The sequence below is a fragment of the Nocardia sp. NPDC051929 genome, assembly GCF_044548645.1.
Taxonomy (GTDB): Bacteria; Actinomycetota; Actinomycetes; order Mycobacteriales; family Mycobacteriaceae; genus Nocardia; species Nocardia sichangensis.
This window is the reverse complement of sequence record NZ_JBIUCG010000003.1, coordinates 1-56908: the sequence shown is the minus strand read 5'-3', so window position 1 is coordinate 56908 and position 56908 is coordinate 1. Positions and strand designations below refer to the sequence as shown.

Sequence of the window (56908 nt, the reverse complement as noted above, 5' to 3'; positions counted from 1 at the left end):
CGGGAACCGCGCCCGCCGCCTCCAGGGTCTCCTCGGCATCGGTCTCGTCCTCGGTGGTCAGCGTGTCGGCGTCGTCGTCGCGCTGGGAGTCGTACACGGTGTCTTCGTCCGCCACTACGCCTTCCCCCGGACCCGACGGAACTCGACCGTCGTCGGATATCCGGAGACCGTCGCGTCGAACGAATCCTGGGTCGCCTCCACCGAGTCGGTGAGGGTGCGCAGCACGTGCCAGCCGAAGCTGCGCTGATCGGGCAGCCCCGGCTTCTCCGCCAGGCCGTCGACCCGGACGAGCAACACGGTGTCGCCGACGGTGAAACGGCAGTTCAGGCTCGATTCCGGGGCGGCGACCGCGATCAGGGTCGAGCAGACCTCGTCGACGGCCAGCCGGATATCGGCCACCTCGTCCAGTGTGAAATCGCTGAGTAGGACGAGTGTTTCGGCGAGCCCACGCACGATGGGCAGTTGTGTCACCGACGCCGCCACCCGAATCTCCACCGGGGTGCTGTAGAGCCCCTGTTCCGCCGAAATATTGATCACCCTATGCAGGCTACCCACTCCCGCGCTGGACAACCCTGGGTACCGTTAGACTCCGGCGTTGTGTCCAACCCGATTCACCCGCGTCCGGCCGCTCCGATGATCGCCCCCTCCATCCTGTCCGCAGACTTCGCGCACCTCGCGGACGAAGCGGCGGCCGTCGCAGGCGCCGACTGGCTGCACGTGGACGTGATGGACGCGCACTTCGTGCCGAATCTCACGCTCGGCCTCCCGGTGGTGGAGAGCCTGCTGAAGGCGACCGAGATCCCCCTCGACTGCCACCTGATGATCGAGAATCCGGGCCGCTGGGCGCCGCCGTACGCCGAGGCGGGCGCGCACAACGTGACCTTCCACGCGGAGGCGACCGACGATCCGATCGCGGTGGCCCGCGACATCCGCGCCGCGGGCGCCAAGGCGGGGCTCTCGGTGAAGCCGGGCACGCCGATCGAGCCGTACCTGGAGATCCTGCGCGAATTCGACACGCTGCTGGTGATGAGCGTGGAACCCGGCTTCGGCGGACAGTCGTTCATTCCGGAGGTGCTGCAGAAGGCGCGCGTCGTGCGGAACCTGGTCGATGCCGGTGAGCTGCGGCTGCTGGTCGAGATCGACGGCGGGATCAACGCCGACACCATCGAGGCGGCCGCGGAGGCGGGTGTGGACTGCTTCGTCGCCGGTTCCGCGGTCTACAGCACCGCCGACCCCGCCGCCACCGTGGAGAAGCTGCGCGGCCAGGCGGCCTCGGCGTGGGCCCGCTGAACGGTGCTAGCCGGTCCGCGTTCCACGCGCGGCGACCGCGCGGATCGTCTCGATCACCGCGCTGATCGGCGGGCGGCGGGCGCCGGCCTCCGGTGACCGGATCCACACGCGATACCCGGTGCGCTCGTCGTCCGGTGAGGGCAGCACCACTTGGCTGCCCGCGCAGGCCACCGCAGCGTAGAGGCGGAACAATTCGGCCGAGACCGCCGGGCTGACGGCGTCCGGCCCGGCGGGGCCGGTGAGGAACGTCCAATGCTTGGCTCGCGGATGGTCGACCACCGGCCCGGCGATTCCGTCTTGGGCGAGTCGCCGTAGCACCTGCTCGCCGAGTTCGGCGGGCATGGTGACGGCGCCGTAGTCGACACCGATGTGCAGGAGAATGCGGTGCGAACCGGGATCCATCGATGCGGGCAGCTGGAATTCGCGCCGATACCGTGAACAGCGAACTTCCGGCGTCGAATCGAGAAATGTGGTCACACTGCGCCCCCAGCTGCGTTCGACCCAATTTGTCCCACTGTGTTCTCCGGCTTTCTCGAGGAGTGAACATCGTGTGGCAGGCTTCCCGCTTGTCGGTCATGTTCCCTGGTAGAGCGTGTCATCGGACTGCATGGACGGGAAAGTTGAACGCGAGAAGTCAGCCGCGTAACGATATCGCGTACCGCGCCGTCCGAGCACGGAATCTGCGTTATAACCGTGTTTCGTTCGAGTATCGAGAATGAATCCGCAAACTCTCTGCGGGGTAAATTAATTCGTGCGGTACGCCAAATGCCGCAGAATAATCATGCATATGTCGTCCATCCGGGTGATCACGGCGGGTGTGGACATATTTCGTTCCATTTTCGATGGGACCGGCCGGTTCCGCCCGCCTCGGCCCGCCCTGCGGTCGGTTCCGGCGCGGGTCCCGGTCCGCCCTCGGCGGGCACGGAACGCGGCTGTCTACGGCGACCCCGCGTCACTAGGCTGAGGAGGTGCGGGAATAGCGGCCGGGTCCCGCGCTGTTCCGCAACCGGAAGACAACGACGCGACAGGAGTCACAGCACATGTTCACAGGCATCGTCGAGGAACTCGGCGAGATCGTCGCCAGCGAGCGGCTGACCGACGCCGCGCGGCTGACGATCAAGGGCAAGCTGGTGACCTCCGATGCCGGGCACGGTGATTCGATCGCCGTGAACGGAGTGTGCCTGACCGTCGTGGAGGTGGTCGGCGGCGACTCGTTCACCGTCGACGTCATGGCGGAGACGCTCAATCGCTCCAGCATCGGCAAGCTGGACGTCGGCGCCAAGGTGAATCTCGAGCGCGCCGCCGCTCTGAACAGCAGGCTCGGCGGCCACTTGGTCCAAGGCCATGTCGATGGCACCGGCACCGTGCTCTCGCGCACTCCGTCGGACAACTGGGACGTGGTGCGGATCTCGCTGCCCGAGAACATCGCCCGCTACGTCGTGGAGAAGGGGTCGATCACCGTGGACGGCATCTCGCTCACCGTCTCCGGCCTCGGCGTCTCCGACGAGCCCGCCGAGACCGGCAGCAGCGACTGGTTCGAGGTCTCCCTCATCCCCACCACGCTCTCCCTGACCAACCTCGGCTTCGCCACCGTCGGCACCACCGTCAACCTGGAAGTCGACGTGATCGCCAAGTACGTCGAACGCCTCCAGCAGCGCGGCTGACAGTGCCCGCACCGCTCGTCCCCGCCCGCCCACGAGGCTGCGCGGCGGGAATCGCATGCGTAATAGAGCTGCCGCGACGCCGTCATCCGAGCCGTCACCCTCACACGGAGTCACGGTGATCGCCGACCGTGCGGGTTCGATGAGCATCGTCTCGACCGGTCGGCTCGGCATCACTCCGGCGGCCGAGCGAATCGGCATCACTGCGGTCTCCGAGCGAGGCGCGACAGATCAGGCCCCGCCTGCGCCCGAGCGAGCATCCGAGACACCCTCCCATCTGCCAACCGGCAGGCGCGGATGCCCGCTACGAGCCAAGGTCTCGAGACGCCATGGCAGCCGACGGTTTTCCACGCCAGGCGGCAGGCCCGGCGAACATGCGGGTCGGTCGATCGCCCCACCGAGCGCCCAGTACACCTCGACCACGACTTTCGAGCGAAGCGAGACCGAGCATGCGCCGTTCGCGGCCATAAGGGGGCGCGAACACCCAGCGCCGCAGGCGCTGGAAAACGACCCAGTACTGTGGTGAGGCACCTATTTCGAGATGGAGCACAGCAGACGTGACCAGGTTCGACAGCATCGAGCGCGCAGTCGCCGATATCGCCGCCGGTAAGGCGGTCGTCGTCGTCGACGACGAGGACCGCGAGAACGAGGGCGACCTCATCTTCGCGGCGGAGAAGGCCACCCCGGAACTGGTCGCCTTCATGATCCGCTACACGTCCGGTTACATCTGCGTGCCGCTCACCGGCGACGACTGCGATCGGCTCGGCCTGCCGCCGATGTACGCGATGAACCAGGACAAGCACGGCACCGCCTACACCGTCTCGGTGGACGCGCGCGAGGGTGTCACGACCGGTATCTCCGGCGCCGACCGCGCCACCACGATGCGGTTGCTGGCCGACGCCGACGCGAAGGCCGACGATTTCACCAGGCCCGGCCATGTGGTGCCGTTGCGCGCCAAGGATGGTGGTGTGCTGCGCAGGCCGGGGCACACCGAAGCCGCGGTGGATCTGGCACGCATGGCCGGCTTGCGTCCGGCGGGCGTGATCTGCGAGATCGTCAGCCAGAAGGACGAGGGCCACATGGCCCGGACCGAGGAGTTGCGCGTCTTCGCCGACGAGCACGAGCTCGCGCTGATCTCGATCGCGGACATGATCGCGTGGCGGCGCAGGCACGAGAAGCATGTGGTGCGCGTGGCCGAGGCGCGCATCCCCACCGCGCACGGCGAGTTCATGGCCGTCGGCTATCAGAGCATCTACGACGAGGTCGAGCACGTCGCGCTGGTGCGTGGCGACATCACCGACGGCGACGACATCCTGGTCCGCGTGCACTCGGAGTGCCTGACCGGTGACGTGTTCGGATCGTTGCGCTGCGACTGCGGTCCGCAGCTGGATGCCGCGTTGGAGATGGTGGCGGCCGAGGGGCGCGGTGTCGTGCTGTACATGCGCGGTCACGAAGGCCGCGGCATCGGCCTGATGCACAAGTTGCAGGCCTACCAGCTGCAGGACTCCGGCCACGACACGGTCGACGCGAATCTCGAACTCGGCCTGCCCGCGGATGCCCGCGATTACGGCACCGGCGCGCAGATCCTGGTGGATCTGGGCATCCGGTCGATGCGATTGCTCACCAACAATCCGGCCAAGCGGGTCGGCTTGGACGGCTACGGCCTGCGGATCACCGAGCGGGTGCCGATGCCGTTGCGCGCGAACGCGGAGAACCTGCGCTACCTGCGCACCAAGCGGGACCGAATGGGTCACGACCTGATCGGCCTCGACGAGCTGGATCTCGGCGAGACCGCCCACTGAACTGCGAACAGACTCCGAAAGGCGGACATCGATGAGCGGTACCGGGGTACCGACTTTCGCGCTGGCGGACGCCAAGGACCTCTCCTTGGGCATCGTCGCCTCGCGCTGGCACACCCAGATCTGCGACACCTTGCTGGCGAACGCAGAGCGGGTGGCCAAGGACGCGGGCGTCCAGCAGATCACGGTGGTGCGCTGCGCGGGTGCGATGGAGCTGCCCGTGGTGGCCCAGGAGCTGGCCAAGTCGCATGACGCGGTGGTGGCGCTCGGTGTGGTGATCCGCGGTGACACCCCGCATTTCGAGTACGTCTGCGACGCGGTGACCGCGGGGCTCACCCGGGTTTCGCTGGACGAGGGCACGCCGGTCGCGAACGGAGTGCTCACCACCAACAACGAGCGGCAGGCCCTGGATCGGGCCGGGCTGCCGGAGTCCCAAGAGAACAAGGGCGAGCAGGCGGCCGCCGCGGCGCTGGACGCCGCGCTGACACTGCGCGCTCTGCGACAGTCCGCGTAGCGATGCCGGTCGTTCGCATCTTTCGCAGGAATGTGGGCCCGGCCGACGACACGTCGGAGTGGGATTTCGAGGTGCGGCCCCGGCGCGCGGTGCGGACGGCCTGGATCGCGGCGGTGCTGGTGGCGGCCGCGTTCACCGTGGGTGGTGTCTGGCTGCGCACCGGGTCTACCGGCGTCAACTTCCGGGTGGCCGATCAGCTCGCGATGATCGGGATCGGTGTGCTCGGCGCCGCGGCCGTGCTGTTACTGACCAGGCCACGGGTGCGGGTCGGCGCGCGGGGCGTGTCGGTGCGAAATATTCTGGGCGACAAAGATTTTCCCTGGGACTATATCCGAGGCGTGTCGTTCCCGGATCGGAAGTCCTGGGCGCGCCTGGAGTTGGTCGACGACGACTACGTCCCGCTGCTGGCGATCCGCTCGAACGACAAGGAGCACGCGGCGCGGGCGATGGCCCGGTTGCGGGAACTGGGCGCGAAATATTCCGGGAGGAAGTGATCGGGTGCGGTGTGCGGCCATCCGGCTCGCGCGGCCCCGCGTGCTGATCTAACCTCGCCGCCATGGAGCCAGGTGCGTTCGTCCTCGCGGCGGCTTTCGCCGACGATCCACTGATGACCTACTTCTGGCCGGGAGCGTCACGGCGGCGGAAAGCGTTGCCGCCGTTCTGGGATTCGCGCATCGCGTCGCGCCGGGAGAACGGTCTGGTCGACCTCGCGCACGACGCGGAGGGCAACCTCGCCTGTGTGGCGCTGTGGGAACCGGCGCACGTGGTGTCACCGACGGCGAAGCCGTTGACCTTACTGCGCGCCTTGGGGTCGAGCACCGCTCGGGCGCTGGCCGCCGGGCGGCACATGGAGCATGCGCGACCGGCGGCACCGCATCTGTATCTGGCCGCCATCGGGACGTTGCCCCGCGCACAGGGCCGGGGACTGGCGAGCGCGCTGCTCGAGCGTCGGTTGGCGGCGGCCGAGGAGGACTGTTTCCTCATCTCGAACACCAGCGGCACGGTGCCCTTCTACGAGCGATTCGGTTTCGTGCGGCAAGGTGAGCTGCCGATCGGCCGAGGTCCGATCGTGTATCCCATGGTCCGGAGTAAATAGCCGCAGTGCGCCCCGGCGGGCACGCCGATCACTCGATGTGCCACAGCCGGGACGCGGACGGGCGGTCGCGACCGAGCCCGCTGGTTCGATCAATGCGTATCGCCGAGGACCGCGCCTTCTCGTCGCGGATCCGCGCCGCCGATCCAGCCGTCGGAGCCGTTGCGTTTCAAGGCGCTGAGGCCGCTGGACTGGGGCGCCACCGAGACCTGATGGCCCAGTTGGCGCAACCGCAGCACCAGCGGGTCGTGGTCGCCGTTGTCGGTGGCGTTGATCGCCGGATGCTCGCCGCCGATACCGGTGGACGGACTGTTGCCAGCGCCGAACGCGACCGCGGAGACCGCCTGCTGCGGATCCAGGCCCCAGTCGAACATGTTGACCAGCGTTTTCACCACGAACTGGATGATCACCGAACCGCCGGGCGAGCCCGCGACATGCGTGAGTTCGCCGCGCGAGCCGTCGGGCGCCTTGCCGAAGATCAGCGTCGGGCTCATGGAGCTGCGCGGGCGCTTGCCCGGCTGGACCCGGTTGGCCATCGGCACGCCGTCGGCGCCGAGCGGGTCGGCGTTGAAGTCGGTGAGCTGATTGTTCAGCACGAAGCCGTCGACCAGGTGGAACGAACCGAACGCCGACTCCACGGTGGTGGTCATCGCCGCGGCGTTGCCGTACTTGTCGACCACCGAGATGTGGCTGGTGCCGTGCTCGGGCGGTTGCGGGCCGACGCCGAGCGGCACGGGGCCGAAGTCACCCGGCTGCGCGGTGCCCATGCTGCGGTTCGGATCGATCAGCCCGGCACGCTGTCGCAGATAGTCGCGATTCAGCAAGGTTTGCGCCGAATTGCCCGGCAGCGGCACGAAATCCGTGTCGGCCACGTACTTGTTGCGATCGGCGTAGGCGAGGCGTTCGGCCTCCGTGATCAAGTGCACGGCCTGGGCGTTGGGCTTGCCGCCGTTGCGGTCGATGCTGTCCGGACGCAGGGCGGCCAGGTCGAAGTTCTCCAGGATGCCCAAGGCCGCGGCGACGGTGATGCCGCCCGACGAGGGACTCGGCATGCCGCAGAGTTCGTGCTCGCGGTAGCTCGTGCACAGCGCGGTGCGCTTCTTCGCCTGGTAACCGGCCAAGTCCTGGGTGGCGATCAGGCCGGGAGTGCGCCCGCCGGAGGCCCGGCCCGCGGCCGCGACGATGTCCTGGGCGACGGCGCCGGTGTAGAAGGCCTGCGCGCCCTCGGTGGCGACGGCGCCGAGCGTCTTGGCCATGGCGGGGTTGGTCAGGACGGTGTCGGCGGCCTTCGGGCTACCGTCCGGGTTGAGGAAATACGCCTTGGCGTCTTCGTCCGCGGCCAGGTCCTTGGCCGACTCCGCGATCTGTCCCGCGAGGCGGGGACTGATCGGGAAGCCCTGATCTGCCAGTCCGATGGCGGGGTCGAACAGTTCGCGCCACGCGGTCTTGCCGTGGTCGTGGTGCGCCAGTTCGAGCATCCGAAGTACGCCGGGCACGCCGATGGAGCGGCCGCTGGCCCGCGTGTTCGGCTTGGGTTCGGTGCGATCGATGTCGCTGATCCAGCGCAGATAGTTCTCGGTGGCCGCGGCGGGCGCCACCTCGCGGCCGTCGTAGGCGTCCACGGACTTGGTGTTCGCGTCGTAGTAGACCAGGAACGCACCGCCGCCGATGCCGGACGCCTGCGGCTCGACCAGGCCGAGCACCGTCTGCGCCGCGATCAGCGCGTCGGCCGCGGTGCCACCGTCGCGCAGCACCTCACACGCGGCTTTCGTCGACAGCGGGTTCGCCGTGGACACCGCGAAGGTATGTGTACGCACCGGCGTCATGTTCGCTCGATAGCCGGTCGCTATCTCCGGGTTGGTGCTGAGATCCTTGGTGCCGCTGCCCGCGGGCCCCGCCGCGGTGGCCGACACCGGTGTGCCGTTCGGCACCGTCTCGCAGACGCCGCCCGCCTGGCTCTCGCCGGACGAGCAGGCGGTGGCCATGCCGACGGTTAGTGCGAACGCCGCCGCCGCGGCGACCCAAGTTCCTCGCTTGCGCCCCATGCCGGGACTCTAACGCTCGGTACCGACAGCCGCGCCGGTTTCCTTCCCACCGGCGAAATCCCCCTGGCCGCAGCGTGTGTCGAGGTCGAGACGGTATGGGTGGTCGCCGCGTGCACCGGCGGTGCGCCATGCTCGGCCGGTAGGCTGGGCCGAGTGGCGATCGAGGCGGTGCTGTTCGACTTCTCCGGGACCTTGTTCCGCCTGGAGGCCGACGAATCCTGGTACGCGGACCTGACGCGGCCGGACGGGCAGGCGTTCGACGTGGACGAGAAGGCCGAGATCATGCGGCGGATGACGGCGCCGGTCCACCACGTCATCGAATTCGACGACGAGACGCAGTACGCCTGGGACCACCGCGACCTGGACCCCGCGCTGCATCGCAAGGTGATGATGAAGGTGCTGCGCACATCGGGAGTGCCCACCGACGAGGACGCCGAACGACTGTACGCCCGGCTGCTGGACCCGCTGGAGTGGACGCCGTACCCCGACAGCGAAGCCGTCCTCGATCTGCTTGCGGCGCAGGGTGTTCCGGTCGCGGTGGTGAGCAATATCCCGTTCGACATCCGTCCGTCGTTCGCGGCGCGCGGCTGGGATCGGCTGGTCGGCGCGTTCACCCTCTCCTACGAGGTCGGTGTCATGAAGCCCGATCCGGAGATCTTCCGTTCCGCCTTGGGCGAACTGGGTGTGGCCGCCGAGTCCGCGCTGATGATCGGCGACAGCGCCGAGGCCGACGGCGGCGCCGAGGCGCTGGGCAGCCGCTTCGCTCTGGTCGAGGCCCTGCCCACCACCGAGCGCCCGGACGCGCTGCTGGCCGCGTTGCGGCGGCACGGTCTCGTGGAGTAACCCGCGCGGATCCCGTCCGGTTCATTTGCCGAAGTCCGAGTTGTGCGGGACATCACCGTGTTACGGTGCGATTCCGGCGTGTTCGAAGGTGCGCCGGAAGGTTCGGTACCAACGGGGGTACGGCTGTGAGCTTGGCGTTCTCCGGTGAGGAGCCCTCCGTCGGCGTGGAAACGGCCATGCCGGCGGCGGTTCGGGACGTGCGGGAAGCCGTCGCCGGGATGGCGGGATTCGGACTCGCCTATCCCGTGCTGATGAATCTGACGCGCGGCGGCGACGCGGCCGCCACGGCATCCACCCAGTTCTGCGTCGCGTGGGCGCTGGGGCTGCTAGTGCTCGGATTCGCCGAGGGCGCGCCGGCCGTCCGCAAGCTGACGATCGCGCTGGCGCTCCTGCAGGCGGTCGTCGGGTGCTGGGCGATCAGGGACCTCGCGAGCGTCCCGCCCGTCGTCGGCGTCGTCGCCGCGGGGTACTCGGTGGCTACCTCGGTGGCCGTCGTGCACCTGCTGTGCCGCCCGGAAGCCAAGGGCTGGTTCGGCGTCCCCGTGCCATGACCGCAGCCGGGAGCCGCCGTCGGCCGGGCTGTCGGTCCCGGTCTATACGCTGGATGGGTGGCAGATCCAGCGACGTACCGGCCCGCGCCGGGCACGATCCCCGTCGAACCCGGTGTCTACAAATTCCGGGACGCCCATCGGCAGGTCATCTACGTCGGCAAGGCCAAGAGCCTGCGCAGCAGGCTGAACTCGTATTTCGCCGACGTCGCCGGGCTGCATCCACGCACAAGGCAGATGGTCACCACGGCCGCGAGCGTCGAGTGGACGGTCGTCTCCACCGAGGTGGAGGCGCTGCAGCTGGAATACAACTGGATCAAGGAGTTCGATCCGCGCTTCAACGTCCGCTACCGCGACGACAAGTCCTACCCGGTACTCGCCGTCACCTTGAACGAGGAATATCCGCGGTTGTTCGTCTACCGCGGCGCGCGCCGCAAAGGCGTCCGCTATTTCGGCCCCTTCGCGCACGCTTGGGCCATCCGCGAGACGCTCGATCTGCTGCTGCGGGTGTTTCCCGCGCGCACCTGCTCCAACGGAGTCTTCCGGCGGCATAGTCAGATCGGGCGCCCCTGCCTGCTCGGCTACATCGACAAATGCTCGGCCCCGTGCGTCGGGCGGGTGAGCGCCGAAGAACACCGCGCGATCGTCGACGACTTCTGCGACTTCCTCGCAGGCCGCACCGATCGCTTGGTCCGGGAGCTGGAGCGCCGCATGCACGCGGCCGCCGAAGACCTGGACTTCGAGACCGCCGCCCGGCTGCGTGATGACGTCCAGGCGCTGCGCCGCGCGCTGGAGAAGCAGGCGGTGGTGCTCGGCACGGGCACCGACGCCGACGTCATCGCCTTCGCCACCGACGAACTGGAAGTGGCGGTGCAGGTCTTCCATGTGCGCGACGGCCGAGTGCGCGGCCAGCGCGGCTGGGTGGTCGACAAGTCGGGCGACGCGGTCGACGTCCCGGAGGCAGGCGGGGAACTCGCCGCGCTGGTCGAGCAGTTCCTCACCCAGTTCTACGGCGAGCAGGTCGCGGTGGCCGAGCAGGCGGCCGACGAGCAGCCCGCCGCCGTGGTGCCCCGGGAAGTACTCGTGCCCGAGTTGCCCGCCGACGTCGAGCAGATCCAGCAGTGGTTGTCGGACCTGCGCGGTTCGGCGGTGAAGCTGCGCGTGCCCCAGCGCGGGGACAAGAAGGCGCTGGCCGAGACCGTGCAGCGCAACGCGATGGAGGCGCTGGCCCAGCACAAGCTGAAGCGAGCGGGCGATCTGACGTCGAGATCGCAAGCGCTGCAAGAGATCCAGGACGCCCTCGAGCTGGACACCGCGCCGCTGCGCATCGAGTGCGTCGACGTCAGCCACGTGCAGGGGACCGATGTGGTCGCCTCGCTCGTGGTCTTCGAGGACGGTCTGGCCCGCAAGTCGGAGTACCGCCACTACACGATCCGGGAGGCGGCGGGCGAAGGCCGCTCCGACGACGTCGGCAGCATCGCCGAGGTGACCCGCCGCCGGTTCCTCAAGTTGCGTCGCGAGCGCGACATGATGGAGCACGAGGACCTCGCCGCGACCGGAAGCGACGACGACGCGCTGGACCTCACCTCCCGTCCCGGCATCGATCCCAGCACCGGACGCCCGCGCAAGTTCTCCTATCCGCCCAACCTGTTCGTCGTCGACGGCGGCGCGCCCCAGGTCGCCGCGGCGGCCGAGGTGCTCGACGAGCTGGGCATCACCGATGTCGCGGTGGTCGGCCTGGCCAAACGGCTCGAGGAGGTGTGGGTGCCCGGCGAGAGCGACCCGGTGATCCTGCCGCGCACGAGCGAGGCGCTGTATCTGCTGCAACGGGTCCGCGACGAGGCGCACCGCTTCGCCATCACGTTCCATCGCAGCAAACGCTCCCGCCGGATGACCGCCTCGGCCCTGGACTCGGTGCCGGGGCTCGGAACGGCGCGCCGGACCGCGCTGGTCACCCATTTCGGATCGGTGGCCAAGCTGAAGCAGGCCACGGTCGAGGAGATCACCGAGGTGCCCGGCATCGGGTTGGCGACCGCGAAAGCGGTCCTTGCGGCGCTCGAGTCCGAATAGTCAGTCGACAGTGCACCGGAAGTTTCGGTTTCGCGTACGTTGTGTCTGCGGCCGATACCGAAACCGGTGCGCGATGATCGGAAGGCACCCCAGAGACGGATCCGGTAGGACATGACACGCGTCGAATCGAACAGCAGTGCGGGCAACCCGCCGACGAGCGCGGGACGAGTGGCCTCGTCCAGCGCCGTCGGCGGGGCGAACCCGCAGGTCGAGGTCGTGATCGTGACCGGGCTCTCTGGCGCGGGCCGAGGCACCGCCGCCCGTGTGCTCGAGGACCTCGGCTGGTACGTGGCCGACAACCTGCCCCCAGAGCTGTTCGGGCGGATGGTGGAGCTGGGTGCCTCCGCCAAGCCGCCGATCCGCCGTCTCGCGCTGGTCATGGACGTGCGCAGCCGGTTCTTCACCGGTGATCTGTCGGTGGTCACCGAGCAGTTGCGGACGCTCGGCGTGCGCACCAGGGTCCTCTTCCTCGAGGCATCCGATGACGTGCTGATCCGCCGTTTCGGTTTCGCGCGGCGGAGGCATCCGCTGCAGAGCGAGAGCAAGGACGGCACGCTGTCGGCAGGCATCGCCGCCGAGCGGGTGCGGCTGTCCGCCGTGAAGGCCGCCGCCGACCTGGTGATCGACACCACCGAGCTGTCCATCCATCAGCTGCACCGCAAGATGGAGGAGGCCTACGGCGGCGGCGCGCCCTCCGCGTTGCAGCTCACCGTGCAGTCGTTCGGCTTCAAGTACGGAGTTCCGCTGGACGCCGACATGGTGTTAGATGTCCGTTTTCTACCCAATCCGCATTGGATACCGGAGTTGCGGGAACATACCGGTCAGGAGACGGTGGTCAGCGAGTACGTGCTGTCGCGTCCCGGTGCGGAGGATTACCTGCGTACCTGCCACCACCTGGTCGAGCTGACCACGAACGGTTACCGCCAAGAGGGGAAGCGATACATGACGGTCGCAGTGGGCTGCACCGGAGGCAAGCACCGGAGCGTCGCGATTGCCGAGGCACTGGGCGAGTTGATGAGCGAGGTCACCGGCGGCGCGGAGGAGTCCGCCGACGTGGTCCGGGTCGTGCATCGAGATCTGGGGCGAGAATGACCGGTTGGGAATCCAATCCCAGCATCGTCGCGCTGGGTGGCGGACACGGCCTGTACGCGACACTGACCGCGGTGCGGCGGCTGACCAGGAAGATCTGCGCGGTGGTCACCGTCGCCGACGACGGCGGCTCCTCAGGGCGACTACGCGCCGAGTTGGGGGTGCTGCCGCCGGGCGATCTCCGGATGGCGCTGGCCGCTTTGGCCGCGGACGCCGACGGCGTCTGGACGCGGACCGTGCAGCATCGGTTCGGCGGAACCGGCGCGCTGGCCGGGCACTCCGTGGGCAACCTGATCCTGGCTGGGCTCACCGAGGTGCTCGGCGATCCGGTGGCCGCCCTGGACGAAGTCGCCCGCATGTTGCGCATCACCGGCCGGGTGCTGCCCATGTCGCCGATCGCGCTGGACATCGAGGCGGATGTATCCGGGCTGGAGGCCGATCCGCGGGTGAGCCGGTGCATTCGCGGCCAAGTTGCCATCGCCACCACGCCGGGTAAGGTGCGGCGGGTGCGGCTGATTCCGTCCGATCCACCGGCCGGTCCGGAGGCGACCTCGGCGATCGAACACGCCGATGTCGTGGTGCTGGGCCCGGGATCGTGGTTCACCAGCGTGATTCCGCACGTCCTCGTCCCCGAGCTACGGGAGGCCCTGGTGTACACCAGGGCGCGGAAAGTGCTGGTGCTCAATCTCGCCGCGGAGCCGGGGGAGACCGCGGGGTTCTCCGCGGAGCGGCATTTGCATGTATTGTCCCAGCACGCACCGGAATTCGTCGTCGATGAGGTGCTGGTCGATTCCGGCTGCGTGCCGGAGGGCCGCGAGCGGGAACATGTGGCCAGGGCTGCCGAACAGTTGCGGGCACGAGTAACCTTCTCCGATGTCGCCGAAGCGGGAACGGACCGGCATCACCCCGGAAAGCTTGCCGCCGCACTGGATCAACTGATCCGGCAACCTCGGCCGCAAATGGCAGGGCTTCGAGTCGAGGGACGGCACATGGGTCAGGATGTGCGTTCCGGGTTGGGTGGAAAGGAGCGCGTCCCGTGGCGATGACAGCCGATGTGAAAGACGAGCTGAGCAGGCTCACGGTGTCGCAGGTGAGTTCCCGCAAGGCGGAACTGTCCGCTCTGCTGCGTTTCGCGGGTGGCCTGCACATCGTCGGCGGCCGGGTGATCGTCGAGGCCGAGGTGGACATGGGGTCCATCGCGCGCAGGCTGCGCCGGGAGATCTTCGAGCTCTACGGCTATGGCTCCGACGTGCACGTGCTCGGCGCGGGTGGACTGCGCAAGACCTCCCGGTACGTGGTGCGGGTGTCGAAGGAGGGCGAGGCGCTGGCCCGGCAGACCGGTCTGCTCGATGTCCGCGGCCGTCCGGTGCGCGGCCTGCCCGCGCAGGTGGTCGGCGGCAGCATCGCCGACGCCGAAGCCGCTTGGCGCGGTGCGTTTCTCGCCCACGGCTCGCTCACCGAGCCCGGACGTTCCTCGGCCCTCGAGGTCAGCTGCCCCGGCCCCGAGGCGGCGCTGGCGCTGGTCGGCGCGGCCCGTCGGCTCGGCATCACGGCCAAGGCGCGGGAGGTACGCGGCACCGATCGCGTGGTGGTGCGCGACGGTGAGGCGATCGGCGCGCTGCTGACCAGGATGGGCGCGCACGGCACCAGGATGGTGTGGGAGGAGCGCAGGCTGCGCCGCGAGGTGCGCGCGACCGCGAATCGGCTGGCCAACTTCGACGACGCCAATCTGCGCCGCTCGGCGCGTGCCGCGGTCGCCGCGGCGGCGCGGGTGGAACGCGCGCTGGAGATCCTCAGCGACGACGTGCCCGATCATCTCGCCGCCGCAGGCCGGTTGCGAGTGCAGCACCGGCAGGCCTCGCTGGAGGAACTCGGCCAGCTCGCCGATCCGCCGATGACGAAAGACGCTGTCGCGGGCCGCATCCGGCGGCTGCTGTCGATGGCCGACCGGCGGGCCAAGGAACTGGGCGTACCGGACACCGAATCGGCCGTCACGGCCGAACTGCTCGACGAAGCCTGAGCTCACGTTTCCCGCGATCCCCACGCCGCCCCCGGCGCGGGGATCGCGGCGTTTCCGGCGGCCGGAACTCGTCCTGGTCGGGCGTCTGACCAGGCATCCCCGCGCTCACGAAAGCCAGGTGCGTGTCGGAGAGGTCACGGCAGGACGTTAGTGTGAGTGGACATCGGAATGATCCGCTGGAAAGTTGAGGAGCGATAACGTGACTGTCCGTGTAGGCATCAACGGCTTCGGTCGTATCGGACGTAACTTCTTCCGGGCGGTGGAGGCGCAGAAGGCGCTCGGCACCACCGACATCGAGATCGTCGCGGTCAACGACCTCACCGACAACGCGACCCTCGCGACCCTGCTCAAGTACGACTCGATCCTGGGCCGTCTGCCCCAGGACGTCTCGCTCGACGGCGACGACACCATCGTGGTGGGCGACCAGCGGATCAAGGCGCTGGCCATCAAGGAGGGCCCCGCCGCGCTGCCCTGGGGTGACCTGGGCGTCGACGTGGTCGTCGAGTCCACCGGCATCTTCACCGATGCCACCAAGGCCAAGGGCCACCTGGCCGCGGGCGCCAAGAAGGTGATCATCTCCGCGCCGGCCAAGGGCGAGGACATCACCATCGTCATGGGCGTCAACGACGACAAGTACGACGGCAGCCAGAACATCATCTCCAACGCCTCGTGCACCACCAACTGCCTCGGCCCGCTGGCCAAGGTGCTCAACGACGAGTTCGGCATCGAGCACGGCCTGATGACCACCATCCACGCCTACACCCAGGACCAGAACCTGCAGGACGGCCCGCACAGCGACCTGCGCCGCGCCCGCGCCGCCGCGCTGAACATCGTGCCCACCGGCACCGGCGCCGCCAAGGCCATCGGCTTGGTGCTGCCCGAGCTGCAGGGCAAGCTGGACGGCTACGCGCTGCGCGTCCCGGTGCCGACGGGCTCGGTCACCGACCTGACCGCCACCCTGCGCAAGTCGGCCTCGATCGAGGAGATCAACGCCGCCTACAAGGCCGCCGCCGAGGGCCCGCTGAAGGGCATCCTGAAGTACAACACCGACCCGATCGTCTCCAGCGACATCGTCACCGACCCGGCCTCCTCGATCTACGACGCGCCGCTCACCAAGGTGATCGACAACCAGGTCAAGGTTGTGTCCTGGTACGACAACGAGTGGGGCTACTCCAACCGTCTCGCCGATCTCATCGGCCTCGTCGGCAAGTCGCTCTGACGCGCATGGCTGTCAAGACACTCGCGGATCTGCTCGACGAGGGTGTCGAGGGCCGGGGCGTACTGGTGCGCTCCGATCTGAACGTGCCCCTCGACGACAAGGGACAGATCACCGACCCGGGCCGCATCATCGCCTCGGCGCCGACCATCAAGGCGCTCGCCGAAGCGGGCGCCAAAGTCGTCGTGACCGCGCACCTCGGCAGGCCGAAGGGCGGACCGGACCCGAAGCTTTCGCTGGCGCCGGTGGCCGCCAGGCTCGCCGAGGAGCTGGGCCGCAACGTGCAGCTCGCCGGTGACGTGGTGGGCCAGGACGCGCTCGCGCGGTCCGAGGGCCTCACCGACGGCGACGTGCTGCTGCTGGAGAACATCCGCTTCGACCCGCGCGAGACCAGCAAGGACGACGCCGACCGGGCCAAGCTGGCCGCGGCGCTGGTCGAGCTGGTCGGCGACGACGGCGCGTTCGTCTCCGACGGGTTCGGTGTGGTGCACCGCAAGCAGGCGTCGGTGTACGACGTCGCGCAGTCGCTGCCGCACTACGCGGGCAAGCTGGTCGCGGCCGAGGTCGAGGTACTGGCCAAGCTGACCGAGACGCCGGACCGGCCGTACGCGGTCGTGCTCGGCGGGTCCAAGGTCTCCGACAAACTGGCGGTCATCGAAGCGCTCGCGCCGAAGGTCGACACGCTGGTGATCGGCGGCGGCATGTGCTTTACCTTCCTTGCCGCACAGGGCCTTTCGGTAGGCGCCTCGCTGTTGCAGCAAGAGATGGTCGACACCTGCAAGCGGCTGCTCGAGCAGTACGCCGACGTCATCCACCTGCCACGCGACATCGTGGTGGCCGACAAGTTCGCCGCGGACGCGGAGACGAAGGTCGTGCCCGCGCACGAGATCCCGGACGGCTGGCTGGGCCTGGACATCGGCCCGGATTCGGTTGACCGCTTCTCGGCGCTGCTGACCGAGGCGCGGACCGTGTTCTGGAACGGGCCGATGGGCGTGTTCGAGTTCGAGAAGTTCGCCGCGGGCACCCGCGGGGTGGCCGAGGCGATCGTGACTGCCACCGGCAAGGGCGCGTTCACCGTGGTCGGCGGCGGCGATTCGGCCGCGGCCGTGCGGGCGCTCGGCCTGCCGGAGGACGGCTTCTCGCACATCTCCACCGGTGGCGGCGCGTCGCTGGAGTACCTGGAGGGTAAAGAACTGCCCGGTATCGCGGTGTTGGAGGGCTGAGCATGGCACGCAAACCGCTCATCGCGGGCAACTGGAAGATGAACCTCAATCACCTCGAGGCCATCGCCCTGGTGCAGAAGATCGCATTCGCCCTGCCGGAGAAGTATTTCGACAGGGTGGATGTGGCGGTGATCCCGCCGTTCACCGACCTTCGCAGCGTGCAGACGCTGGTCGAAGGGGACAAGCTCCTGCTCACCTACGGTGGCCAGGACGTCTCGGTGCACGAGTCGGGCGCCTACACGGGCGAGATCAGCGCGAGCATGCTCGCCAAGCTGGGGTGCGCCTTCGTCGTGGTCGGGCACTCCGAACGGCGGCAGTACCACAACGAGGACGACGCCACGGTGCTGGCCAAGGCCAAGCAGGCGCTGAAGCACGGGATCACCCCTATCGTGTGCATCGGCGAGGGCTTGAACGTCCGCGAGGCGGGCACGCACGTCGAGTACAACCTCGAGCAACTGCGCGGTTCGCTGAAAGGCCTGACGGTGGAAGAGATCTCGAAGGTCGTCATCGCCTACGAGCCGGTGTGGGCGATCGGCACCGGCAAGGTCGCCACCCCCGCCGACGCGCAAGAGGTCTGCGGCGCGATCCGCGGGGAACTCGAGAAGCTCGCCTCGCCGGAGGTCGCGGCGGGCGTCCGCGTGCTCTACGGCGGGTCGGTGAACGCCAAGAACGTCGGAGAACTGGTCGCGCAGAGCGACATCGACGGCGCGCTGGTCGGCGGCGCTTCGCTCAAGGGTGACGAATTCGCCACTCTCTCCGCCATCGCCGCGGGCGGCCCCCTGCCCTGATACGGCGCTACACGCGACAGCCCGGTATCGCCGCTCCCGCGATGCCGGGCTGTTCGGCGTTTCCCAACGGTGAACCGCGGGCGCCATCCGGCCATGCGATGATAACGCAGCTCGATTCGCCAGTCGGACAAGGATTTCCGTGATAGCACGCAAGCTGTACGCCGCACTCCCGGTCGCGCTCGTCGCGCTGGCCACCCTCGCCGGCTGTTCCGGGGACGCCTCGCATGACGATCACGCCCACCGAGACGCGACGCAGGCCACCCCGGCAGCGGTGCAGCCGCAGCAGCAGGACGCCGGGCACCGCAGGCTGAACCAGCTCGTGGGGGAGTGGAAGGGCGAGAAGTCGACCTACATCGCGGGCGGCACGGCGGAGAACCCGATCCGAAGCGAGATAGTCTCGCGGTGGGTATGGATCGCCGAGACCGGCGGCAATTTCCTGCGGGAGGAAGCGACGGGAGTCTTCGGCGACAAGCCGTACTATCGGCTCGGTTTGCTCGGATTCGCACCGACGGATAACCGCTACGAGTGGACGACCGTCGACAGCGTCACGCCGATGACGATGAGTTACAAGGGCGCGAAGAACAGTGGCGGCGACACCGATATCGTCATGGCCGGGGAATTCACCGACCCCGGTGTGCTCGGGCCGCAGTTCGTCGGCAAGACCATCCCTATGCGCACGGTGATCCGGCCGGAGTCGGCCGATCGGGTGGTGATGGAGATCTACTTCGCGCCGCCCGGCGAGGCGGAGCGGGTCGCCGATCGCGTGGTACTCACGCGGAAGAAGTAGCGGGCACGTTCACTGCGCGTGCAGGACCAGTCCCGCGCCGTTGTCGTTGCGCACGGTAAGCGTGTCGGCGTCCACCGTGGCGGTGGTCTTGCCGTCCAGGGCTTTCAGAACGGCCTGCTCGACCTCCATCACCTCCGGCGAGCACATCATCTTCGTGGTGGCGATCCGGAAGGTGATCCGGGTGCCGGACACCTCGGCGCTGCCGGTCATGCGGTTGCATCCGGCGTTGCCGGAGACGCCGTTGTCCTCGGCGATGACGAGCGTCGGCTGCGCCTCGTCGAGAGCGCGTGAGCGGACCTGGCTGTTGTCGGTGATGAGCGCGGTGACCAGCCACTGCGTGCCCTCGACCGGTTTGTCCGGCCGGGCGATCTTCTTGTCGAGCAGAGTCACGGTGCGATCGGGGCTGTGCAGCGTGAGCCGGGTGTCCTCGAGCCGCCAGCTGGGCTCGGAATTCAGCAGCCCGCTGAGCCACTCGTCGGCGCCGTGCCGATCGTCCTCGCAGGCCATGAGGGTGGTGGCCAGGCCGGACACGTGGAGGACGTGGTCGTCGAAGGCGACCGCGCCGGTGAACTTGTTGCAGCCCGCGTCCGCAGCGATGCGGCTGTCGGTGAAACCGAGCGTCAGCGGACCGCCCCCGGGAATCGGAGCGCCCTGGACATCGGTCGAGAGGAAGGTGCGGCCCGCCGGGGTCGGTTCGTCGGCGCCCCGCTTCGGTTCGCCGCTCGAGCACCCGGTGATCGCCCAGAGGGCGAGCAGGACGACGGGTCCCAGCCGCGCCAAGTGTGCCACCATGCGGCGATGCTACCGATGATGCGCCGTCGCACCCGGATTTCGACGGTCGCGGCGTCGATGACTCGCCCCCACGCCTCGTACTCGTACTAGCATCTGTGCCGTGCACCGATGCTTCCCCATCACCCCGCCGCCCGCCTCCTGAGCGAGGTGTAGGTATCCAGCGCGCCACCGATCGGTGAGCGCGCGCTTCTCGGCATCGCCGTGCACCTCGCTTCCGCGACCCCATCCCTTTTGTCGCAGGAGCGCGATCCTTCATGTCCTCATCTGTATCCTCGGCCGGCCGTTCCGGGCTGGTCCACCTCGTCGGCGCCGGAATCCTTTGGGGCACCGGCGGTTTACTCGGCACGCTGTTGCACCGGGCCACCGGCCTGTCGCCCGTCGCGGTCGCCACCTGCCGCCTCGCCGTCGGCGGGCTGCTGCTGGTGGTCCTGCTCGCCGGAACGCGGCGGCCGTGGCCGCGAGATCCCCTGGCGTGGCGGCGGATCGGTGCGGTGGCCGGACTCGCTGCGATTTTCCAGGGCGCCTATTTCGGCGCCGTGACGGCGTCGTCGGTGAGCCTCGCCACATTGCTCACGATCGGCATGTCGCCGATGGTCGTCGCCGTGCTCGAGCACTGCACCGGAAGGCGTGCGGTGGACCGGCGCAGGGCGGCGACCATCGGCATCGCCCTCTGCGGACTGGCTCTGCTGGTCGGCGTGCCGACCGGCCACGCGGGCGCGGGCGGGTTGCTGGCGGGTGCGGCGCTCGCCTCGACGGCCGCGGCGGCGTTCGCGACGGTCACCGTGATCAACGCGGCGCCGGTACCGGGGCTCGACGCGATGACCACCACGGGCCTAGGGTTCACCGGAGGCGCGCTGTTGCTGGCTCCGCTCGCGGCTACCAGCGGTGTGGCGTTCGACCTGACGCCTCGCAGCGTCGCGCTGGTGCTCTTGCTCGGGCTGGCGCCGACCGCGGTGGCCTACACCCTGTACTTCCGCGGGCTGGCGGCGGCCGGTCCAGGGATCGCCGCGGTGCTCGCCCTGCTCGAGCCGCTGACGGGGGCGGTGCTGGCGGCGGTGGTCCTGGGCGAACGCCTCACCGCGTCGGGACTGGCGGGCGCCGCCTTGCTGATCGCCGCGGTGCTGCTCGCGGCGACCCAGGCACGACCGGCGGCACAGGCGCCGGATGCGGCGTCGGGGCGGTGTCTGTCCCACGACTAAGCTTCGGCGAGTGACGACCGCCGCGACGCTCCCGATTTCCACGTGGGCGCCGCTGCGTTCTCCGATCTACCGGGCGCTGTGGGTGGCGCAATTGGTGTCGAACCTGGGCACCTGGATGCAGACCGTCGGCGCGCAGTGGATCATGGTCGACCAGCCCAATGCGGCGGCGCTGGTGTCGTTCGTGCAGACCGCGATCACGCTTCCGGTGATGCTGCTGGCCATTCCGTCCGGCGTGATCGCCGACCTGCTGGATCGGCGCAGGCTGCTGCTCGGCGCGCAATCCGCGATGGCGGTGCTGGCCATGGTCCTCGCGGTCTCGACCGCGACCGGGCACACCACGCCGGCGGTGCTGCTCACCTTGCTGTTCCTGCTCGGTTGCGGTCAGGCGCTGACCGCACCGGCCTGGCAGGCGATCCAGCCGGAACTGGTCCCGCGCGAGCAGATCCCGGCGGCGTCGGCGCTGGGCAGCATGAACATCAATATCGGAAGGGCGGTGGGTCCGGCGCTGGCCGGTGTGCTGGTGTCGCTGTCCGGGCCGACGCTGGTGTTCGGGTTGAACGCGGTGTCGTTCGTCGGCATCGTCGCGGTGCTGACGGTGTGGCGCCGCCCCGCGACCGATCGGCGCCTGCCCACCGAGCGTCCGCTGGCGGCCTTGCAGGCGGGCACCCGGTTCATCCGCGCGGCGCCCGCCATTCGCCGGGTGCTGTTGCGCTCGATCCTGTTCATCGCACCCGCCAGCGCGGTGTGGGCGCTGCTGCCGGTGATCGCGCGGGATCAACTCGGGCTGTCGTCGTCCGGGTACGGCCTCATGCTCGGCGCCCTCGGCATCGGCGCGGTCCTCGGCGCGGCGGCGCTGTCACGGTTGCGCGCGTGGTTGACCCCCACACAGCGGTTGACCACCGCCGCGATCCTGTTCGGACTGGCCACGGCGGGCACCGCGCTGCTGCACGTCGTGCCGGTGGTACTGCTGCTGCTGGTGTTCGCGGGACTGGCCTGGCTGCTGGCGATGTCCACCATGAACTCGACCATGCAGCTGCTGCTGCCGTCCTGGGTGCGTGCCCGAGGGCTGTCGGTGTATCTGCTGGTCTTCATGGGTGGGCAGGCGATCGGCTCGCTGGTCTGGGGCGTGGTCGCAGGCGCGATCGGCTCGGTGCCCGCGCTGCTGTGGGCCGCCGGGCTGCTGGCGTTCTGCGCGGTGAGCACGGTGTGGCTGCCCATCCGCAACGATCCCGAGTTGCTCGATCTCACCCCTTCGGCGTTCTGGCCGGAACCCGAGCTGGTTGTCGAACCCGATCCCGACGACGGCCCGGTGCTGATCCTGCGTGGTTACGACGTCCCGGAGGGGTGCGTCGAGGAATTCCTCACCGCCATGGCCTTCGTCGGGCGGTCCCGGCAGCGCACCGGAGCGATGGAATGGCGCCTGTATCGCGACGTCGGGGTGATCGACCGGTATGTCGAGGCGTTCGTCGTGCGGTCCTGGGCCGAGCACATGCACCAGCACCAGGTCCGGCTCACCGCTCAGGACCAGCTGCGGGAAGAGGCCGTCGCGAAGTTCCGCGCCGACGAAGCGGAGCAGGTCACCCATCTGGTCGCGGTCGACCGGCGCTAGCGCCCGCCGAGTGCCTGATTCGGTGCCGTCGCATCGACCGCATACACTGTCCGGCATGCGGATGTTCCTGGATATCCTCCTGATCATCACCAGCGTGCTGCTGGTGCTGCTGGTGCTGTTGCACCGCGCCAAGGGTGGAGGTCTGTCCAGCCTGTTCGGCGGCGGCGTGCAGTCCAGCCTGTCCGGGTCCACCGTCGTGGAGAAGAACCTCGACCGCGTCACCATCTTCACCGGCCTCATCTGGCTGATCGCCATCCTCGGCATCGGCCTGGAGATCAAGTTCGCCTGATCCCGGCGGTCACCGCTCCTGCCGTCAGCGCCGCCGCGCCGAGCGCCACCGCGGCGATGACGAACGCGGCGGAATAGCTCGTCCCGAGCACAGGGGCCACCATCACGGGGCCGAGGATCTGGCCCGCGCCGTAACCGGCCGTCAGCGGCGCCGCGGCGCCATCGGTCAACTCGGCGCCGACCCGCATCGCGAGCATGACGATGCCGACGAACGTCCCGCCGAACACGGCCGCCGCCGTCACCGCGGCCCAGAGCGCGCCGGACACGGCCGGGAGCACGGCCGATACGCATTGCGCCGCCAACGCGACGGGTAACAGCAGCGCCGAAGACCAGCGCCGGGCGGCCACGCTCCACAGCACGGTCGAGACCGAGGCTGCCGCGCCGACGACGATCCACATCGCCGAGCCGGCCACCGGCCCGCGTTCCGCGCTGACCGCCGCCACCGCGAAGGTTCCGATCACGATGTACCCGAGGCCTTCGAGGAAGTAGGCGACGAGCAGGGCGCGCCAGACGCGCGAGCCGCGTGCCGCACCGCGTGGGACGCGCTGCCCGGGACGAAGATCCAAGCGCCACACGGGCATCAGCAGGACCGCGGTGAGCGCAGCGGAGACCAGCCACAACATCTGCCAGGACACCACCGGCCGCAACGCCAGCACCAGCAGGCCGGTCCACGCGATGCCGAATCCGATGCCGCCGAACACTATTCCCGCCGACTGCCTGCCGCTGCCGGGACGGCTCGCGAAACCGGCGCAAGCGACGAAGATCACCGCGCTGGCGACGCCAGCGACCAGGCGCAGCACGGCGGGGAACAGGATCGGCCCCGGCGCCGCCATCAGCGCCTCGCTCGCGATCAGCAGCGCTGCCGACGCCAGGAAGACCCTGCGGTCGTGCAGCGCCGGACGCCAGGTGAGCAGCAGCGCGCCGAGCAGATAACCGGCGTAGTTCGCGGTCGCGATCAAGGCGCCGTCGTGCGCGGTGATGCGGTGCGCGTCGACCATGAGCGGTAGCAAGGGGGTGTAGACGAAGCGCCCCACCCCCATCGCGGCGGCCAGGCCGGATGCCGCGGCCACCGCGGGAGCGCGGCCGCGGCGCTGGGGTGCGGCGAGGGCAACAGTGGTCACGGTTCGACCGTAAGAGCGCAGGGCGGCGCTCCGGAAATGCTTTCCACGCACGATGTATACGCTCGACGCATGGATATCGAGTTGCGGCATCTGCGGGCCTACCTCGCATTGTGCGAGGAGGCGAACTACACCCGCGCCGCGACCCGGCTGCACCTGAGCCAGCCCGCCTTGACCAGGACGATCCAGCAACTGGAGCGCTTGGTCGACTGCCGGTTGGTGGAGCGCACGTCCCGGCGGTTCGCGCTCACCGCGGAGGGCGCCGAATTGCTGGCCCACACCCGCCGCATCCTGGCCGACGTCGACGGGGTCGCCGCGGAACTGCGTTCGCGCGCCACGCTGGACGTCGGATTCTCCTGGTTGCTGCCGGACGCTTGGTTCGCCGCGACCCGTCGTCGTTACGAGGAACAGGGCGGCCGGATCACCCTACGGCGCGTGGACGATCCGCTCGCCGCGCTCGATGAGCGGACGGTCGATATCGCCATCTATCGCAAGGAGGCCCGGCTACCGCGTCACCTGGCGTCGCGGATCATCGCGACCGAACGGCGGGTGCTCGCGGTGGCCACCCACTCGCCGCTGGCGAGTGCGCCGCGCCTGTCCTGGTCGGAACTGGCCGATCGGCCGCTGGTGGTCAACACCGTCTCGGGCACCACCGACGCGGCGTCCTGGCAGCCGGTCGACCCGGATCGCGTCGTCATCACCTGTACGAACTTCGACGAATGGATCGAGTTGGTGGCGGCCGATCGCGGTATCGGCGTGGTGCCGGATCTGGCGCGCACCAGGGCGCCGCACCCCGGCGTGGTCTATCTGGACATCCCCGACGCGCCGCCCTCGCACGTGTACGTGGCGTGGCGCGCCAGGCCGGTCCCGCCACGCTCGGTGCAGCGCTTTCTCGGGGTGCTCTGATCACGGTCGGTCGACGCGATGAATGCGCCCGTCGATGTCGGTGAACCCGTAGTACTCGGCGAGATCCGCTACCGGCCAGGGCAACCCGGTGCGGGAGCGACGCCCCGCGTCGGTGGCGAGCGCGACGACGGCGCGGCCGGTGAAGCGCGGTGTCTGCGCGTCGCCGAGATCGAAGGTGCCCTCGCCGGGCAGCGTGACCAGCCGCCTGCCGTCGGTGCCGGCCGGAACCAATTGCAGCAGTTCGGTGTCCACGATGCCGGGCCAGAGCGAGACCACGGTGACCTCGGTACCGGCGAGGTTGTGCGCCATGTCGGCGGTGAGCCGGTCCACGGCGGATTTCGCGACGCCGTAGACCGCGTTGTGCATGTACCGGCGCGCGCCTGGCGACGAGATATTGACGATCAGCCCGCCCGACTCGATCAACAGCGGCGCGGCGAAAAAGCTTGCCACGTAATGGGATCGGACGCCCACGTCGAACGACTCGTCCCATGCCGCAGGCGGGACCTCCCAGAACGGCTTGCCCAGCCAGCGGGCCGCGGCGGGGGAGTTGTAGACGTTGTTCACCAGCACGTCCAGCCTGCCGTGCTCGGTGCGGATCAACTCGAACAGCCGCTCCACCGCGTCGTCGTCGCGGTGGTCGCACACGAACGGGATGCCGCTCCCGCCTGCGGCATCGATTTCCGCGGCCGTGGCGTGTACGGTGCCGGGTAGCCGTCCCTGCGCCGCCGAGCGGCCGGTGACGAACACCGTGGCGCCCGCGGCGCCCAGCTCCAGTGCGATGCCCTTGCCTATGCCGCGGCTGGCGCCGGTGACCACCGCGACCTTGCCTTCGAGCCTTTCGGGTATTCCGCTCACGAAACCGGAACATTACCGTGAAACGATAACGTGTTCTAGGCTTTGGAGGCCCGAGTGGAGCTGACACATCGGTTCGTGACGACCGGCGGGGTCCGTATGCACGTCGCCGAGCAGGGAACAGGACAACCGGTGGTCTTCTGCCACGGCTTCCCGCACACCTGGTACATCTGGCACCGCCAGCTGCCCGCGATCGCGGCGGCCGGGTACCGCGCCATCGCGCCGGATCTGCGCGGTTACGGACAGACCGATGTCCCGGCCGATCCGGAGGAGTACACCAATCGCGCGGTCTGCGGTGATCTGCTCGCTCTGCTCGATGACATCGGCGCCGAGCAGGCGGTGTTCGTCGGCTTGGACTTCGGCGCGGCGCTGGTGTGGGAACTGGCGTTACGCGCGCCGGAGCGGGTGCGCGGCATCATCGTCCTGAACAATCCGTTCGCGCCACGCCCGCCGCGTGCTCCGTCGCAGCTGTGGGCCAAGGCGGCGGCCCGGCACTTCCTGCACCTGCACTACTTCCAGACCCCCGGCCCGGCGGACGAGGAACTCGGCGCACGTCCCCGGGAGTTCCTCGCCCGCGTGTACTACGCGCTGAGCGCCGACTATCACTACCTGGACACCTGGCGTTTCCCGGCGGAGGGCACCGGTTATCTCGACGTGCTGCCGGAGGCGCCCGCGCTGCCGTGGCGCTGGCTCGGCGCGGACGAGCTGGACGTGCTGACACGGGATTTCGAACGCACCGGATTCACCGGCGGACTGAACTGGTACCGCAACTTGGATCGCAACTGGGAGCTCACCGCCGACTACGCGGACGCGAAAGTCACCTCGCCCGCTTATTTCCTGTATGGCGACCGGGATCCCGACATGGAAGGTTTCAGCGGCCGCGATCCGCTGGCGACCATGCGCGGGCACGTCACCGACCTGCGCGCGGTGACCGAGATAGGCGGCGCGGGCCACCTCGTCCAGTTGGAGCGGACCGAGCAGGTGAACGCGTTGCTCACCACTCATCTCGCCCATCTGGCCGCGCATCCGGCCCGGCTTCCGGCCTGAGCCGAAACGCGTTCGGGCTCAGCGGCGTTCGGTGTCGGTGGGCACCGCTAATGTTCGGTGAATGAGTTATAGCCTGAGCATCTACGTCGTCGAGCTGGACCGGATCAAGGGCGCCATCGGGTGCGGGGACGACAAGCTCCGGCGGATGATCGGCGGCCGGTTCAAAGCCCAGCTCACCCATGACGACGACTGGTTCGCCGAGGAGATCGCGGCCGGTGCGCCCACCCGCTACGAGGCGGTGCGCGCCGTCATCGACGGCGGCCCGTTCGACCCGGCCTACGGTTTCCAGTACGGCTACGCCTACCAGACGATCTGCCAGTTCTACGGCCGGTTCGTGGACAACCGCTACTTCTCGGCGTTCCGTGGTCGCTGGCTGGACCACATCGACGACGGCTTGGCCACGCTCGGCATCAAAGCGGTCAGCGTCCGCGCGTTCATGTACCACTCGCTGCCGCCGTCGCTACCGCAGCCCGACGAGTTGCCCGGCTACGGCGAATGGACGCCGGAGCAGTGCGCGGAAGCGCTCGTGCAGTGGGAGTCCACCACACCACCGCAGCGCGAGGAGGTCGACCACGAGGTACTCGCCGCCATCGAGTCCTGCGTCGAGTGGATCCGGGAGGCGCAGGCCCGTCCCGGCTGGGGCGTCGCCGGGTTCTTCTACTGAGCCGTGGGCCTAGCGGTATTCCCCGGCCAGTTTCGGATAATCCGACCACCGCGGCAGCGGCTGGTAGTCGAGGTAGGCGGTGAGCCGGTCGAGCAGATACTGCCAGCGGGGACCGATCGCGCCCGCGTCGGCGGGACTCACGTGGCGGCGGGTCAGTTCCACGGTGGTGACCACGCCGACCTGGGTCATCCGGACTTCGAGCAGGCAACCGTCGATGTGCACGACCAGTTCGTGCGGCGCCTGACAGTGGTCGACGCGCACCGCGACCGGGCCGGGGACGGGACCGTCGAACAGCTCGATGGTCAGGTTGCCGTTGCCGCCGGAGACGGCGCCGAGCCAGCGGCCGAGCTGGCCCCGTTCGGTGGCCGCCGACCACACGTCCAGCACGGGCTTGTGGAACGACCGCAAGTAGTGCAAGAGCACCAGGTCGCCGTCGGCCGTGTGCTCGTGCTCCGGTCGTACCTCGCCGAGCATGGACATCGTGGTCATCGCGAGTCCTTTCCGCTGCTGGTCACCATCGTCCTCACTGTATTTCCACTATTCCCCGGCCGAATCGAATTCCGGGGAATGCCGGGCCTCGGCGCGCCGAGGCCGCGTGCTGGTCGCGTCGCTCAGCAGGCGGAGGGCCGCGGCTTCGATCCGGTCCTCGTCGAGTAGCACCGTCGCGGCGGCCGGACCCAGCGGCACGAAACTGTCTTCGCTGGTCACGCGCCCGAGGTGGCCGGTGAAACCGGCGTCGACCAGCGCGGCGCACACGGCCTCCGACACGCCACCACCGCGGCGGGTCTCGTCCGCGACGAGGACCCGCCCGGTCGCGCGCGCGTGGCGCAGCAGATCGTCCACCGGCAGGGGAGCGAGCCAGCGCAGGTCGAGCACGCGCGCGTCGATTCCGTGCCGGGCCAAGCGCCGCGCCGCGCGCAGGCTCATCGGCACGCCGTTGGCGAAACTCACCAGGGTCAGGTCGGGGCCGTCGCCGTAGACGCGCGCGCGGCCGATTTCGGCGTGCTCGGCCGGAGACGGGTGTGCCAGCCAGCCGTCGTCGCCGGGCCGGTGCAGGTCGCGGGTGTGATACAGCGCGATGGGCTCGAGATACAGGCACACTCTGCCGTCCACGCGGGCCGCCGATACGCACGTGCGCAGCATCGCCGCGGCGTCGTCGGCCCGGGCCGGGGAGGCGAGCACGACGCCGGGGATGTCGCGTAGCGCGGCCACCGAGTTGTCGTTGTGGAAATGGCCGCCGAAACCCTTTTGATAGGCGTATCCGGCGATCCGCACCACCATCGGATTCCGGTAACGGCCGTCGGAGAAGAACGACAGCGTGGCCGCTTCGCCGCGGATCTGATCGGCGGCGTTGTGCAGGTAGGCGAGGTACTGGATCTCCGGAATCGGCACGAACCCGGCCAGCGCCGAGCCCAGCGCGGTGCCGAGGACGCTCTGCTCGTCCAGCAGGGTGTCGAACACCCGGCGCGCGCCGAAGGTCTTCTGCAGACCCTTCGTCACGCCGTACACGCCGCCCTTGCGGCCGACGTCCTCGCCGAAGACGAGCAGGTCGCGATCGCGCGCCAGGAGGCTTGCGAGGGTTTCGTTGATCGCCTGCGCCAAGGTCATCGGCTCGGTATGCGCGGCGCCATTGCGGCGCTGCGGTGCACCGCGGCCCGCGATCGTGTCCTCGGTCTCCGCGTGTTCGCGCTCGTTGGGTGGGAGGGGGTCGGTCCGCAGCGCGTCGGCGCGCACGAGCGCAGGGCGGGCGGGAGCGATCGGCGCGATCACGGCCGCCGCCGAGGCGAGTTTCGGTTCCGCCGAGGCGAGTTCGGCGGCCGTGGCGACCCGGTGGCCGATGTCGGCATAGCGGTCGAGCACGCAGGCGGGTGTGGCCACTCCGGACTCGATCAGCAGCCGTGCGGTGGCCACGACCGGATCACGGGCGAGATCGGCGGCGATCTCGGCGGGGCGGCGATAGGCGGTTTCGACATCGGATCCCGCGTGACCGAGCAGACGCACGGTCCGCAGCCGCAGGAACGCGGGCGCGCGGCGGTCCCGCACCCACCGCGCCGCCGTATTCGCGGTGCTCAGCGCGTCGAGGGCGGCGCAGCCGTCCGCGGCGAAGTAGGCCAGGCCCGGGCGGCTGCCGTAGGCCTGCTCGATCCAATCCGGTGGTGTGGGAACGCTGATTCCGATGCCGTTGTCCTCGCAGACGAACAGGATGGGCATGGCGATTCCCTGACCGGCGGTGTGGATCGCGGCATTGATCGCCCCGGCCGCGGTGGAATGGTTGGCCGACGCGTCACCGAAGCTGCACACCACCACCGAGTCGGCGGGCCAGGGACCGGCGACACCGAGCCGGGCCGCGCGATCGATCGCGAACGCCAGCCCAACCGCGCGCGGAAGGTGCGAGGCGATGGTCGAGGTCTGCGGGATGACGTTGGCCGCGGCGCTGCCGAACACCTTGTGCCTGCCACCGGAAATCGGGTCCGCCGCCGCGGCCGCCACCCCGAGCAGAACGTCCCGGATCGGGTCGAGCCCAGGCACGCGCCGGGCCCGATGCACGAAGAACGCCCCCGATCGGTAGTGCAGCAGGGCGGGATCGGTGACCCGCAGGGCCGCCGCCACAGCGGCATTGCCCTCGTGACCGGACGATCCGATGCTGTAATAACCGCGCCGGGTGCTGCCGAGGCGGCGTGCCGCGAGATCGAGATGCCTGCTCGTCGCCTGCGCTTCGAACAGCTCGAGGCACGCCGCACCGGTGATCGCGCCGCCGGGTGCGATCGGTTGGCCCGCCGGACGGGCGGGGCGGGCGACGAGTGCGGCGACGGCGGTCCGGAACCGCTCGTCGAGATCCACTGCCTGCTCGGTCATCGACCGATCATCTCGTAAACTCCGCCGCTCGGCGGCGTTATCCGGCGGTGTTCTTCCGGAAAACTAGGGCCGCGATGTGCAAATTTACGAGATGAAGGAGTGGCGGCGAGCGTTCAGCGCAGCGCGGACGCGGCCTCCTGATCGAGCAGCCAGGTGGTGGAGTCCGTACCGGTCGCTCCCGCCGCGGGCACGTCCACCGGGTCCGCGCCGCCGATGGCGGCGGCGACCGCTTCGGCCTTCGAGGCGCCGCCGACCACCAGCACGACGTGCCTGCTGCGGCGGATCGCGGGCAGGGTCAATGTCACCCGAACCGGCGGCGGCTTGGGCGAATTCGTCACGGCGACGACGAGTTCGTGGGTTTCGCGCACCGCGTCGGTATCCGGGAACAGCGAATTCACGTGGCCCTCGCCGCCCATGCCGAGCAGGTGCAGATCGAACGCGCCGTGTTCGGCGAGGTGGGCGTGCACGGTGGCGGAGTACTCGGCGGCGGCCTCCACCGGGTCGGGGTACTCGCCGTCGGAGACGGCCACCGGATGCACCCGCGCCGGATCCACCGGTACATGGTCGAACAGCGCCTGCCTGGCTTGCAGGTCGTTGCGCTCGGGGTCGTTCGCGGGCACGAAACGCTCGTCGCCCCAGAACACCTCGACTCGGGACCAGTCGATATCGCCGGGCGACTTGCGCACCTGCTCGAGCAGGGCGATACCGGTCCCGCCGCCGGTCACCACCACCGACGCGGAGCCGCGCTCGGCCTGGGCGGCGACGACGACGGAGACGAAGCGGGCCGCGGCGGCGGCCACCAGCGACTCGGTGTCGAGATGTACCTCGACGGTATCGCTGGGGAAAGGCGAATCGGTGTGCTCACTCATAGATCACCTTCTCGATTCCGGCCAGCGCCTCGGCGTAGGTCTCGTCGGCGTCCAGCCTGCGTAGGTCTTCGGCGAGGCAGTCACGAGTCTCCCGGCGCGCCAAGGCGATTCGCTGCACCGGTTCGCCGGTGCGGGTCAGCGTCGCGGTGCGGCCGGTCTGCGGACGTTCGATCGCGATGGAGACGGTGGGACGATGCAGTTCCACCCGCAGCGGGCCGGTGCGCCGGTGTACCGGGCAGCCCAGCCGGGCGGCCAGCCAGCCGGCCAGCATGTCCAGGGCGGGCTCGTCGCGCAGCCCGGACACCGTCACCGAATCCACCGACTCGAACGGCGGCTCGTCCATGGCCGCCGCCAGCAGGGCCCGCCAGTACGTGATCCGGCTCCAGGCCAGATCGGTGTCGCCGCTGGCATAGGACTGCAGCCGCCTCTTGATCGCGGCCTGGGGATCGGCCGCGAACGTGGCGTCGGTGATGCGGCGGCCCGCCAGGCGGCCCACCGAATCCTTCGACGGGAACTCCGGCGCTCCGCGCGGCCACCAAGCCACTACCGGCGTATCCGGCAGCAGGAACGGGGTGACGACGCTGCTCTCGTGGTTGACCAGTTCGCCTTGCAGCCGCAGCACGATGACCTCGGCCGCCCCCGCGTCGCCGCCCACCCGGATCTGCGCGTCCAGCCGGGTGGCGGCCTCCCGGTCGCCGCGCGCGAGCACCACTACGCGACAGGGGTGCTCGCGGCTGGCCTCGTTCGCCGCTTCGATCGCGTGCTCGGCCTCGGAGCTGTCCAGCGTGCACACCACCAGCGTGAGCACGCGGCCCATGGTGATCACGCCGTTGCTCTCGCGCAACTGCACGATGCGCTTGGTGACCTCGCTGGTCTTGGTGTCGGGCATGTCGACGATCACGGGCGCCGCCATTCCCGCCCGGTGCGGGCGATCATCTCGTCCGCGGACGACGGGCCCCAGGTGCCCGCCTCGTACGGCTCCGGCCTGCCGTCGCCCGCCCAGTGGTCGAGCACCGGATCGAGGATGCGCCAGGACAATTCGACCTCCGCGTTCACCGGGAACAGCGACGGCTCCCCGAGCAGCACGTCGAGGATCAGGCGTTCGTAGGCCTCCGGCGATGATTCGGTGAACGCCTCGCCGTAGCTGAAGTCCATGTTGACGTCGCGCACCTCCATGCTGGAGCCCGGCACCTTCGAGCCGAACCGGGTAGTGATGCCCTCGTCCGGCTGCACCCGGATGACCAGCGCGTTCTGTCCGAGTTCCTCGGTCATGGTCTGGTCGAACGGAAGGTGCGGAGCCCGCTTGAAGATCACCGCGATCTCGGTGACCCTGCGGCCGAGCCGCTTTCCGGTGCGCAGGAAGAACGGAACGCCCGCCCAGCGGCGGGTGTCGATCTCCAGCCGGATCGCGGCATAGGTCTCGGTCTTCGAGTTCGGGTCGAAGCCCTCTTCCTCCAACAGCCCGACCACGTGCTCGCTGCCCTGCCAGCCTTCGGTGTACTGGCCGCGCGCGGTGGTGTCGTCCAGGGGTTCGATGAGCCTGGTCGCCGAGAGCACCTTGATCTTCTCGGTCTGCAATTGCTTGGGCTCGAAGCTGATCGGCTCCTCCATGGCGGTGAGGGCCAGCAGTTGCAGCAGGTGGTTCTGGATCACGTCGCGCGCGGCGCCGATGCCGTCGTAGTAGCCCGCGCGTCCGCCGAGGCCGATGTCCTCGGCCATGGTGATCTGCACGTGGTCGACGAAGTTGGCGTTCCAGATCGGCTCGTACTGCTGGTTGGCGAAGCGCAGCGCCAGGATGTTCTGCACCGTCTCCTTGCCGAGGTAGTGGTCGATGCGGAAGACCCGCTCCTCGGGGAACACGCCGTTGACCAGTGCGTTGAGTTCTTGCGCGCTCTTCAGGTCGTGCCCGAACGGCTTCTCGATCACCACTCGCCGCCAGGGCTTGCGCGCCGCGTCGGGCCCGGTGGTCTGGGCCAGGCCGTGCGCGCAGAGCTGGTCGAGCACGAGCGGGAACATGTTCGGCGGGATGGACAGATAGAACGCGTGATTGCCGCCGGTGCCGCGCTCCTTGTCCAGCGTGGTCAAGGTGTCGGCGAGCCGGTCGAAGGCCGCGTCGTCGTCGAAGGTGCCCTGGACGAACCGGATGCCCTCCAGGAGCTGGTCCCAGACCTCTTGACGGAAGGGGGTTCGCGCGTGCGCCTTGACCGCTTCCAGCACCACCTGCGCGAAGTCCTCGTCCGCGTAGTCGCGGCGCGCGAAACCGACCAGGCCGAAGGCCGGGGGCAGCAGCCCCCGGTTGGCCAGGTCGTAGATGGCCGGCATCAGCTTCTTGCGAGACAGGTCACCGGTGACGCCGAAGATGACCATGCTGCACGGTCCGGCGATGCGCGGAAGCCGTTTGTCCCGTTTGTCCCGCAGCGGGTTCTGCCATTCGACCGCGTCCGGTCGATCCGCGGGTGCTGCCCCGGCCATCGATCAGCCGTTCCCGGTCGACGCCGACTTCAGCTCGTCGGCGGTGGCGGAAAGCAGCTCCTCCCAGGACTTCTCGAACTTGTCCACGCCCTCGCGCTCGAGCACCGCGAACACGTCGTCGAGGTCGACGCCGACGGCGGTGAGCCGATCGAAGACGTCCTTGGCCTCCGCCGCCTTGCCGCTGACCGTGTCGCCGGAGACCAGGCCGTGGTCGGCGACCGCCTGGAGCGTCTTCTCCGGCAGCGTGTTCACCGTGTTGGGGGCGACCAGTTCGGTGACGTACATCGTGTCGGCGTACTCCGGGTTCTTCACGCCGGTCGACGCCCACAGCGGTCGCTGCCGATTCGCGCCCGAGGAGGCCAGGTTCAGGAACGTGGAGGTGTGCTTGCCTCCGTCGAACACATCCTGGTACTCGGCGTAGGCGAGGCGGGCATTGGCGATACCCGCCTTGCCGCGCAGCGCGAGCGCCTCGTCGGTGCCGAGCGCCTCCAGTCGCTTGTCGATCTCGGTATCCACGCGGGAGACGAAGAACGAGGCGACGGAGTGGATCCTGGCCGGGTCGTGACCGGCGATCTTGGCCTTCTTCACGCCCTCCAGGTAGGCGCCCATCACCGCGCGATAGCGCTGCACCGAGAAGATCAGCGTGACGTTCACGCTGATGCCCTCGCCGATCACGGCCGCGATGGCGGGCAGGCCCTCCTCGGTGGCCGGGATCTTGATGAACAGGTTGGGCCGGTCGACGATCTTCCACAGTTCGACCGCCTGCGCGACGGTCCGGTCGGTGTCGAACGCCAGGCGGGGGTCGACCTCGATGGAGACCCGGCCGTCCACGCCACCGGTCGCCTCGAAGACCGGAGCGAACACGTCGCAGGCCGCGCGGACGTCATCGGTGGTGATGGTGCGGATCGCGGCGTCGGCGTCGGCACCTTGCGCGGCAAGCTCTTTCAGCTGGCCGTCGTAGGCGTGGCCCTGGCTGAGCGCACCCTGGAAGATCGTCGGGTTGGTGGTTACCCCGACGACGGACCGGGTCTCGATCAGCTCGAGCAGGTTGCCGGACTGGATCCGGTCCCTGGACAGATCGTCGAGCCATACGGACACTCCCGCCGCCGAGAGGGCGGCGAGATTCTCGTTCTGAGCCATGAGCGCTTATCCCTTCACGTTCTCGAGCGTGCGCTGCGCGGCGGCAACGACGGCTTCCGGAGTGAGGCCGAATTCGCGGAACAGGGTCTTGTAGTCGGCGGAGGCGCCGAAGTGCTCGATCGACACGATCTCGCCCGCGTCACCGGCGAACCGGTGCCACGGCATCGCGATACCGGCTTCGACGACGACGCGCGCGGCGATCGCGGGCGGAAGCACTTCGTCCCGGTAAGCCTTGTCCTGCGCGTCGAACCACTCCACGCACGGCATCGACACCACGCGGGTGGCGATGCCCTGCTCCTCCAGCGTAATGCGGGCGGCGACCGCGAGCTGCAGCTCCGAACCGGTGGCGATCAGGATCACTTGCGGTGTGCCCGTGGACGCCTCGGCCAGGATGTAGCCGCCCTTCTTGACGCCTTCGTAGCTGGTGCCCTCGAGAATCGGCAGGTCCTGGCGGGTCAGCGCCAGCCCGGACGGGCCGTCCTGGTGCGGCGGCTCGGACACCGAGAAGTGCGAGCTGTGCTCGCTGCTGTCGCGCTCCAGGATGGTGCGCCAGGCGTAGGTGGTCTCGTTGGCGTCACCGGGACGGACCACGTTCAGGCCCGGGATGGCGCGCAGCGCGGCGAGGTGCTCGATCGGCTGGTGCGTGGGGCCGTCCTCACCGAGACCGATGGAGTCGTGGGTCCAGACGTAGATCGCGGGCACGCGCATCAGCGCGGCCAGGCGGACCGACGGGCGCATGTAGTCGCTGAACACCAGGAAGGTGCCGCCGTACGGACGGGTCGGGCCGTGCAGGGCGATGCCGTTGAGGATCGCGCCCATCGCGTGCTCGCGCACACCGAAGTGCAGGGTGCGGCCGTACGGATCGGCCTTCCACATGCCGGTGGAGATCGACTCCGGCCCGAAGCTGCGCTGGTCGGGCATGGTGGTGTTGTTGGACTCGGCCAGGTCGGCCGAACCGCCCCACAGCTCCGGCAGCACCGGCGCCAGCGCGGCGAGCACCTTGCCGGACGCCTTGCGGGTGGCCATGCCCTTCGGATCCGGTTCGTAGCTGGGCAGATTCGCGGTCCAGTTGTCCGGCAGGCGCCGCGCGAAGAGGCGGTCGAACAGCGCCTTGTTCTCCGGGTTGGCCGCGGCCCACGCGTCGAACGACTGCTGCCACTGCTCGTGCGCCTTCCGGCCGCGCTCGATGGCCTTGCGGGTGTGCTCGATGACGGCCGGGTCCACGTCGAAGCTCTTGTCCGGGTCGAAGCCGAGGACCTTCTTGGTGGCGGCCACCTCGTCGGCGCCCAGCGCCGCGCCGTGGGCGGTGCCGGTGTTCATCTTGCTGGGGGCGGGGTAGCCGATGATGGTGCGCAGCACGATGATCGAGGGCTTGCCGGTCTCGGCCTTGGCGGCTTCCAGCGCCGCCTCGATGGCGACGACGTCTTCGCCACCCTCGACCACCTGCACGTGCCAGCCGTATGCCTCGTACCGCTCGGCGACGTCCTCGGTGAACGCGATGGTGGTGTCGTCCTCGATGGAGATCTTGTTGTCGTCGTAGATGACGACGAGATTGCCCAGCTGCTGGGTGCCCGCGAGCGACGACGCCTCGGAGGTGACGCCCTCCTCGAGGTCGCCGTCGGAGGCGATGGCGTAGATGAAGTGGTCGAACGGGCTGGTGCCCGGCGCGGCGGCGGGATCGAACAGTCCGCGCTCGCGGCGCGCCGCCATCGCCATGCCGACCGCCGACGCCAGGCCCTGGCCGAGCGGGCCGGTGGTGATCTCGACGCCGTCGGTGTGCCGGAACTCGGGGTGGCCCGGGGTGAGCGAGCCCCACTTGCGCAGGTTCTTCAGGTCGTCCAGCTCGAGACCGTAACCCGCCAGGTAGAGCTGGATGTACTGGGTGAGGCTGGAGTGCCCGCAGGACAGCACGAACCGGTCCCGGCCGACCCAGCTCGGATCGCTCGGGTCGATGCGCATGGTCCGCTGGTACAGCGTGTAGGCAAGCGGCGCCAGGCTCATCGCGGTACCGGGGTGGCCGTTTCCGGCGTTCTGCACCGCCTCGGCGGCCAGGACCCGGATGGTGTCGACAGCCTTGGTGTCCAGATCCGTCCAGTCGTCCGGGTGGTTCGGCTGAGTGAGGGCGCGGATGTCGTCTGTGATCGACACGACCGAGGTTCTCCTGACATTGGTTCGTCGACGGCGGGTGGGTTTCTGACGGCGATGATCGCGCGGCAGCTACGGCGTGCTAACCGGGTATACCCACTTACCCTAGATGTGCCCGGTGACCGGCACACCATTAACCCTGTGTTGGTTTCGCGGCGCCTGTTGCGCTGCGCGTTCGCAGGTGGTTTCGCACAGGCCGCGACTGCGGCGGCGGTGTGTTGGCGGCCTTGCACCAGGGGCGCCGGAACGGGTGGGCCGGGTGTCTTCGGCGCTCGCGTCACGCGCATGCGTGACGCGTGACGGGTCGTGAACGCCCTCGTAGGGCGCGTGTTCGGTGTGATGGGAAAGTATTGAGCAAGCGCCTGCTTTGTGGCACGCCCCGGTGCGGTGGCGAAAGTTGCCGCACCACGCGGTGCGGGGCATGCGGTGGGTTCGCCGGGTTCGGTGGAGTCGACGAATTTTTTTCGCGGCGCGGAATCCGCGTCGCGCGTGCGCACGGCTCCGCGCGAGTCGAGGACGTGGACAGGGGAGGGCAAGGGCTCCGAACCGGGTGGCGCGGACGAGCCGTCGCCCCCGTCACATTCCGGTCCTCTAGCGCGGGGGCGACGGGAGGGGCGCGCGCGGCGTGGGTCTACCATCCTTTGTAGTAGTAGTCGCGCCGCACCGGTCGGAAGGGGCGCCGGGGCGGACGGAAGTCCGGCGCGGGCGCACCCGTACCACCGGGACGAGTGCACTGCTGGTCGATGCCGGATGCGATGCACAGCGTGCGAGGAGAGACAGTGCGGATTGGGCAACAGCCGGGTGGCGATGGTGCGCACGGCTCCTCCGCGACGGCGCTGGCCGACCGGTTCACGGGTCCCGGCCTACCGTCCCGGCTGATTCGACGGGTACTGGCCTACGTCGCGCTGACCAAGCCCAGGGTCATCGAGCTGTTGCTCGTCGCCACGATTCCGACCATGCTGCTGGCCGACCGCGGCACCGTCGACATCCGCCTGATCCTCGCGACGCTGTTCGGCGGCTGGATGGGCGCGGCGAGCGCGAACACGCTCAACTGCGTCGCCGACGCCGACATCGACAAGGTCATGAAGCGCACCGCCAAGCGGCCGCTGGCCAGGGACGCGGTGCCGACCCGCAACGCGTTCGTGTTCGGCGTCGTGCTCGGGTTGGGCTCGTTCGCCTGGCTGTGGTGGCAGGCCAACCTGCTCAGCGGCGTGCTCGTCGTCGCCACGATCCTGTTCTACGTCTTCGTCTACACGCTGGGCCTCAAGCGCCGCACCTCGCAGAACGTGGTGTGGGGCGGCGCGGCGGGCTGCATGCCCGCGCTGGTGGGCTGGTCGGCGGTGACCGGCGGCATCGGCTGGCCCGCCATCGCGCTGTTCGGCGTCATCTTCTTCTGGACGCCGCCGCACACTTGGGCGCTGGCCATGCGCTACAAGGAGGACTACCGCGCGGCGGGCGTGCCGATGCTGCCGGTGGTTGCCACGGAGAAGACCGTCACCAAGCAGATCGTCGTCTACACCTGGCTGACCGTGCTCACCACGCTCGCCCTGGTGCCCGCCACCGGCGTGATCTACGCGGCCGTGGCGCTGGTGGCCGGAGCATGGTTCCTGCTCATGGCGCACCAGCTGTACGCGGGCGTGCGGCGCGGCGAGTCGGTGAAGCCGCTGCGGTTGTTCCTCCAGTCGAACAACTACCTGGCCGTGGTGTTCTGCGGCCTCGCGGTGGACTCGGTGCTCGGCTGGGACACCGTCGGCAGCTTCTTCAGCTGAGCGCGCCGACGTAGCCGTCCGGGCGGACGAACACCCTGGTGCCCTCGGCCGCGGCGTAGGCCGCGTAGGCGTGCCCGTCGACATCCACCACGTGCGGACCGGACACCTGGTCGCCGGGGCGCACCACCGCGTACGCGTGCGGCCCGGCTTCCGCCTGGGCGCCGAATGACAGCACCGTCGCATGGGGCCCGCGGAACAGGTCGAACAACCGGACGGGCCGTCCGTGCTCGTCTTTCACCGGCGCGTCCGGCGCCCGGTCGCCGACGGCGAACCAGCCGCGCTCGGCCGGGTCTCGATAGCTGATGTCCAGTTGCTGGGTCTCCGCTCCGCGCTCCATCGCGTCCTCGTCGCCGTCGACCAATTTGTCCAGCAGTTCGGAGCTGAGCCCGAGCACCTTGGCGGCCACCGTCCTGCGCTCGGCCTCGTAGCTGTCCAGGAGCGTGTCGTCCCCGGCGAGCGCGGCGGCCAGCTTCCAGCCGAGGTTGTAGGCGTCCTGGATGCCGGTGTTCATGCCTTGGCCGCCGGTGGGCGGATGCGCGTGCGCGGCGTCGCCGGCCAGGAACACCCGGCCGTCGCGGAAGCGCTGCGCCAGGCGGATATTCGGGCGCCACACGGTCACCCAGGTCAGGTCGGTGAGGGTGACGTCGTCGCGTCCGCAATAGCGGTCCACGTATTCCTGGAGCAGCTCGAGGCTCGGCTCCGCGTCGCCGGTCAACGGGGCGGCGAATTGGAACTGACGCCCACCGGGCAGCGGGGACAACGCGATGCCACGCATCGGCTCGTCGGCGGCGGCGAACCAGTAGCCGAACTCGTGGTCGAGCGCGTCGGCGCGCACGTCGCCGAGCAGCATGCGCAGCGATTCGTCGGTGCTGCCCTCGAACGGGATGCCGAGTGTCTTGCGCACGGTGCTCTTGCCGCCGTCCGCGCCGATCAGGTAGGCGGCGCGCACGGTCTCCGGCGTGCCGTCGTGTTCCAGCGTCACGGTGACGCCGTCGTCGTCCTGTGTGAAGCCGGTCAGCGCGGTGTCCAGTTCCACGTGCACCCCGAACTCGGCGAGCCGCTCGCGCAGGATGGCCTCGGTGCGGGACTGGCCGAGCACCCACAGATTCGGGTAGGGGACGGCGGGCGTCGGCTCGACCGGTTCGCTCATTCGGCGTTCGGTGACGAACTCGCCGCCCAGATGTACGCGCATCACCGGTGTCGGCATTCCGGCCGCCAGCACCGCGTCCAATACCCCCAGGTCGTCGAACACTTCCAGGGTGCGCGGCTGGATGCCGTCGCCGCGCGAGCCGGCGAAGAAGGTGGCCGCCTTGTCGACGATCCGGACCGGGATGTCCCGGCGAGCGAGATCGAGGGCGAGGGTGAGGCCGGTGGGTCCGGCGCCCGCGACGAGAACGAGCTGTACCATGACGTACTCCTGATGAATCAATATTCACTGAATGCGTATTCAGTGTCATGCTTGGTACGTTGCGTTGTCAAGGAGGTGAGGTGGGTGTCGCTGAGTCGCAAGGAGAAGTCGGCCGAAACCGAGCAGGTGTTGAAGGCCGCCGCGCTGCGGTTGTTCGCCGAGCGCGGCTACCTGAACACCAAGATCACCGACATCACGACGGCCGCGGGACGGGCGGCCGGGTCGTTCTACAACCACTTCGCGAGCAAGGAAGAACTGCTCCAAGCGCTGCTGAGCGATCTGGCCGCGGCGGGGGACGAGCGCGCGGAAGGACCCGATCACAACCCGGATTTCAGCGACCCGGAGGCGGTGCGTTACCACGTCGCCGGGTATTGGACCTTCGCGCGGGAGCACGGGCCCGTGCTGCGCGCGGTGAATCAGGCGGCCCTGGTCAACGAGGACTTCGCGCACATGGTCGCGCGGTTCGGCAGACAACAGCGCGCGGACATCGCCGACCACGTCGAAGGATTCGCCGACCGGGGCCTGCGGCTGCCGAGCACGCCCGACGCCAGCCTGGCGATGATGTTCATGCTCACCCAGAGTCTGCTGGTCGCGGTGGAAGAGGGGAGCGTCGAGTTGACCGACGAACAGGCCGTGGAGGGCCTGACCCGGTTCATCTATCGCGGTCTCACCGGCCGCGACTACTGAGCGGGCGGGGGACGGCCCTTCGGGCCGTCCCGCGCCCGTGGCTCACGGCAGCAGGACGATGGAACCGGTGGTCTTGCGGCCTTCCAGGTCGCGGTGTGCCCGCTCGGCGTCGGCGAGGGGGTAGGTCGCGCCGATCCGGATGTTCAGCGTGCCTCGCGCGATGGCGTCGAAGACGTCGCCCGCGCGCCAGGTGAGTTCGGCGCGGTCCCGGATGTAGTGCATCAACGTGGGACGGGTGACGAACAGCGAACCGGCCCCGCCCAGCCGTTGCAGGTCGAACGGCGGCACCGGACCGCTCGCGCCCCCGAAGAGGGCGAGCGTGCCCCGCACGCGCAGCGCGGCCAGACTCGACTCGAAGGTCGCCGCGCCGACGCCGTCGTAGACCGCCGCCACGCCGACGCCGTCGGTGAGCTCGCGCACGCGACCGGCCAGTCCGTGGCCGTAACGCAGCACCTCGTCGGCTCCCGCCGCGCGCGACAGCGTCTCCTTCTCGTCGGAGGACACCGTCGTGATCACTCGGACGCCGCGCGCGTTGAGGAGCTGGGTCAGGATCAGCCCGACACCGCCCGCGCCCGCGTGCACGAGCACCGCCTCCCCTGGCTCGGGCCGGTAGATGGACTCGATGAGATAGTGCGCCGTCATGCCCTGCAACAGCGCCGACGCGGCCACGGGCGGATCGACGCCATCCGGTACCCGGATGGCGACGGCGGCGGGCACCGCGACCTTCGGGGCGTAGCTGCCCGGGGCGGCGGCCCAGGCCACCCGGTCGCCGACCGCGAACTCCGTGACATCCGAGCCGACCTCGGCGACGACGCCGGTGCCCTCCGCGCCGGGAACGTAGGGGACGTCCTGCGGATAGCGTCCGGTACGGATGTAGGTATCGATGAAGTTGACGCCGATCGCCTGTGTGTCGACCAGGAGCTGGTCCGGTCCGATCCGCGGATCGGGCGCCTCCACGTACTTCAGGACCTCGGGACCACCGTGTTCGGAAACCTGAATGGCGTGCATGAGATCCAGTTCTACACCCGAGCGGCGGGCACGCTGCCTACCGGTCGGTAAACTGCGTGCCATGAGTTCTGAAACCGCCACGGCGCCGCAGAAGCTGTCGGGCGCCCTCGTCGAGTCCGTCAAGGGGTTCGTCGCCGATCACGGACGTTCCGCCACGGCCGTGCTCCAGCCGATCGGTCGCGCTGGTGTGCGGGTCACCCTGGTCGGTTCCGACGGTGTGCTCGGTGACCGCGTGGTCCCGGACCTGGAGACGGCCAAGGAACTGGTCGCCACGATCGACGGTCTCACCGAGGCCGACGAATGGGATCGTGAGCTCACCTCGATCGTCACCCCGCGCAAGGGGCACTGGGCCAAGATGGCGGGCTGGGTCGCCAAGCAGGCCCGTTTCCCCAAGGCGCGCAACGAGAAGTGATCGTTGCGTAGTCTGACGCTGCTCGGCCGGATCGGCGCGGTGCTGATCGCCGGGTGGACGGTGCTCGCCGCCGTGGCGACTCCCGCGGCCGCGCAGGCCCCGAACGCGTTGCGCGCCTGCACGCCCGGCGACTATCCGCCGTACTCGATCAGGGACGACGCGGGCGAGCACCGCGGGGTGGACGTCGATCTCGCGCGGGGTTTCGCCGCGCTGCTCGGCCGTCCGATCGAGTTCGTGCCCGTCACCTGGGCGACGCTGAAAACCGACTTCGCCGAACGGAATTGCGACCTCGCGGTCGGGGGCATCTCGGACCTGCCGTCGCGGCGCGCGTTCGCGGACTTCTCGATCACCTACGGCACCGACGGCAAGGCCCCGATCACCCACCGCGCGAACGGCGCGGCGTATTCGACCGTCGCGGAGATCAACCGTCCCGGTGTTCGCGTGATCGCCAATCGGGGCGGGACGAACGAGGATTTCGCGCGCAAGAACTTCCCCGCCGCGCAACTCACCTTGTGGCCGGACAATCTGACGATCTTCGGTGAGATCGAGCAGGGCCGCGCCGACGTGTTCGTCACCGATTCGGTCGAGGGCCGCTACCGCGTTCGTCAGCATCCGGATCTGCAAGTGCTGCATCCCGAAGCGCCGTTCGACTCGTTCGGGAAAGTGCTGTTGGTGCGCAAGGACGATCCCGTTCTGGCGGCCTTACTGGACGCGTACTTGACCACCCAGCTCGCGACCGGCGCGGTGGATCGGTTGTTCGACCAGTGGATCGGACCGAATGCCCCGGTGGGCTGAGTAGGGTCGCTGTCTACGGCCGATTCGGTGCGGCCCCGTCCCGGCGTGGATGCTCGAGGAGCGCTTTCCAGGCCGCCTGCCAGGGGAAGAGGGGCAGGCGCGCCTCTCCGGTGCCCCGCTCGTGCGGCTCGCCCTCGCCGATCACGATGGTGACGCCCCACTCGGACAGTTTGCGCATCCCCTCCTGGATCGCGGGAAAGCTGATCTGCGCCCGGTTCGAGTACGGCACGCCGACGATGGGCAGGCCCTTGCCGAGCCCTTCGACCAGCAGACCGAGCAGGAGCGTATCCGAGATCCCCGCAGCCCATTTCGCGATCGAATTGCCGGTGAGCGGTGCGGCGATGATGCCGTCGGCGGGTGGCAGCACATCCGGTGTGCCGGGTTCCTTGTACTGGCTGCGCACGGGATAACCGGTCTGCGCGCGCAGCGCGTCGACGTCGATGAACCCGGTGCCCGACGGCGAGGCGATGACGCACACCTCCCAGCCGTCGGCCTGGGCCAGGGCGATCAACTTGCCGACATCGCGGGCGGGGGGCGAACCGGTCACGAGGGCGTACAGCACGGGATTTCCGTTGGCGTCCACGACTTTCATGGTGCCATGCCGACGGGAGCGGTTGGATGGCACGGGAAGCATCACTCCACCGCCAGTGGACCGGTCAACTCGCGGCGCCCGGTTGCGCTGATTCGTTGCGAAGTATGGCCTTGTGCACCTTGCCGGATGGAGTCAAGGGAAGGTTGGGCATGATGATGATTTCCTTGGGGACCTTGTAATCCGCGATTCTGTCCGCGCAGAATCGTTCGAGGTCGCCTTCGGCGAGCCGAGCGTCCGGCGTGAGGACAACGTAGTAGCGGCCGATCTCGCCGAGCACCGGATCGGGTACACCGATACCGGCCGCCATGAGGACCTGCGGGTGCTCCGCCAGTATGTTCTCGACTTCGACCGGGTAGATGTTGTATCCGCCTTGGACGAACATGTCCTTGGCCCGGCCGTGCAGGGTGATCAAGCCGTCGTTGTCGGTCCAGGCTATGTCGCCCGTGCGCAGCCAGCCGTCGCTACCGATGGCGTCGGCCGTTTCCGCGGGCATGTTGTGGTAGCCCGCCATGACCGAAGGGGTACGGAGCAGGAGTTCGCCGGCTTCGCCGATGGCGACTTCGGTCCCGTCGGCATCGGCGATCTTGATCTGCACGTTCGGAAGCGGTCGGCCGATCGCGCGCACGGTCGACTCCATGTCACTGCCCCACGGGGTCATCACAACTGCACCCGAGGACTCACTGAGCCCGTAGAGGTTCATCACGGTGGCGTTCGGAAAGAATCTGGTCAAACGTTCCAGCAAGGCTGGTTCGGCGTTGGCGCCGCCGGTGACCACGAGCCGAACCGCGGCTGTGTCCACCGTGGTGAACCGAGACCGGTCGAGTAGCAGAATGTGCATGGTCGGTACCCCGACCCAGATCGTGAGGTCCGCTGAGTGGAACAGGTCGGCGACGGCCGCGGGCTGGAACGTCGGCAGCAGCACGGTGCGGGCGCAGGTGACCAGCGCGGCGAGTACGCAACAGGTGATGCCGCTGACATGGTTGAGCGGCACGGCGACCGGTAGCGTGTCGCCAGGTCCGAGCCGCATGTGCTCCGCTTGTGCGGTAGCGGCTGCGAGTTGGCCGCGATGCGTCTGCACCGCACCTTTGGGCCGGCCGGTTGTCCCGGACGTATAGATGATCATGACCGGATCGTCCTCGCGGACCGCGTCCTTGGCTTCAGCGAGCGCCACGGTGTCCGCCGATGTCGACCAGAGCTCATCGAGCGGGTGGTCGCCGTCGGCGCCGAAGGTCACTACGGATTCCAGCTGCGGAAGACGATTTCGCAGGCCGGCCAGCATCTGCAGAAAGTCGATTCCCTCACTGGACGGCACGGTGACCACCGCTCGGGACCCGGAATCGCCGAGGATGCGCGCGAACTCGGTCTCCCGGTATCGGACGCTGAGCCCGACCACCACCGCACCGATTTTGGCCGCTGCGAAGTACACCGCTAGCCACTCGGGTGTGTTGGGCCCGTTGACGGCGACGCGATCACCCCGCCGGATGCCCAGCCGCAGCAATCCGCTGGCGACCCGGTCTGACCATGCGTCCATCTCAGCGAACCGGATCTTCCTGTCGTCCGCGATCCAGCCGACAGCATCTGCGGCAGTAGTGGCCGCCCCATGGAGGACGTCGTGAATACGCTGCACCGGTGTACTCCTCTCGTTACGCGTTCGACGCGAGATGCGTGGTGAGAAACTCGATCTGATCGGCAACGATCCGATCGACAGCCGGCGGATGGTAGACGGTGAAGTGGTCGGCATCGTAATGCTTCAGGGTTGCCCGTGGCGCGGTGGCGGCCACCCGCCCCGCGATGGCGGGGTCGATGAGATTTTCTCGATCGCAGGCGCACACCAGCAGCGGGCAGCGCACGCGCGGCGCGGCGGACGCGGCGTTGTAGAACAACATGCCCAGTCCCGAGGCCGCCGTGATCCGGTTGTCGAAGCCGTAACCTGGTGGCGTCACCGACTGCCACCCCTCGAGAGCGCCGGGCTGGTTCACGAACGCCAGGTCCCCTGGCTTTCCGACCAAGGGGACGTAACGGCGCGACCGACCGAGTGCGGCACGCACCAGGTCGGACGCGATCGGAACCGTGAACCGCAACAGATGCCGCACCCCCGCCCGTGACACCACGGCTCGCCCACTGAAGACCGGACACTGAACCACCGCCGCACGAAGGTCGTCGTGGCGTGCGGCTGCGGCCAGCACGTGGCTGGCGCCGAACGACGTGCCCCACAACGCGATCCGGTGAGCGTCCAGTTCGGGGCGGGAGCGGGCGAAAGCCACGGCGGCGTCGACATCCTCGGCGTAACGGCGCTGACTCACCAGCTGGCGCGGCATGCCGCCTGATTCTCCGAGGTGGCGGAAGTCGAAGGCCACCACGGCAAGACCCGCGTCGGAGAACCACTTCTCGTACTGGGCCAGCATCATGTCGTGCGTTGCGCCACCGCCGTGGACGAGCACCACGGCCGGATGCGGACCTGGGCCGTCCGGAAGCGTCAGCCACACCGCGCATTCGTCGCGGCCGGAAGGGAAGGTGGTGCGAATGGTCATGACACCTCGATATAGGTACGTTGTACGTGAACATGCTCAGTTAAACACGTACGTTGTACTTAAACAAGGAGAAGTATGCCCGCCCCCAGGAAATTCGCGCGCGAGCAGCTGCAAGCCGCGGCACTGGCCTTGGTCGACGACCATGGCCTGGCCGGGTTGACCATGCGCAGTCTCGCGTCGGCGCTGGGCACCGGTGCGATGACGATCTACAACTACGTCGATGGACGGGAAGGTTTGGAGCAGCTCGTCACCGAGGCCGTCATGGCCGAAGCGCACTGGGACGCCACGCCGTCCATGGACTGGGATGACGAGGTACTTGTCGTCGCCGAGGGAATGTGGCGCGCCGTGCGCGCACATCCCCATGCGATCCCACTGATTCTCACTCGGCGCAGCCTCGACCTGGCGACCCTGCGGCCAACCGAAGCCCTGTTGCAGGCGCTCGCGCGTAGCGGCAGATCAGGAACCGCGTTGCTGGTGGCGTTCCGCGCAGTGTCCGGCTTCATCACCGGATACGCGCAAGCCGAACTCGTCGGCCCGCTATCCGTGGCGCGCGGCGAGGACCTCACGACGATCACCGACCGGATCGCGGCATTGCCGCCCGAGCAGTTCCCCAAGCTCATCGAGATCGCGTACGCCGCCGCCTCGAGCGACCCGACAGCCGAATTCCGGGCCGGGATGCGCATAATCCTGGCAGGACTCGAGACCTAGACGTCCGCCAGCCAACGGGTGCGGCATCGGATGCCGCCGGACCTGCGTTCGGATGTCGCCCATCTCCGGTCCGCCGAGGCCGGACGCGCGTGGTACCTGAAACCTGTTGTGGCCGATGCATATGTTGCCCGGGGTATGGGTCAGGAGGGGACCGCGCCGATGCGTTTGGCGAGGCGGCCGAGGTCGCCGGTGGTGAGGTTGCGGTGGGCGGTGCGCATCATGTGGCCGACGAGTTCGCGGACGTGGGTCATGCCGCGGACTTGCTGGGGGGCGATGTGTTCGGCGCGCAGGAGGGCGTGCAGGGAGTTGTGGTAGTCGCGGCGCAGGGCGTGGGCTCGGCCGATCTCGACGAAGTATTGGGCTCTGCGGCCTTCGGCGGGGATGGTTTGCGGGTCGAGGGTGGGGGCGAGTTCGAGGACTTGGCCTGGTTCGCGTTTCTCCATTGCCGCTGACATGCGCCAGAGGATCACGTTCGTCGCGTCGAAGGTGGGGTTGCGCAGGAGGGTGTTGTTCGCGTCGGCGTGCTCGAGTCGAGCGACCTGCTCGTCCGCCTCGTTCAAGTGGTCGGCCGGGTCGCCGCCCAGCGCAGCGGTGACGAGCGCGGCTTGGAGATGCAGCATGCCGTAGGTCTCGATTTCCTCGACCGAGCGCACCTCCGGCGCGAGCCGCTCGGCGGTGGTCTCGGCGTCCTGAAGTGCGGTGGGCAGGGTGCCGGGGCGCCCCAGGAGCGTCTGGCTCCGGGTGTAGGCGGCTGTCGCCGGCCCAGATGTGCCACCGATCTTCTCGGTAGCGCGCTCGATTTCCTGCGCGGCTGTCCACGCCAGTGCTGGATACCCGCGCCGCGACGCCGATTGTGCCGTGAGATAGGCGGCCGCCGCGAGGGCGTCCCAGGCGCGGTCCCGGTCGATGCCGGTCGCGTCCCGAGTATGGCGGTAGCAGTCCGTCAGTAGAGGCGCGAGCATTGGCCCGAGCTTCGCGTAGTCGCATGCGCGCCGCAGTTCGGCCGCGTACTTCGTCGCGGCCGTGAGTTCGTCCAGGCTTCGTGGTGGGCCGTCCACCGTGGTGTTCCCGTGCGTCCAGAGCGCGGTTTCGATGGCGGGCACCGCGGCGTGGAACCCGGCCGACGACGGGTCGAACCGATCGTCCTGATCGCCGGTCAGATCACCGACCGCGACGCCGAGTGCTTGGGCGAGGGCGTGCAGGGTCCGCCGCGAGTCGATGGGGCGCTCGCCGTTCTCGTATTTGGCGATCGCGCCCCGGCTGACGCCGACCCGATCGGCCAGCACTTGCTGCGAGATCCCACGGCGCGCGCGAATGGCACGCACCTGTCGGCCGATGTACCGGCCCTCGTCGTTCCCCTGACCCTCGCTCATCGGCTCTCCCTCGCCGGATGCTGATCGAAACCTCATGCTAGACGCGCCGCCAGGTGTCCCGCACCGGGACAATGCGGGTTCGGCAGCCCGCCAAGCTGTCGCGAGCACTCGCCCTCGGGACGGGCACGTCGGTGCGCGCGACAACGGTTGCGCTCCAGGGCGCGGGTGCTCACAACGCGATGAGCAGGGGAAGGCAAACGTGATGCGGGGAGTGGCAGTCGATTTCGCGTGGAACGCGTTCGTGAAGCGGCATGGTGACGCGATCGCGACGATGGCGACCGGTGATCGAAACGAATTCGGTGCGATTCGCGCAGCGTCGTCGTTTACGCCCGGCTCCACGCTATCCCTAGCGGAACACCTGGGTCGCAACGGTTTCCGGGCGCGAGCCGTCCAGTGCCACGCACATCGACTCCGCCGTCGCCGCCCGCGACGCACCGATAGCAACCGACCGCGCCTCGACGTGATGCCGTCGCGACCGCTGCGCGGACACGATCGGCGCGCGACGGCCTCGCACCGCGTCGGTGATCCCGGTGCGGCGGGGCGGGAGGGCACGCGGTGAGCGATCTGTGCGATCCGGCGGCCGACACCCCGGCCAGCCGGTGCCGTTTCTACCGGCAGTGCGGGCTTCCGGCGGCCGTGCAACCGGAACTCGGCCGCATCGTCGTGCCCGCGGGCAGAGTCGGCGCGATCACCATGCCCGCTCGGCTCGGCCAAGAGGTGAAGGCGCTGCTGCAGGTCCGGCGGTCTGCGCTCGGGCCGATCATCTCGCATCCACGCTCGAAGCGCTGGACCTATTTGGTGCGGCCGGACCTGCCCGACGAAGTCGGCTTTTTCGCCGAGCTGTTCCGGCTGGACGTGTCGGTCGCGCGCTGCGGCGCGCAGATCGCCCTGCCGTCGCCCGCCGACCGGTCGCCGTGCTTCCGCGTGTGGGTGGAACCGCCGCGCGATACGTTCCGGCCGTCGGGTTCGGTCGTCGTCGCGGCGATCCGGGTACGCGCGGGACGCCGGTGGTGACCGGGCCGCAGCAGCGGTCGCCGCGCCCGGAAGAGCCCGATGTCCATGTGTCGGTCCAATTCCACGACGTGCGTCTGAACTTCGTGGCCTGTGCGAGCGCTGCCGCACTTTTCGTCCAGGAGTGGCGCGCCCGCCACTACGAGGACGCGGCCACGGTGCTCCCGGGCGATCCGACGGGCCTGCCCCGCCTGCCGAACGAGCGGTTGTTCCTCGACCCGTGAGCAGCGCTCGGCCTGGCAGCGCACGCGGCGGCGTCCGAGCGCCGAGCCGGACTCGGCGGGGTGACGCGCTGCCCGTGCAATCGGGACCCGGCCGCATCATCGTGCCCACTCGGCTGGGTCAGGATGCGAAGGCGCTGACGCAGGTCCGGCGGTCCGCGTCCGGTTCCCGTCCTGGCCCAACTCGTCGCGTCACCCTGTCCGCTTATGGGCGGTCCCGGTTGCGCTTTTCCTCAGCGCTACGTTCACCGGGCCGACGGGCGCGCGGCGGACATGCTCACCGCGCTTCCGGCGTTCTCGGCGCTGCCCGGCGTCCGATCTATCGGCCGGTCTTCCGTCGACCGCCCCGGTGTACTCGGAGACGGATCGTGGTGTCCAGGTCGAGCGCTGGCCCCGCCGCACCTAGGAAGTCGAGGTTTGCCGGGCATATCGGCCGCCGTGCAGATGTGCGGGGCGGTGTCCTAGGTGTCGCGGCGCGCGTTCTACTCGTGGGAGGTTTTCGCCGCCCGTTCCCGCCGGATGAGCGGATACCAGTGGTCTCGAGCACCACCCCGGCGCTGCCATTCCCGGCAGTTCGGACGAGCGGACGGCGACCCAACCCGAGTCGAGCGCGGGGCGCGAGTGCCCGCTGAGCAATCCATCGGCGGCGTTTGCGCGGATGCCGCGACACCCGCGCGCGGAGCGATACCCTTGAGCAGGGTAATTCGACGTCAAGGAGCTGATGTGGAACACCTGCGAGGCAAGGGCGCATCGTGTGTAGCCGCCGTCTGACCGGCAACGGCTGACTCCGAGCTACCGATGCGCGAACCGATCGATCTCGCCGATTCGGCGGAACGGACCCGTGCGGCGCTCGCCGCCGCCGTGGCGCGATTCTCCGAGGCTTGGGCGTCGGGATTCCCGCCCGATCTGTCCTCCTATCTGCCCCGCGAACCGGCCGATCGGCACACGATGCTGATCGAATTGATCAAGGTGGACCTCGAGTTCCGCTGGCTTCGCTACCACTTCCCCAAACGGCTGATCGACTACCGCGCGGAATTCCCCGAGCTGCGCAGCGCTCCGTTCCCGGCCGATCTGGTCTACGAGGAATTCCACGCCATGCGCCGCAGCGGCCGCCGCGACGCCGCCGATTCGGACGGCACCGCCACCGCGACGGCGGCCGATCCGGAGCTCGACCGGATCACCAGCGACTACCGCAGCACGATGATCGCTCGTCCCAGCGCCCAGGTCGCGCTCGACGCCATCGACGTCGGCGATCGAGTCGACGATTTCGACCTCCTGATGCGCATCGGGGTCGGCGCCTTCGCCCAGGTGTACCTCGCGCGGCAGCAATCGATGCAGCGACTGGTCGCGGTCAAGATCTCGCACAACCACGGCAACGAGCCGCAGACGCTCGCCCAGCTCGACCACGAGTACATCGTGCGCATCTTCGACCAGCGACTCATCGCCGACGGCGAGCTGAAGTTGCTCTACATGCAGTATCTGCCCGGCGGAACGCTGCTCGACGTGCTGCGTTTGTCGCGCACGACGCTGCCCGAACGTCGCAGTGGGCAACTGCTGCTGGACGCCATCGACAAGGTGCTGGCAGATAAGGGCGAGGTGCGGCCGACCGAGTCCGCTGTCCGGACCAGGATCGCCGGACTGACCTGGCCGGAGACCGTGGTGTGGCTGGGGCGCCGGCTCGCGGACGCGCTGGAGCACGCGTCCGAACGTGGGGTGCTGCATCGCGACATCAAACCCGCGAACGTGCTGCTGAGCGCCGAGGGGATTCCGAAGCTGGCCGACTTCAACGTCAGCTTCAGCAAACGTGTCCGGGGCACCAGCCCGTTGGCGTACTTCGGCGGGTCGCTGGCATACATGTCGCCGGAGCAACTCGAGGCCTGCCACCCCGACCTGCCCGCGACCGCCGTGGAACTGGATACGCGAAGCGACATCTTCGCGCTCGGCGTCATGCTGTGGGAGTTGCTCACCGGGCGCCGCCCCTTCGCGGACGAGACGTCGGCGGGCGATTCGCAGACGTCGCTGGCCCGCATGATCGCACTGCGGCGCCGGCCCATCGGTCCGGCGTTCCTGTCGGAGCTGCCCCCGGACTGCCCCATGGCGCTGCGGCGCGTGCTGTTGAAATGTCTGTCGCCCGACCGTGCGGACCGCTACTCGTCCGGCTCGGAATTGGCGCAACAACTCGACCTGTGCCTGGAGCAGCGGGCCCGCGATCTCGTCTATCCGCCCCCGGACAGCTGGCGCGCACGGCTCGCGAGCAGGCCCACTCCGGTTCTGTGGTTGTCCTCGCTGGTCGGTGTCGGCCTGGCGACGATCTACATGGCCGTGCACGTCCAGGACCTGATCAGAGAGCGCCTGCCCGATACGACCAACTCGCAGCTCAACATGGGCGTATACGTCTTCGTCCTCATCGCCTGCCCGCTGTCCATCGTGATCTACGCGTATATGTCGCGTGATCTGCTCGCGGTTCCGCGCGGCTTGCGCGAGGGCAGACGCTACGACGAGGCACTGCTCGCGCGAGTGCGGTCGCGAACACTGTTCTGGGGGGACATGTGTGCGCTGAACACCTTTCAGACCGGGATTACGGCAACGGTGACGGGGGTGTTCCTCTGCCTCTGGCTCACCGATCTTCCGGCGCGACTGGTGATCCACGCGGCGATGACCGTTTTCATGGCGGCTGTCATCTCCGTCGCCTACACGTTCTTCCTGTCGACGTTCTACATCGTCCGCTGTGTCTATCCGATCTATTTGCGTTACAGCCGCACGACGGCGCACGACTTCGGCGTCATCCGCACGCTGCGCCGCAGAACCACGATCTATCTCGCGGTCACGGCGTCCGTGCCACTGGTCGGGGTGCTGGCCGGATTCAGCCTGCTCGAACCCGAGGAACTTCCGTTGGTGCGCGATTCGGTCCTCGGGTTGTGCGCGGTCGGCGGGCTCGCGTTCGTCGCCGTGTACTGGCTGTTCCGCACGCTGGACGCGGACTTGCGCGCGCTCCAGCGGGTGGTCCAGGCGTCAGCGGCGGACGTGGACTGATCCGCGCGCACGCCCACGACCGCTGTCCTACCGCTCACGGCAGATCACCACCGGGCTCGCGGCGTGATGCAGCAAGTTCTGGCTCGTCGATCCGAGGACGAGTCCGGTGAGGCGGTTGTGCCCACGACTGCCGGTCACCAGCAGTTGGGCTTTCTCGGCGTGTGCGAGCAGCGCCTGCGCGGGCGTGTTCTTCTCGACCACTTTGGTGACCGTGACGTCCGGGTATTTCTCGCACCATCCGGCCAAGCATTCGGACAGTAGTGCCTCCTCCTGCTGAGCCAGCACATCCCACGCGTCGGGCACCGGGGTCCACTGCAGCAGGTCCGGGTCGTTCCACGCGTGCAAGGCGGTCACTTCGACGCCGAGTGTGGACGCCAGCTCGAACGCCTCGCCGAGCGCCGCGGAGCTACCCGGGCTCCCGTCGACGCCGACGAGCACGGGCCGCTCGTCCGGCTGTGGCCGGTCGAGCCTGCCTCGCCACACGGTCACCGGACAGGCCGCCTTGTTCGCGACCGTGAGCGCGGTCGATCCCAGCAACAGCGTGGAGAGCCGGTCCTGGTGTTTCGCCGCGACGACGACCATGCGCGCTTCCGCGCTGTGCTTGATCAACTCGCGCGCGGGCGAGCCGTCCTCGACGGTCCGGTGGATCTCGATGTCCGGCTGATCGGCGCGCACGGCGTCGAATGCCTCCTCGACCTTCTGCTTCGCCGCCGCGCGGAGTTCGGGTAGCAGATTGACCTCGGCCAGAGCGGAGGAGGTCATGGGGTAGTCGAGGGCGGGAACCACGCCCAGCAGCACCAGCGTGGCGCGCTGCCGATTCGCGACGGCTCCGGCCCAGCGCGCTGCACCCACAGCGGTCGGGCTGCCGTCGATTCCCACGACGATCGACTGACGGTCGGCTGGTGTGCTCATTTCGTCTCCGTTTGCGGCTGCGACAGGATCGTCTTCCACATTCGCAGCGGGGACCCGGTCCGCACCGGGGGCGGTGGCCCCTGATGGTCGGGACTTAAGACCCTCACCGGGCGAAATTCCCGGCCGAGGCCGGAGCGAGCTACCGAGCGAACCGGGCGATCGCCCGCAGGACGGCGGCGCTCATGGCCGTGCTGCCCGTGTGCCCGGAATCGTCGATGACCTGTAGTTCCGCGTCGGGCCACGCCTGGGCCAGCTGCCAGGCGGTGTACAGCGGGGCGCTCAGGTCGAGTCGGCCGTGGATCAGCACGCCGGGAATGCCCGTGAGCCGGTGCACGTCACGCAGCAACTGCCCGTCCTCCAGCCAGCCCGCGTTGGCGAAGTAATGCGTGCAGATTCGCACGAAGGCCATTCGCGCCGCGTCCGGCTTCGCGCTGTATTGCCCTGGGCTGCCGAGGTTCTCGTGCGCGATCACCGCGTCCTCCCACGCGCACCACCGCCGCGCCGCCGATTCGCGGGTCGGCGCGTCGGGGCTCTCGATCAGTCGGTGATATGCGTCGACGAGGTCGCCGTGGCGGTCGGCGAGGGGAACGCCGGTGCGGAAGGTCTCCCACTGTGCGGGCAGGAGTTTCGCGACATCGCGGTAGAGCCAGTCGATCTCCTCTTGCCGGGTCATGGTCACCCCCACCAGCACGATCTCGCTGACCCGCTCGGGGTAGCGCTGGGCGTAGGCGAGGATCAGCGTCGATCCCCAGGAACCGCCGAAGAGCAACCACCGGTCGATTCCGAGGTGTTCGCGCAGACGTTCCATGTCCGCGATCAAGTGATGCGTGGTGTTGTGCGTGAGGTCGACCGACGGGTCGGAGGCATGCGGCAGACTCTCGCCGCAGCCACGTTGATCGAACAGGACGATCCGGTAGGCGGCCGGGTCGAAACTCTTCCGCGAGCCGCGCCGCCCGCCGCCGCCCGGTCCGCCGTGCACGACCAACGCCGGTTTACCGTGCGGGTTACCGCTGGTCTCCCAGTAGACGCGCTGTCCGTCCCCGACGTCCAGAAGCCCGCGGGCATACGGCTCTATATCGGGAAAAGGCTGCGGCGCATCGGATTGCTGCTCGGGCGTGGACACGGTCGACCACACTACCGCCGAGCGACCAGGTGACCTGGTGTTCGGCAAGCGGGCGCTGCCGGACCAGGGTAGGTCGGAATCGTGATCGGACCCGGCCGGATGATGCACGCCCCGCCGCTGGTGTTCGGCAGGTCGGCCCGGCTCCGGACATGGCGGCGGTGACGCACGTCACCCCGCGGTTTCGTTACGAAGAGCGGGTCGGCGACATCTTGTGTTCGTCCGGTGCGGCAGCACGGGACATCGGCAGTGAGGGGGCCTCCTCGCTGCGCTCGCCACTGCAGAAAGAACGGAAGGACATCATGAGCAAGGTCTGGTTCGTCACCGGCTCCTCTCGCGGTTTGGGCCGAAACTTCGTCGCGGCCGCGTTGTCTCGCGGCGACAAGGTGGCCGCGACCGCTCGCAGTACCGAACATCTCGCGGAATTGGTCACCGCCTACGGCGACGCGGTGCTCCCGCTCGAGCTGGATGTGACCGACAGGGCAGGAGTCTTCGAGAGCGTGAAGCATGCCCACGCGCATTTCGGCCGCTTGGACGTCATCGTGAACAACGCGGGTTACGGGCTACTCGGCGCGGTCGAGGAACTGACCGAGCAGCAACTGCGAGATCAGTTGGAAACCAACTTCTTCGGCACGGTATGGGTCGTCCAGGCCGCGCTGCCATATCTGCGGGAGCAAGGCAGAGGGCACATCATCCAGATCTCGTCGGTGGGTGGTCTCGCCGCCTGGCCGCTCGGTGGTGCGTACCACGCTTCCAAATGGGCGCTGGAAGGCCTGAGTGACTCCCTCGCCCAGGAGGTCGCCGGCTTCGGTGTCAAGGTGACCTTGGTCGAACCCGGCTCCTACGCGACCGACGGCGCCGCCGGAGCGGTCCACGCCCAGACCGACCCGCGCTACGAGGGACTCCGCGCGGCGTTCGCCGCCTACGCGCAGAGCCTCGATTCCGGCGACCCGTCCGCCGCGGGCCGGGCGTTGCTCGAGATCGCGGACTCCGCCAACCCGCCTTTGCGCGTGTTCTTCGGTTCCGGGGGAAATCAAATCCTTCCGCAGGTCTACGCCGACCGGCTCGAGACCTGGGCCGAGTGGAAGGAGCTCTCGGCGGCGGCTCAAGGCCACACGCCCGCAGCCTGACTCGGTGCGACGCGACCGGCTGCAGACCCCCACCTGGACACGTGTTCTGGGTGGGGGAGGTGCACCCGCGGCGTCACAAAACGGCGGGCACCCGCGTCTAGTGGATGGAACAGCTGGGTCCGCTCGACCCATTCCGGTACGGCTCGCGAAGCGGCGTGAGCATCGAAGCGAAGGAGAGCAAATGTCGGTCGTCAGGTCTCCGCGTCGGCGGTTTCGATGGTGGCGGGTGCTGGTAGTTCTACCGGCTCTGCTGGTGACGAATATGGCGGTGCCGGCCGGGGCCGAACCGAGCGGAGCCCGAGTGGTCGATTCGACGTTTCTCGCAGAGGGGCAGTACGTCGAGACTCCGTCGGCACGTTTCCATTACCAGAAGGCGGGCGAAGGGCCGCCGGTCATCCTCCTGCCCGGCGGCTCCCTGTGGTCGTACACCTATCGCGACATCATTCCGGCTCTCGCCACCGCGCACACCGTGTATGCCGTCGATCTGCCCGGCAGCGGGTACACCACGCCGCACGATGCCGACTTCGGATACGACGTGGGGGCCATGTCGGACGCGTTGCGGCAGTTCATGTCCGCGGTCGGGATTACCCGCGCGTCCATCGTCGCGCACTCACTGAACGGTTCGGTCGCAGTGGATTCGGCCGCACGGCATCCCGAACAGGTCGATCGTCTGGTCCTCATCGCGCCGCTCGTGTTGGACACCGACCTCAACATGAACATGCGGCTGATGCGCCAACCCGGTGCGGGCGAGCTCGCCGCCTCCGTCATGACCGAGGAGATCTACGTGGCGGGCCTGCGCGGGGCCTACGCGCACCCGGAGATTCTCACCGATGAGCTGGCGGACACGTATTGGACTCCGCTCAGCCGCACGGAGAACCGGACCGCGATGTGGAAGCAGCCGCGCACTCTCGATCTGGCTGTAGTACAGCGAGAATCGAGCGCGATCGAAGCCGACACGCTGATCCTGTGGGGCGAGAACGACCATGTCGTCGACCTGTCACAGGCTCGGCCGCTCGCTCAGCTGATCCCCCACTCGACACTGCGGATCATTCCGGGCGCCGGACACAATGTCCATGAGGACGATCCCGCCGCGGTCGCGCTCGAACTGACCGGATTCCTCGCACCGCGCTAGCTCACACCCGTGGGGGGGGGGGGGGGGGGCCGCCCGCCGCCCCCCCCCCCCGCCCCCCCCCGGCGGGGGGGGCCCGTGGTGTATGTGGTTTTGGGTGGGGGGGACACCATGGAGGGTTAGGGG

54 protein-coding genes (1 of these 54 cut by a window edge) are annotated in these 56908 nt (G+C 69.0%); 32 read left to right on the top strand and 22 right to left on the bottom strand.

Translation table 11 applies throughout. From position 1 onward, the window contains the following. Together ACIHAX_RS04550 and ACIHAX_RS04545 are read right to left on the bottom strand one after the other, a co-directional pair. Positions 1-115 carry the beginning of an RNA polymerase sigma factor SigF gene (locus tag ACIHAX_RS04550; RefSeq protein ID WP_355070723.1) on the bottom strand. Its footprint begins 749 nt before the window's first position, so 115 of the gene's 864 nt are visible here — the first part of the coding sequence; the start codon lies at positions 113-115; the stop codon falls past the left edge of the window. Continuing rightward, positions 115-537, bottom strand: coding sequence for an anti-sigma factor (locus tag ACIHAX_RS04545; protein ID WP_355070725.1), 423 nt, complete (start codon positions 535-537; stop codon positions 115-117). The genes ACIHAX_RS04550 and ACIHAX_RS04545 overlap by 1 nt, the downstream gene beginning before the upstream one ends. Before the next feature lie 96 nt (positions 538-633). Between ACIHAX_RS04545 and rpe the strand changes: the two genes are divergently transcribed. Next, the gene (gene rpe / locus ACIHAX_RS04540) at positions 634-1290 is read left to right on the top strand and encodes a ribulose-phosphate 3-epimerase (protein WP_355071047.1); all 657 of its coding nucleotides are present in this window, start codon (positions 634-636) and stop codon (positions 1288-1290) included. Between the two features lie 6 nt (positions 1291-1296). Here rpe and ACIHAX_RS04535 read toward each other — a convergent pair whose 3' ends face one another. After that, on the bottom strand, positions 1297-1767 hold the full coding sequence (locus ACIHAX_RS04535) for a hypothetical protein (RefSeq protein ID WP_355070727.1): 471 nt from the start codon (positions 1765-1767) through the stop codon (positions 1297-1299). Between the two features lie 563 nt (positions 1768-2330). On the opposite strand from ACIHAX_RS04535, the gene ACIHAX_RS04530 reads away from it, so the two are divergent. The 5 genes from ACIHAX_RS04530 (at position 2331) to ACIHAX_RS04510 (ending at position 6360) form a co-directional block, all read left to right on the top strand. After that, on the top strand, positions 2331-2954 hold the full coding sequence (locus ACIHAX_RS04530; protein WP_364425736.1) for a riboflavin synthase: 624 nt from the start codon (positions 2331-2333) through the stop codon (positions 2952-2954). Positions 2955-3508: 554 nt separating this feature from the next. After that, positions 3509-4753: a bifunctional 3,4-dihydroxy-2-butanone-4-phosphate synthase/GTP cyclohydrolase II gene (locus tag ACIHAX_RS04525; RefSeq protein WP_355070731.1), complete on the top strand. Its 1245-nt coding sequence runs from the start codon at positions 3509-3511 to the stop codon at positions 4751-4753. A 31-nt stretch (positions 4754-4784) separates the two neighbouring features. Then, entirely contained in the window at positions 4785-5264 is a 480-nt protein-coding gene (ribH, locus tag ACIHAX_RS04520; RefSeq protein ID WP_355070733.1) for a 6,7-dimethyl-8-ribityllumazine synthase, read from the top strand. Between the two features lie 2 nt (positions 5265-5266). Beyond that, a complete protein-coding gene (locus ACIHAX_RS04515) occupies positions 5267-5758 on the top strand; it encodes a PH domain-containing protein (RefSeq protein WP_355070735.1) in 492 nt (163 codons plus the stop codon). A gap of 62 nt (positions 5759-5820) precedes the next feature. Beyond that, positions 5821-6360, top strand: coding sequence for a GNAT family N-acetyltransferase (locus tag ACIHAX_RS04510; protein ID WP_364431335.1), 540 nt, complete (start codon positions 5821-5823; stop codon positions 6358-6360). Between the two features lie 89 nt (positions 6361-6449). Here ACIHAX_RS04510 and ACIHAX_RS04505 read toward each other — a convergent pair whose 3' ends face one another. Next, positions 6450-8402: a gamma-glutamyltransferase family protein gene (locus ACIHAX_RS04505; protein WP_397275794.1), complete on the bottom strand. Its 1953-nt coding sequence runs from the start codon at positions 8400-8402 to the stop codon at positions 6450-6452. Between the two features lie 153 nt (positions 8403-8555). Here ACIHAX_RS04505 and ACIHAX_RS04500 point away from each other — a divergent pair, with 153 nt between their 5' ends. The 10 genes from ACIHAX_RS04500 to ACIHAX_RS04455 all read left to right on the top strand — a co-directional run bounded on the left by ACIHAX_RS04500 (position 8556) and on the right by ACIHAX_RS04455 (position 18986). Further along, positions 8556-9245, top strand: a complete 690-nt coding sequence (locus tag ACIHAX_RS04500) for an HAD-IA family hydrolase (RefSeq protein WP_355070739.1) — start codon at positions 8556-8558, stop codon at positions 9243-9245. Positions 9246-9370: 125 nt separating this feature from the next. After that, positions 9371-9796: a hypothetical protein gene (locus ACIHAX_RS04495; protein ID WP_355070741.1), complete on the top strand. Its 426-nt coding sequence runs from the start codon at positions 9371-9373 to the stop codon at positions 9794-9796. 57 nt (positions 9797-9853) lie between these two features. After that, entirely contained in the window at positions 9854-11863 is a 2010-nt protein-coding gene (gene uvrC / locus ACIHAX_RS04490) for an excinuclease ABC subunit UvrC (protein ID WP_355070743.1), read from the top strand. A gap of 111 nt (positions 11864-11974) precedes the next feature. Then, entirely contained in the window at positions 11975-12955 is a 981-nt protein-coding gene (gene rapZ / locus ACIHAX_RS04485) for an RNase adapter RapZ (protein ID WP_355070745.1), read from the top strand. Further along, entirely contained in the window at positions 12952-13998 is a 1047-nt protein-coding gene (gene yvcK, locus ACIHAX_RS04480; protein WP_355070747.1) for a uridine diphosphate-N-acetylglucosamine-binding protein YvcK, read from the top strand. Before rapZ ends, yvcK begins: the two co-directional genes overlap by 4 nt. Beyond that, positions 13989-14972, top strand: coding sequence for a DNA-binding protein WhiA (gene whiA / locus ACIHAX_RS04475; protein ID WP_043693711.1), 984 nt, complete (start codon positions 13989-13991; stop codon positions 14970-14972). Before yvcK ends, whiA begins: the two co-directional genes overlap by 10 nt. Positions 14973-15171: 199 nt before the next feature. Then, positions 15172-16191: a type I glyceraldehyde-3-phosphate dehydrogenase gene (gene gap, locus ACIHAX_RS04470; RefSeq protein ID WP_040867484.1), complete on the top strand. Its 1020-nt coding sequence runs from the start codon at positions 15172-15174 to the stop codon at positions 16189-16191. Between the two features lie 5 nt (positions 16192-16196). Beyond that, positions 16197-17411 carry a phosphoglycerate kinase gene (locus ACIHAX_RS04465; RefSeq protein WP_364431323.1) on the top strand — a complete coding sequence of 405 codons (1215 nt, stop codon included), beginning with the start codon at positions 16197-16199 and terminating at the stop codon, positions 17409-17411. A 2-nt stretch (positions 17412-17413) separates the two neighbouring features. After that, on the top strand, positions 17414-18199 hold the full coding sequence (tpiA, locus tag ACIHAX_RS04460; RefSeq protein WP_397275790.1) for a triose-phosphate isomerase: 786 nt from the start codon (positions 17414-17416) through the stop codon (positions 18197-18199). Between the two features lie 139 nt (positions 18200-18338). Next, positions 18339-18986, top strand: a complete 648-nt coding sequence (locus ACIHAX_RS04455; RefSeq protein WP_364431319.1) for a DUF1579 family protein — start codon at positions 18339-18341, stop codon at positions 18984-18986. A gap of 9 nt (positions 18987-18995) precedes the next feature. On the opposite strand, the gene ACIHAX_RS04450 is transcribed toward ACIHAX_RS04455, so the two are convergent. Continuing rightward, positions 18996-19778 carry an META domain-containing protein gene (locus ACIHAX_RS04450; RefSeq protein ID WP_397275788.1) on the bottom strand — a complete coding sequence of 261 codons (783 nt, stop codon included), beginning with the start codon at positions 19776-19778 and terminating at the stop codon, positions 18996-18998. 254 nt (positions 19779-20032) lie between these two features. On the opposite strand from ACIHAX_RS04450, the gene ACIHAX_RS04445 reads away from it, so the two are divergent. The 3 genes from ACIHAX_RS04445 to secG are packed head-to-tail and all read left to right on the top strand — an operon-like array spanning position 20033 to position 22875. After that, positions 20033-20977, top strand: coding sequence for an EamA family transporter (locus tag ACIHAX_RS04445; protein WP_397275786.1), 945 nt, complete (start codon positions 20033-20035; stop codon positions 20975-20977). A gap of 10 nt (positions 20978-20987) precedes the next feature. After that, positions 20988-22586 (top strand): MFS transporter, encoded by a 1599-nt coding sequence (locus ACIHAX_RS04440; protein ID WP_397275784.1) that lies wholly within the window; start codon positions 20988-20990, stop codon positions 22584-22586. 55 nt (positions 22587-22641) lie between these two features. Then, entirely contained in the window at positions 22642-22875 is a 234-nt protein-coding gene (secG, locus tag ACIHAX_RS04435) for a preprotein translocase subunit SecG (protein WP_014351691.1), read from the top strand. Here the strand turns inward: secG and ACIHAX_RS04430 are convergent. Further along, entirely contained in the window at positions 22862-23995 is a 1134-nt protein-coding gene (locus ACIHAX_RS04430) for a YbfB/YjiJ family MFS transporter (RefSeq protein WP_397275782.1), read from the bottom strand. The genes secG and ACIHAX_RS04430 overlap by 14 nt on opposite strands. 69 nt (positions 23996-24064) lie before the next feature. Here ACIHAX_RS04430 and ACIHAX_RS04425 point away from each other — a divergent pair, with 69 nt between their 5' ends. After that, positions 24065-24898 carry a LysR family transcriptional regulator gene (locus ACIHAX_RS04425; RefSeq protein ID WP_397275780.1) on the top strand — a complete coding sequence of 278 codons (834 nt, stop codon included), beginning with the start codon at positions 24065-24067 and terminating at the stop codon, positions 24896-24898. On the opposite strand, the gene ACIHAX_RS04420 is transcribed toward ACIHAX_RS04425, so the two are convergent. Further along, positions 24899-25753, bottom strand: coding sequence for an SDR family NAD(P)-dependent oxidoreductase (locus tag ACIHAX_RS04420; protein ID WP_355070768.1), 855 nt, complete (start codon positions 25751-25753; stop codon positions 24899-24901). A gap of 54 nt (positions 25754-25807) precedes the next feature. Here ACIHAX_RS04420 and ACIHAX_RS04415 point away from each other — a divergent pair, with 54 nt between their 5' ends. Further along, entirely contained in the window at positions 25808-26797 is a 990-nt protein-coding gene (locus ACIHAX_RS04415; RefSeq protein WP_364431301.1) for an alpha/beta hydrolase, read from the top strand. A 61-nt stretch (positions 26798-26858) separates the two neighbouring features. Continuing rightward, positions 26859-27461 (top strand): hypothetical protein, encoded by a 603-nt coding sequence (locus ACIHAX_RS04410; RefSeq protein ID WP_355070771.1) that lies wholly within the window; start codon positions 26859-26861, stop codon positions 27459-27461. 9 nt (positions 27462-27470) lie between these two features. On the opposite strand, the gene ACIHAX_RS04405 is transcribed toward ACIHAX_RS04410, so the two are convergent. The 7 genes from ACIHAX_RS04405 to tkt form a co-directional block, all read right to left on the bottom strand. Further along, positions 27471-27950 (bottom strand): hypothetical protein, encoded by a 480-nt coding sequence (locus ACIHAX_RS04405; RefSeq protein WP_355070773.1) that lies wholly within the window; start codon positions 27948-27950, stop codon positions 27471-27473. Between the two features lie 48 nt (positions 27951-27998). Beyond that, positions 27999-30317: a thiamine pyrophosphate-dependent enzyme gene (locus ACIHAX_RS04400; protein ID WP_397275777.1), complete on the bottom strand. Its 2319-nt coding sequence runs from the start codon at positions 30315-30317 to the stop codon at positions 27999-28001. A gap of 113 nt (positions 30318-30430) precedes the next feature. Further along, positions 30431-31186: a 6-phosphogluconolactonase gene (pgl, locus tag ACIHAX_RS04395; RefSeq protein ID WP_364431293.1), complete on the bottom strand. Its 756-nt coding sequence runs from the start codon at positions 31184-31186 to the stop codon at positions 30431-30433. Beyond that, positions 31179-32087 (bottom strand): glucose-6-phosphate dehydrogenase assembly protein OpcA, encoded by a 909-nt coding sequence (gene opcA / locus ACIHAX_RS04390; protein ID WP_364431364.1) that lies wholly within the window; start codon positions 32085-32087, stop codon positions 31179-31181. The genes pgl and opcA overlap by 8 nt, the downstream gene beginning before the upstream one ends. Beyond that, positions 32084-33658: a glucose-6-phosphate dehydrogenase gene (gene zwf, locus ACIHAX_RS04385; protein ID WP_355070781.1), complete on the bottom strand. Its 1575-nt coding sequence runs from the start codon at positions 33656-33658 to the stop codon at positions 32084-32086. The genes opcA and zwf overlap by 4 nt, the downstream gene beginning before the upstream one ends. Before the next feature lie 3 nt (positions 33659-33661). After that, on the bottom strand, positions 33662-34798 hold the full coding sequence (tal, locus tag ACIHAX_RS04380) for a transaldolase (protein WP_397275774.1): 1137 nt from the start codon (positions 34796-34798) through the stop codon (positions 33662-33664). 6 nt (positions 34799-34804) lie between these two features. Then, a complete protein-coding gene (gene tkt, locus ACIHAX_RS04375; protein ID WP_364431288.1) occupies positions 34805-36946 on the bottom strand; it encodes a transketolase in 2142 nt (713 codons plus the stop codon). A 776-nt stretch (positions 36947-37722) separates the two neighbouring features. Between tkt and ACIHAX_RS04370 the strand changes: the two genes are divergently transcribed. After that, the gene (locus ACIHAX_RS04370; protein WP_355070787.1) at positions 37723-38712 is read left to right on the top strand and encodes a heme o synthase; all 990 of its coding nucleotides are present in this window, start codon (positions 37723-37725) and stop codon (positions 38710-38712) included. Here ACIHAX_RS04370 and ACIHAX_RS04365 read toward each other — a convergent pair. After that, positions 38705-40120 (bottom strand): FAD-dependent monooxygenase, encoded by a 1416-nt coding sequence (locus ACIHAX_RS04365; RefSeq protein WP_397275772.1) that lies wholly within the window; start codon positions 40118-40120, stop codon positions 38705-38707. The two genes, ACIHAX_RS04370 and ACIHAX_RS04365, sit on opposite strands and share 8 nt — an antisense overlap. An 84-nt stretch (positions 40121-40204) precedes the next feature. On the opposite strand from ACIHAX_RS04365, the gene ACIHAX_RS04360 reads away from it, so the two are divergent. Further along, positions 40205-40807: a TetR/AcrR family transcriptional regulator gene (locus tag ACIHAX_RS04360; protein ID WP_397275770.1), complete on the top strand. Its 603-nt coding sequence runs from the start codon at positions 40205-40207 to the stop codon at positions 40805-40807. Positions 40808-40849: 42 nt separating this feature from the next. Here the strand turns inward: ACIHAX_RS04360 and ACIHAX_RS04355 are convergent, their stop codons facing one another. Continuing rightward, a complete protein-coding gene (locus ACIHAX_RS04355; RefSeq protein WP_364431361.1) occupies positions 40850-41815 on the bottom strand; it encodes a quinone oxidoreductase in 966 nt (321 codons plus the stop codon). Positions 41816-41876: 61 nt separating this feature from the next. Here ACIHAX_RS04355 and ACIHAX_RS04350 point away from each other — a divergent pair, with 61 nt between their 5' ends. Both ACIHAX_RS04350 and ACIHAX_RS04345 read left to right on the top strand, forming a co-directional pair. Then, entirely contained in the window at positions 41877-42227 is a 351-nt protein-coding gene (locus ACIHAX_RS04350) for a hypothetical protein (protein ID WP_355070793.1), read from the top strand. Between the two features lie 3 nt (positions 42228-42230). Then, positions 42231-43022: a transporter substrate-binding domain-containing protein gene (locus ACIHAX_RS04345; RefSeq protein WP_397275768.1), complete on the top strand. Its 792-nt coding sequence runs from the start codon at positions 42231-42233 to the stop codon at positions 43020-43022. Positions 43023-43035: 13 nt separating this feature from the next. On the opposite strand, the gene ACIHAX_RS04340 is transcribed toward ACIHAX_RS04345, so the two are convergent. The 3 genes from ACIHAX_RS04340 to ACIHAX_RS04330 all read right to left on the bottom strand — a co-directional run bounded on the left by ACIHAX_RS04340 (position 43036) and on the right by ACIHAX_RS04330 (position 46145). Beyond that, positions 43036-43605 (bottom strand): flavoprotein, encoded by a 570-nt coding sequence (locus ACIHAX_RS04340; RefSeq protein WP_195042683.1) that lies wholly within the window; start codon positions 43603-43605, stop codon positions 43036-43038. A 73-nt stretch (positions 43606-43678) separates the two neighbouring features. Next, the gene (locus ACIHAX_RS04335; protein WP_397275765.1) at positions 43679-45241 is read right to left on the bottom strand and encodes a class I adenylate-forming enzyme family protein; all 1563 of its coding nucleotides are present in this window, start codon (positions 45239-45241) and stop codon (positions 43679-43681) included. A gap of 16 nt (positions 45242-45257) precedes the next feature. Continuing rightward, entirely contained in the window at positions 45258-46145 is an 888-nt protein-coding gene (locus ACIHAX_RS04330; RefSeq protein WP_355070800.1) for an alpha/beta fold hydrolase, read from the bottom strand. Positions 46146-46220: 75 nt separating this feature from the next. On the opposite strand from ACIHAX_RS04330, the gene ACIHAX_RS04325 reads away from it, so the two are divergent. Then, positions 46221-46853: a TetR/AcrR family transcriptional regulator gene (locus tag ACIHAX_RS04325; protein ID WP_397275763.1), complete on the top strand. Its 633-nt coding sequence runs from the start codon at positions 46221-46223 to the stop codon at positions 46851-46853. Between the two features lie 140 nt (positions 46854-46993). Here ACIHAX_RS04325 and ACIHAX_RS04320 read toward each other — a convergent pair whose 3' ends face one another. Beyond that, entirely contained in the window at positions 46994-48226 is a 1233-nt protein-coding gene (locus tag ACIHAX_RS04320) for a helix-turn-helix transcriptional regulator (RefSeq protein WP_366351541.1), read from the bottom strand. A 555-nt stretch (positions 48227-48781) separates the two neighbouring features. Here ACIHAX_RS04320 and ACIHAX_RS04315 point away from each other — a divergent pair. The 3 genes from ACIHAX_RS04315 to ACIHAX_RS04305 all read left to right on the top strand — a co-directional run bounded on the left by ACIHAX_RS04315 (position 48782) and on the right by ACIHAX_RS04305 (position 52491). Beyond that, the gene (locus ACIHAX_RS04315) at positions 48782-49240 is read left to right on the top strand and encodes a DNA-directed RNA polymerase subunit beta (RefSeq protein ID WP_364431260.1); all 459 of its coding nucleotides are present in this window, start codon (positions 48782-48784) and stop codon (positions 49238-49240) included. After that, positions 49237-49461, top strand: a complete 225-nt coding sequence (locus tag ACIHAX_RS04310; protein ID WP_364431257.1) for a hypothetical protein — start codon at positions 49237-49239, stop codon at positions 49459-49461. The genes ACIHAX_RS04315 and ACIHAX_RS04310 overlap by 4 nt, the downstream gene beginning before the upstream one ends. Before the next feature lie 795 nt (positions 49462-50256). After that, a complete protein-coding gene (locus ACIHAX_RS04305; protein ID WP_397275758.1) occupies positions 50257-52491 on the top strand; it encodes a serine/threonine-protein kinase in 2235 nt (744 codons plus the stop codon). Between the two features lie 27 nt (positions 52492-52518). Here the strand turns inward: ACIHAX_RS04305 and ACIHAX_RS04300 are convergent, their stop codons facing one another. Further along, positions 52519-53403, bottom strand: coding sequence for a universal stress protein (locus ACIHAX_RS04300; protein WP_364431251.1), 885 nt, complete (start codon positions 53401-53403; stop codon positions 52519-52521). Between the two features lie 139 nt (positions 53404-53542). Continuing rightward, complete coding sequence (gene pip / locus ACIHAX_RS04295; RefSeq protein ID WP_364431248.1) at positions 53543-54526, bottom strand: prolyl aminopeptidase; 984 nt, start codon at positions 54524-54526, stop codon at positions 53543-53545. Positions 54527-54822: 296 nt separating this feature from the next. Here pip and ACIHAX_RS04290 point away from each other — a divergent pair, with 296 nt between their 5' ends. Together ACIHAX_RS04290 and ACIHAX_RS04285 are read left to right on the top strand one after the other, a co-directional pair. Beyond that, the gene (locus ACIHAX_RS04290; RefSeq protein ID WP_397276039.1) at positions 54823-55653 is read left to right on the top strand and encodes an SDR family NAD(P)-dependent oxidoreductase; all 831 of its coding nucleotides are present in this window, start codon (positions 54823-54825) and stop codon (positions 55651-55653) included. A 226-nt stretch (positions 55654-55879) separates the two neighbouring features. Then, on the top strand, positions 55880-56785 hold the full coding sequence (locus ACIHAX_RS04285; RefSeq protein ID WP_397275755.1) for an alpha/beta fold hydrolase: 906 nt from the start codon (positions 55880-55882) through the stop codon (positions 56783-56785). The last annotated feature ends 123 nt before the right edge of the window (positions 56786-56908 follow it).

What these genes read in the sequence shown, in the direction of transcription:
- ACIHAX_RS04330 (WP_355070800.1), bottom strand. Translation starts at nt 46,145, where the DNA reads ATGACCATTCGCACCACCTTCCCTTCCGGCCGCGACGAATGCGCGGTG.
- ACIHAX_RS04325 (WP_397275763.1), top strand. Translation starts at nt 46,221, where the DNA reads ATGCCCGCCCCCAGGAAATTCGCGCGCGAGCAGCTGCAAGCCGCGGCA.
- ACIHAX_RS04350 (WP_355070793.1), top strand. Translation starts at nt 41,877, where the DNA reads ATGAGTTCTGAAACCGCCACGGCGCCGCAGAAGCTGTCGGGCGCCCTC.
- ACIHAX_RS04305 (WP_397275758.1), top strand. Translation starts at nt 50,257, where the DNA reads ATGCGCGAACCGATCGATCTCGCCGATTCGGCGGAACGGACCCGTGCG.
- ACIHAX_RS04365 (WP_397275772.1), bottom strand. Translation starts at nt 40,120, where the DNA reads ATGGTACAGCTCGTTCTCGTCGCGGGCGCCGGACCCACCGGCCTCACC.
- ACIHAX_RS04405 (WP_355070773.1), bottom strand. Translation starts at nt 27,950, where the DNA reads ATGACCACGATGTCCATGCTCGGCGAGGTACGACCGGAGCACGAGCAC.
- ACIHAX_RS04510 (WP_364431335.1), top strand. Translation starts at nt 5,821, where the DNA reads ATGGAGCCAGGTGCGTTCGTCCTCGCGGCGGCTTTCGCCGACGATCCA.
- ACIHAX_RS04505 (WP_397275794.1), bottom strand. Translation starts at nt 8,402, where the DNA reads ATGGGGCGCAAGCGAGGAACTTGGGTCGCCGCGGCGGCGGCGTTCGCA.
- ACIHAX_RS04465 (WP_364431323.1), top strand. Translation starts at nt 16,197, where the DNA reads ATGGCTGTCAAGACACTCGCGGATCTGCTCGACGAGGGTGTCGAGGGC.
- rpe (WP_355071047.1), top strand. Translation starts at nt 634, where the DNA reads ATGATCGCCCCCTCCATCCTGTCCGCAGACTTCGCGCACCTCGCGGAC.
- ACIHAX_RS04410 (WP_355070771.1), top strand. Translation starts at nt 26,859, where the DNA reads ATGAGTTATAGCCTGAGCATCTACGTCGTCGAGCTGGACCGGATCAAG.
- ACIHAX_RS04425 (WP_397275780.1), top strand. Translation starts at nt 24,065, where the DNA reads ATGGATATCGAGTTGCGGCATCTGCGGGCCTACCTCGCATTGTGCGAG.
- ribH (WP_355070733.1), top strand. Translation starts at nt 4,785, where the DNA reads ATGAGCGGTACCGGGGTACCGACTTTCGCGCTGGCGGACGCCAAGGAC.
- yvcK (WP_355070747.1), top strand. Translation starts at nt 12,952, where the DNA reads ATGACCGGTTGGGAATCCAATCCCAGCATCGTCGCGCTGGGTGGCGGA.
- tpiA (WP_397275790.1), top strand. Translation starts at nt 17,414, where the DNA reads ATGGCACGCAAACCGCTCATCGCGGGCAACTGGAAGATGAACCTCAAT.
- rapZ (WP_355070745.1), top strand. Translation starts at nt 11,975, where the DNA reads ATGACACGCGTCGAATCGAACAGCAGTGCGGGCAACCCGCCGACGAGC.
- ACIHAX_RS04300 (WP_364431251.1), bottom strand. Translation starts at nt 53,403, where the DNA reads ATGAGCACACCAGCCGACCGTCAGTCGATCGTCGTGGGAATCGACGGC.
- ACIHAX_RS04445 (WP_397275786.1), top strand. Translation starts at nt 20,033, where the DNA reads ATGTCCTCATCTGTATCCTCGGCCGGCCGTTCCGGGCTGGTCCACCTC.
- zwf (WP_355070781.1), bottom strand. Translation starts at nt 33,658, where the DNA reads ATGGCCGGGGCAGCACCCGCGGATCGACCGGACGCGGTCGAATGGCAG.
- ACIHAX_RS04450 (WP_397275788.1), bottom strand. Translation starts at nt 19,778, where the DNA reads ATGGTGGCACACTTGGCGCGGCTGGGACCCGTCGTCCTGCTCGCCCTC.
- ACIHAX_RS04530 (WP_364425736.1), top strand. Translation starts at nt 2,331, where the DNA reads ATGTTCACAGGCATCGTCGAGGAACTCGGCGAGATCGTCGCCAGCGAG.
- ACIHAX_RS04515 (WP_355070735.1), top strand. Translation starts at nt 5,267, where the DNA reads ATGCCGGTCGTTCGCATCTTTCGCAGGAATGTGGGCCCGGCCGACGAC.
- ACIHAX_RS04320 (WP_366351541.1), bottom strand. Translation starts at nt 48,226, where the DNA reads ATGAGCGAGGGTCAGGGGAACGACGAGGGCCGGTACATCGGCCGACAG.
- pgl (WP_364431293.1), bottom strand. Translation starts at nt 31,186, where the DNA reads ATGAGTGAGCACACCGATTCGCCTTTCCCCAGCGATACCGTCGAGGTA.
- ACIHAX_RS04355 (WP_364431361.1), bottom strand. Translation starts at nt 41,815, where the DNA reads ATGCACGCCATTCAGGTTTCCGAACACGGTGGTCCCGAGGTCCTGAAG.
- secG (WP_014351691.1), top strand. Translation starts at nt 22,642, where the DNA reads ATGCGGATGTTCCTGGATATCCTCCTGATCATCACCAGCGTGCTGCTG.
- ACIHAX_RS04400 (WP_397275777.1), bottom strand. Translation starts at nt 30,317, where the DNA reads ATGACCGAGCAGGCAGTGGATCTCGACGAGCGGTTCCGGACCGCCGTC.
- tal (WP_397275774.1), bottom strand. Translation starts at nt 34,798, where the DNA reads ATGGCTCAGAACGAGAATCTCGCCGCCCTCTCGGCGGCGGGAGTGTCC.